Annotated in this window: 47 protein-coding genes and 1 pseudogene (1 of these 48 running past the window's edge); 19 read left to right on the top strand and 29 right to left on the bottom strand. The window is 73.2% G+C overall.

Annotation, left to right across the window (positions count from 1 at the left end):
• Window positions 1-112, bottom strand: partial view of a D-Ala-D-Ala carboxypeptidase family metallohydrolase gene (locus ACFYQQ_RS38090; protein ID WP_355790726.1) — the 5' portion only. The gene continues 623 nt to the left of window position 1, outside the view; only the first 112 of its 735 coding nucleotides appear in the window; it begins with the start codon at window positions 110-112; the stop codon falls past the left edge of the window.
• A 365-nt stretch (window positions 113-477) separates the two neighbouring features.
• On the bottom strand, window positions 478-1,356 hold the full coding sequence (locus ACFYQQ_RS38085; protein WP_355790723.1) for a helix-turn-helix domain-containing protein: 879 nt from the start codon (window positions 1,354-1,356) through the stop codon (window positions 478-480).
• 231 nt (window positions 1,357-1,587) lie between these two features.
• Between ACFYQQ_RS38085 and ACFYQQ_RS38080 the strand changes: the two genes are divergently transcribed.
• Both ACFYQQ_RS38080 and ACFYQQ_RS38075 read left to right on the top strand, forming a co-directional pair.
• Window positions 1,588-2,517 (top strand): alpha/beta hydrolase, encoded by a 930-nt coding sequence (locus ACFYQQ_RS38080; protein WP_355790720.1) that lies wholly within the window; start codon window positions 1,588-1,590, stop codon window positions 2,515-2,517.
• A 169-nt stretch (window positions 2,518-2,686) separates the two neighbouring features.
• Entirely contained in the window at window positions 2,687-3,934 is a 1,248-nt protein-coding gene (locus tag ACFYQQ_RS38075) for a hypothetical protein (RefSeq protein WP_388907098.1), read from the top strand.
• Between the two features lie 19 nt (window positions 3,935-3,953).
• Here ACFYQQ_RS38075 and ACFYQQ_RS38070 read toward each other — a convergent pair whose 3' ends face one another.
• Window positions 3,954-4,658, bottom strand: coding sequence for a DNA alkylation repair protein (locus ACFYQQ_RS38070; RefSeq protein WP_355793958.1), 705 nt, complete (start codon window positions 4,656-4,658; stop codon window positions 3,954-3,956).
• Between the two features lie 151 nt (window positions 4,659-4,809).
• Window positions 4,810-5,535: a GAF and ANTAR domain-containing protein gene (locus ACFYQQ_RS38065; RefSeq protein WP_355793960.1), complete on the bottom strand. Its 726-nt coding sequence runs from the start codon at window positions 5,533-5,535 to the stop codon at window positions 4,810-4,812.
• Between the two features lie 393 nt (window positions 5,536-5,928).
• On the opposite strand from ACFYQQ_RS38065, the gene ACFYQQ_RS38060 reads away from it, so the two are divergent.
• Both ACFYQQ_RS38060 and ACFYQQ_RS38055 read left to right on the top strand, forming a co-directional pair.
• Window positions 5,929-8,049 carry a SpoIIE family protein phosphatase gene (locus ACFYQQ_RS38060; RefSeq protein ID WP_388907094.1) on the top strand — a complete coding sequence of 707 codons (2,121 nt, stop codon included), beginning with the start codon at window positions 5,929-5,931 and terminating at the stop codon, window positions 8,047-8,049.
• A 196-nt stretch (window positions 8,050-8,245) separates the two neighbouring features.
• Window positions 8,246-9,424, top strand: a complete 1,179-nt coding sequence (locus ACFYQQ_RS38055; protein ID WP_355791895.1) for a spore photoproduct lyase family protein — start codon at window positions 8,246-8,248, stop codon at window positions 9,422-9,424.
• Between the two features lie 123 nt (window positions 9,425-9,547).
• Here ACFYQQ_RS38055 and ACFYQQ_RS38050 read toward each other — a convergent pair whose 3' ends face one another.
• The 5 genes from ACFYQQ_RS38050 to ACFYQQ_RS38030 all read right to left on the bottom strand — a co-directional run bounded on the left by ACFYQQ_RS38050 (window position 9,548) and on the right by ACFYQQ_RS38030 (window position 18,331).
• Window positions 9,548-10,669: a lytic polysaccharide monooxygenase gene (locus ACFYQQ_RS38050; RefSeq protein ID WP_388907091.1), complete on the bottom strand. Its 1,122-nt coding sequence runs from the start codon at window positions 10,667-10,669 to the stop codon at window positions 9,548-9,550.
• 175 nt (window positions 10,670-10,844) lie between these two features.
• Window positions 10,845-13,070 carry a glycoside hydrolase family 6 protein gene (locus ACFYQQ_RS38045; RefSeq protein ID WP_388907088.1) on the bottom strand — a complete coding sequence of 742 codons (2,226 nt, stop codon included), beginning with the start codon at window positions 13,068-13,070 and terminating at the stop codon, window positions 10,845-10,847.
• 167 nt (window positions 13,071-13,237) lie between these two features.
• Window positions 13,238-15,448 carry a glycoside hydrolase family 3 N-terminal domain-containing protein gene (locus ACFYQQ_RS38040; RefSeq protein WP_388907086.1) on the bottom strand — a complete coding sequence of 737 codons (2,211 nt, stop codon included), beginning with the start codon at window positions 15,446-15,448 and terminating at the stop codon, window positions 13,238-13,240.
• Between the two features lie 204 nt (window positions 15,449-15,652).
• Window positions 15,653-16,783, bottom strand: a complete 1,131-nt coding sequence (locus tag ACFYQQ_RS38035; RefSeq protein WP_356239673.1) for a cellulose binding domain-containing protein — start codon at window positions 16,781-16,783, stop codon at window positions 15,653-15,655.
• Window positions 16,784-17,308: 525 nt separating this feature from the next.
• Window positions 17,309-18,331, bottom strand: a complete 1,023-nt coding sequence (locus ACFYQQ_RS38030; RefSeq protein ID WP_355784636.1) for a LacI family DNA-binding transcriptional regulator — start codon at window positions 18,329-18,331, stop codon at window positions 17,309-17,311.
• Window positions 18,332-19,459: 1,128 nt separating this feature from the next.
• Between ACFYQQ_RS38030 and ACFYQQ_RS38025 the strand changes: the two genes are divergently transcribed.
• The 5 genes and pseudogenes from ACFYQQ_RS38025 to ACFYQQ_RS38005 form a co-directional block, all read left to right on the top strand.
• Complete coding sequence (locus tag ACFYQQ_RS38025) at window positions 19,460-20,821, top strand: FAD-dependent oxidoreductase (protein ID WP_356173837.1); 1,362 nt, start codon at window positions 19,460-19,462, stop codon at window positions 20,819-20,821.
• A 136-nt stretch (window positions 20,822-20,957) separates the two neighbouring features.
• Entirely contained in the window at window positions 20,958-21,335 is a 378-nt protein-coding gene (locus ACFYQQ_RS38020; protein ID WP_355793946.1) for a VOC family protein, read from the top strand.
• A gap of 193 nt (window positions 21,336-21,528) precedes the next feature.
• On the top strand, window positions 21,529-21,906 hold the full coding sequence (locus ACFYQQ_RS38015; protein WP_355793947.1) for an STAS domain-containing protein: 378 nt from the start codon (window positions 21,529-21,531) through the stop codon (window positions 21,904-21,906).
• A 158-nt stretch (window positions 21,907-22,064) separates the two neighbouring features.
• Window positions 22,065-22,691: a glyoxalase gene (locus tag ACFYQQ_RS38010; RefSeq protein ID WP_355793948.1), complete on the top strand. Its 627-nt coding sequence runs from the start codon at window positions 22,065-22,067 to the stop codon at window positions 22,689-22,691.
• A 115-nt stretch (window positions 22,692-22,806) separates the two neighbouring features.
• A pseudogene (locus ACFYQQ_RS38005) lies at window positions 22,807-23,019 on the top strand (SDR family oxidoreductase); the annotation flags it as partial.
• 298 nt (window positions 23,020-23,317) lie between these two features.
• Here the strand turns inward: ACFYQQ_RS38005 and ACFYQQ_RS38000 are convergent.
• The 6 genes from ACFYQQ_RS38000 to ACFYQQ_RS37975 all read right to left on the bottom strand — a co-directional run bounded on the left by ACFYQQ_RS38000 (window position 23,318) and on the right by ACFYQQ_RS37975 (window position 30,304).
• The gene (locus ACFYQQ_RS38000) at window positions 23,318-24,673 is read right to left on the bottom strand and encodes an MFS transporter (RefSeq protein WP_355787109.1); all 1,356 of its coding nucleotides are present in this window, start codon (window positions 24,671-24,673) and stop codon (window positions 23,318-23,320) included.
• Window positions 24,670-25,335 (bottom strand): helix-turn-helix domain-containing protein, encoded by a 666-nt coding sequence (locus tag ACFYQQ_RS37995; RefSeq protein WP_355787123.1) that lies wholly within the window; start codon window positions 25,333-25,335, stop codon window positions 24,670-24,672. Before ACFYQQ_RS37995 ends, ACFYQQ_RS38000 begins: the two co-directional genes overlap by 4 nt.
• 94 nt (window positions 25,336-25,429) lie before the next feature.
• The gene (locus ACFYQQ_RS37990; protein WP_356175772.1) at window positions 25,430-26,440 is read right to left on the bottom strand and encodes a DUF5914 domain-containing protein; all 1,011 of its coding nucleotides are present in this window, start codon (window positions 26,438-26,440) and stop codon (window positions 25,430-25,432) included.
• Entirely contained in the window at window positions 26,437-27,456 is a 1,020-nt protein-coding gene (locus ACFYQQ_RS37985; protein ID WP_356175769.1) for a phytoene/squalene synthase family protein, read from the bottom strand. Before ACFYQQ_RS37985 ends, ACFYQQ_RS37990 begins: the two co-directional genes overlap by 4 nt.
• Window positions 27,453-28,991, bottom strand: coding sequence for a phytoene desaturase (locus ACFYQQ_RS37980; protein WP_356175767.1), 1,539 nt, complete (start codon window positions 28,989-28,991; stop codon window positions 27,453-27,455). The genes ACFYQQ_RS37985 and ACFYQQ_RS37980 overlap by 4 nt, the downstream gene beginning before the upstream one ends.
• Window positions 28,988-30,304, bottom strand: a complete 1,317-nt coding sequence (locus ACFYQQ_RS37975) for a polyprenyl synthetase family protein (RefSeq protein WP_356239662.1) — start codon at window positions 30,302-30,304, stop codon at window positions 28,988-28,990. Before ACFYQQ_RS37975 ends, ACFYQQ_RS37980 begins: the two co-directional genes overlap by 4 nt.
• Before the next feature lie 1,195 nt (window positions 30,305-31,499).
• On the opposite strand from ACFYQQ_RS37975, the gene ACFYQQ_RS37970 reads away from it, so the two are divergent.
• Genes ACFYQQ_RS37970 through ACFYQQ_RS37960 form a run of 3 tightly spaced genes read left to right on the top strand, consistent with a single transcriptional unit; the run spans window position 31,500 to window position 35,028 of the window.
• On the top strand, window positions 31,500-32,696 hold the full coding sequence (locus ACFYQQ_RS37970; protein ID WP_356175761.1) for a lycopene cyclase family protein: 1,197 nt from the start codon (window positions 31,500-31,502) through the stop codon (window positions 32,694-32,696).
• A 47-nt stretch (window positions 32,697-32,743) separates the two neighbouring features.
• Window positions 32,744-33,475, top strand: coding sequence for a class I SAM-dependent methyltransferase (locus ACFYQQ_RS37965; protein ID WP_356175758.1), 732 nt, complete (start codon window positions 32,744-32,746; stop codon window positions 33,473-33,475).
• Window positions 33,476-33,531: 56 nt separating this feature from the next.
• On the top strand, window positions 33,532-35,028 hold the full coding sequence (locus ACFYQQ_RS37960) for an FAD-dependent oxidoreductase (RefSeq protein ID WP_388907136.1): 1,497 nt from the start codon (window positions 33,532-33,534) through the stop codon (window positions 35,026-35,028).
• Between the two features lie 9 nt (window positions 35,029-35,037).
• On the opposite strand, the gene ACFYQQ_RS37955 is transcribed toward ACFYQQ_RS37960, so the two are convergent.
• Window positions 35,038-35,478, bottom strand: a complete 441-nt coding sequence (locus ACFYQQ_RS37955) for an Lrp/AsnC family transcriptional regulator (RefSeq protein ID WP_355792559.1) — start codon at window positions 35,476-35,478, stop codon at window positions 35,038-35,040.
• 42 nt (window positions 35,479-35,520) lie between these two features.
• On the bottom strand, window positions 35,521-36,870 hold the full coding sequence (locus ACFYQQ_RS37950; RefSeq protein WP_355792556.1) for a transaminase: 1,350 nt from the start codon (window positions 36,868-36,870) through the stop codon (window positions 35,521-35,523).
• Window positions 36,871-37,156: 286 nt separating this feature from the next.
• On the opposite strand from ACFYQQ_RS37950, the gene ACFYQQ_RS37945 reads away from it, so the two are divergent.
• Complete coding sequence (locus tag ACFYQQ_RS37945; protein WP_356175751.1) at window positions 37,157-39,202, top strand: SpoIIE family protein phosphatase; 2,046 nt, start codon at window positions 37,157-37,159, stop codon at window positions 39,200-39,202.
• Window positions 39,203-39,269: 67 nt separating this feature from the next.
• On the opposite strand, the gene ACFYQQ_RS37940 is transcribed toward ACFYQQ_RS37945, so the two are convergent.
• Complete coding sequence (locus ACFYQQ_RS37940; protein WP_355795532.1) at window positions 39,270-39,656, bottom strand: PPOX class F420-dependent oxidoreductase; 387 nt, start codon at window positions 39,654-39,656, stop codon at window positions 39,270-39,272.
• A gap of 89 nt (window positions 39,657-39,745) precedes the next feature.
• Window positions 39,746-40,375, bottom strand: coding sequence for an HAD family acid phosphatase (locus ACFYQQ_RS37935; protein ID WP_356175748.1), 630 nt, complete (start codon window positions 40,373-40,375; stop codon window positions 39,746-39,748).
• Window positions 40,376-40,678: 303 nt separating this feature from the next.
• On the opposite strand from ACFYQQ_RS37935, the gene ACFYQQ_RS37930 reads away from it, so the two are divergent.
• Together ACFYQQ_RS37930 and ACFYQQ_RS37925 are read left to right on the top strand one after the other, a co-directional pair.
• Entirely contained in the window at window positions 40,679-41,509 is an 831-nt protein-coding gene (locus ACFYQQ_RS37930) for an SAM-dependent methyltransferase (RefSeq protein WP_355794037.1), read from the top strand.
• 130 nt (window positions 41,510-41,639) lie between these two features.
• Window positions 41,640-43,016, top strand: a complete 1,377-nt coding sequence (locus tag ACFYQQ_RS37925; protein WP_356175745.1) for a S1 family peptidase — start codon at window positions 41,640-41,642, stop codon at window positions 43,014-43,016.
• Between the two features lie 86 nt (window positions 43,017-43,102).
• Here the strand turns inward: ACFYQQ_RS37925 and ACFYQQ_RS37920 are convergent, their stop codons facing one another.
• Complete coding sequence (locus tag ACFYQQ_RS37920) at window positions 43,103-43,288, bottom strand: hypothetical protein (RefSeq protein WP_355795109.1); 186 nt, start codon at window positions 43,286-43,288, stop codon at window positions 43,103-43,105.
• Window positions 43,289-43,413: 125 nt separating this feature from the next.
• Window positions 43,414-44,109: a L,D-transpeptidase gene (locus ACFYQQ_RS37915; protein ID WP_355795107.1), complete on the bottom strand. Its 696-nt coding sequence runs from the start codon at window positions 44,107-44,109 to the stop codon at window positions 43,414-43,416.
• A gap of 195 nt (window positions 44,110-44,304) precedes the next feature.
• On the opposite strand from ACFYQQ_RS37915, the gene ACFYQQ_RS37910 reads away from it, so the two are divergent.
• On the top strand, window positions 44,305-45,705 hold the full coding sequence (locus ACFYQQ_RS37910; RefSeq protein ID WP_388907071.1) for a pyridoxal phosphate-dependent decarboxylase family protein: 1,401 nt from the start codon (window positions 44,305-44,307) through the stop codon (window positions 45,703-45,705).
• Window positions 45,706-45,750: 45 nt separating this feature from the next.
• Here ACFYQQ_RS37910 and ACFYQQ_RS37905 read toward each other — a convergent pair whose 3' ends face one another.
• From ACFYQQ_RS37905 to ACFYQQ_RS37890, 4 genes are all read right to left on the bottom strand, one after another.
• On the bottom strand, window positions 45,751-46,548 hold the full coding sequence (locus ACFYQQ_RS37905) for an SDR family NAD(P)-dependent oxidoreductase (RefSeq protein WP_356239652.1): 798 nt from the start codon (window positions 46,546-46,548) through the stop codon (window positions 45,751-45,753).
• Between the two features lie 67 nt (window positions 46,549-46,615).
• On the bottom strand, window positions 46,616-47,530 hold the full coding sequence (locus ACFYQQ_RS37900; RefSeq protein WP_356175733.1) for an SDR family oxidoreductase: 915 nt from the start codon (window positions 47,528-47,530) through the stop codon (window positions 46,616-46,618).
• Between the two features lie 222 nt (window positions 47,531-47,752).
• Complete coding sequence (locus tag ACFYQQ_RS37895; RefSeq protein WP_356175730.1) at window positions 47,753-48,385, bottom strand: MBL fold metallo-hydrolase; 633 nt, start codon at window positions 48,383-48,385, stop codon at window positions 47,753-47,755.
• Complete coding sequence (locus tag ACFYQQ_RS37890; RefSeq protein WP_356175728.1) at window positions 48,385-49,470, bottom strand: S-(hydroxymethyl)mycothiol dehydrogenase; 1,086 nt, start codon at window positions 49,468-49,470, stop codon at window positions 48,385-48,387. Before ACFYQQ_RS37890 ends, ACFYQQ_RS37895 begins: the two co-directional genes overlap by 1 nt.
• 327 nt (window positions 49,471-49,797) lie before the next feature.
• Here ACFYQQ_RS37890 and ACFYQQ_RS37885 point away from each other — a divergent pair, with 327 nt between their 5' ends.
• Window positions 49,798-51,552: an ABC transporter ATP-binding protein gene (locus tag ACFYQQ_RS37885; protein ID WP_355794199.1), complete on the top strand. Its 1,755-nt coding sequence runs from the start codon at window positions 49,798-49,800 to the stop codon at window positions 51,550-51,552.
• A 26-nt stretch (window positions 51,553-51,578) separates the two neighbouring features.
• Here ACFYQQ_RS37885 and ACFYQQ_RS37880 read toward each other — a convergent pair whose 3' ends face one another.
• Window positions 51,579-53,039: an aldehyde dehydrogenase family protein gene (locus ACFYQQ_RS37880; protein ID WP_388907065.1), complete on the bottom strand. Its 1,461-nt coding sequence runs from the start codon at window positions 53,037-53,039 to the stop codon at window positions 51,579-51,581.
• Between the two features lie 207 nt (window positions 53,040-53,246).
• Complete coding sequence (locus tag ACFYQQ_RS37875; RefSeq protein WP_355786009.1) at window positions 53,247-53,543, bottom strand: hypothetical protein; 297 nt, start codon at window positions 53,541-53,543, stop codon at window positions 53,247-53,249.
• Between the two features lie 172 nt (window positions 53,544-53,715).
• Here ACFYQQ_RS37875 and ACFYQQ_RS37870 point away from each other — a divergent pair, with 172 nt between their 5' ends.
• Entirely contained in the window at window positions 53,716-54,081 is a 366-nt protein-coding gene (locus ACFYQQ_RS37870) for a nuclear transport factor 2 family protein (RefSeq protein ID WP_356175720.1), read from the top strand.
• Between the two features lie 260 nt (window positions 54,082-54,341).
• Here ACFYQQ_RS37870 and ACFYQQ_RS37865 read toward each other — a convergent pair whose 3' ends face one another.
• A complete protein-coding gene (locus ACFYQQ_RS37865) occupies window positions 54,342-55,322 on the bottom strand; it encodes a CU044_5270 family protein (RefSeq protein WP_356239638.1) in 981 nt (326 codons plus the stop codon).
• Window positions 55,315-55,896, bottom strand: a complete 582-nt coding sequence (locus ACFYQQ_RS37860) for an RNA polymerase sigma factor (protein WP_356175714.1) — start codon at window positions 55,894-55,896, stop codon at window positions 55,315-55,317. The genes ACFYQQ_RS37865 and ACFYQQ_RS37860 overlap by 8 nt, the downstream gene beginning before the upstream one ends.
• A gap of 105 nt (window positions 55,897-56,001) precedes the next feature.
• Between ACFYQQ_RS37860 and ACFYQQ_RS37855 the strand changes: the two genes are divergently transcribed.
• On the top strand, window positions 56,002-56,666 hold a 665-nt coding region (locus ACFYQQ_RS37855; RefSeq protein ID WP_388907060.1), incomplete at its 3' end, for a cbb3-type cytochrome c oxidase subunit I.

Here is a 56,666-nt window from a genome sequence, read left to right as displayed (position 1 = left end):
AGGTGTAACACTCGTCGGCGTGTGCGGTGCCGGCGGTGGCGCCCAGGCCGACCATCACGCCTGACGCGAGCATGACAATCACGGTGACGAGGCGTGCGAACCCTCTGAACATCCAGACCTCCGGGGTCGTCGGTGCGGCCACCGCTCTCGTGACGGCCGTCGACCCCAGCCTGAGCCCAAGTACTACGCGCGTCAACGGTGCGGCCTCTGTCAGGCGGCGCGCGCTTCACGTGGCACGCCGGCCACATCAGCAGGGCGTCGCCCACCACCTCGCCGGGATCCTCATCTGGACCCGGCACTGACCCAAGAGACAGAACCTCGGGCCCGGCGGCATCGTCAACCCGGCCTCCCCTGCGCCTCGTTCAGCGTGGATCACGGTCGCCGGGTCCATCGCCTCGGCATGCGCCGGCCGGCCGCCCCGACGCGTGCCGCGAGACCGTCGTACCGTCTCGACACGCGCCGTGGGCCCCGTGCCGGTCACCGCTTCGCGTCGTCCGCCCGGTCGGTGCTCGGTTGTGCGGTCGTCCACGACGTGAGGATGCGCAGGGCATCGTGGGAGGGGCTGCCTGGTTCGGCGGTCAGGACCATCAGGCGCTGACCGGAACCGTCGGGGCTCGCCCAGGTGTCGCAGTCCAGAGTCAGGTCGCCCACCAACTGGTGGTGGTAGTGCTTGGTGCCGTAACTGGCGCTGTTGACACGGTGTTCGGCCCACCAGGTGCGGAAGTCGGGGTCCTGGAGGGACAGTTCGCCGACGAGCTGGGCGAGGTCGGGGTCGTCTGGGTCGGCCGCCGCCTCCATGCGCAGCGCGGCGACGGCCTCCCGGTCGTCGTGCGCCCAGTCCTGGTGCAGCCGGCGGACCACGGGATCCGTGAACAGCAGCCGGACGTAGTTGCGCCGGTGGGCCGGGATGGCGGCGAAGTCGGTGTAGAGGGCCACGGCGGCGGGGTTCCAGGCGAGGACGTGCAGGCGTCTGCCGAGGACGAGCGCGGGGGTCTGGGTGAGCTGGTCGAGCAGGCGCCGCATGGCGGGACGCACGCGTTGGGCGGGCCGGCGGCGGCGTGGCCGGGCGTCGGTCCGGCCGGCGAGTTCGTAGAGGTACACCTGCTGGTCGTCGTCGAGGCGCAGGGCGCGGGCCAGGGTGTCGAGCACGGACGCGGAGGCCCGGACGCGGCCCTGTTCCAGGCGGGTGTAGTAGTCGACGCTGATCGCGGCGACCTGGGCGACCTCCTCCCGGCGCAGTCCGGCGACCTTGCGGGCGGAGTCCGCCTCGGGAAGGCCGCACTCCTGAGGTGTCAGCTGGGCCCGGCGGGCCTTGAGAAAGGCACCCAGCGCGCGGGAGTCGGGGTCTGCGGTCATGTTCTCCAGTGTCGTTCCGCGACGACGATCACGGCACCTGCGTGAGGGGGCAAGTTCCTTCCCAGGCAGAAACCTGGCTCTCCCGCCCGTCGGCGGGCTGACGCAACGTAGACGTGTGCCCGGCAGGAAGCGGACCTCGGGTCCACCGCGCCGAGGCGTCACAACACAGGATCCGCGTCATCCACGTGATCCGCGTCATCCACCTCAGTCACGTCCTACGGAGAGTCCCCCATGTCCCAGACCACCGTCACCTTCGACAGCGCCGGAATCCCGCTGGCCGCCCACCTCTACACGCCCGACACCCCGACGTCGGGTCCGTGGCCGGCGCTCGTGGTCGGTCACCCCGGCACGGGCGTCAAGGAGCAGACCTCCGGCACGTACGCACGCCTGATGGCCGAGCGCGGTTTCGTCACCCTCGCGTTCGACGCCGCCCACCAGGGCGAGTCGGGCGGCCTCCCGCGGGGCCTGGAGGACCCCGCCCAGCGCGTGGAGGACTTCAAGGCCGCCGTCTCCTACCTCACCACTCTCGAGGTGGTCGACGCCGACCGCATCGGCCTCCTGGGCATCTGCGCCTCCGGCGGCTACTCGCTGGCCGCGGCCGGCGGCGACCACCGCGTCAGGGCCGTGGCCACCGTGTCCACCGCCGAGCCCGCCCGCCAGTTCCGTCTCGGTGCCGACGGCACCCAGGACCCGTCCGTCTTCCAGACCCTGCTGGACGCGGCAGCCGCGGCCCGCAGCGCCGCCGCCCGCGGCGAGGACCCCGGTGCGATGACCATGTTCCCCGAGACCGCCGAGCAGGCGTACGCGCTCGGGGGCCGGCACGGAGAGGAGGGCTTCGAGTACTACTGCACCTCGCGCGGCCGGCACGAGCGCTCCGCGAAGAGCCTGGCCTGGGAGAGCATCGACAGGATGGCCTTCCACGACGCCTTCGCCGCCGTCCCGCTGATCGGCCCCCGTCCCGTCCTCCAGGTCATCGGCGAGCGCGCCGTCACCGCCTGGATGGCCGCCGAGGCCCACCAGCGTGCGACCGGGCCCGCGGAGATCCACTGGATCACGGGCGCCAGCCACGTCGACCTCTACGACAAGAAGGAGTACATCGACCCGGCCGTCGACAAGCTCACCGACTTCTACACCACGCACCTCACCGCCGCTCCGGCGTGACCTCGCCCCGCGCGGAACCTCAGCCCTCGGATTCCGCGTCCTCTCCCGGGCGGCGACCGTCGTCCCGGTGCTCGCGGCGCATCGCGCGGCGGAGGGGCCCCCGACCTGGACATGGGTCCGAGGTGGGAGAGGATGGCGGCCGGCGGGGATGCGGCGAGGGGGAGCGATCATGCGCAGGTCTGCGGGATGCCGGTCCGGGGGTATCGGACACCGGGGCGCGGCGGTCGCCGCGGCCGTACTGGCGGGGGTCCTCACCGCCGCGGGCTGCGCCACGGACTCCGGGCCTCACGGGTCCCCCACCACCCGGTCCGGCGGCGACAAGCCTCCCTCCGGGGTGGCGAAGGACGCCCTCACCTGGGAGTTCCAGCACATCGCCGACTTCAACGGCAAGCTGACCGACGTGGCCGCCCTGGCCAAGGACGACATATGGGCGGTCGGGAGCGAGAACGACGGGTCGTCACCCGCGTTCCTGCTGCACTACGACGGTACGAAGTGGACGCGTGAGCCGCTTCCCGAGGCGCTCGGTGCCGGTGTGTATCCGCCGGCGCTCGAGGAGGTCGGCGACGAGACCCTGTGGCTGCGGCCGCTGACCGTCGAGGACCCCGCCGCCGCGAACTCCTGGGCGCGGTGGGACGGCACCCGCTGGTCCGCCGTGCCCGACCCCCCGCCGGGCAACGTCGGGGAGCTCGAAGGCGACGACCCGGACGACATCTGGGCGCTGGCGGGCGAGCGGTCCGCCCAGCACTGGGACGGCACCCGCTGGACCACGACCCGGCTCCCCCACGACGCCTCCGACCTGGCGGTGGTCGGCCCCGCCGACGTCTGGGCGGTCGGCAGCCGTTCGACGGGGCCGGGCACCGAGCCCGGCGCCGGTGAGCGGTACAGCCAGCCCGCCTCGATGCACTGGGACGGCAGGTCCTGGACGTCGGTGGACACTCCGCAGGCCCGCTTCGAGGAACCCCTCCCGCCCGAGCCCGGCGCCGGCCTCGGCGACGTCTTCGCGCGCGCCGACGGCGAGGTGCGCGCCTACGGCACCAACAGCTTCAACCATGGGGAGATCGAGAACGAACCCGCGGACGAATTCCTCCAACTGCGCTGGGACGGCTCGAAGTGGGCCGAGGAGGAGCCGGCGCCCGGCGGGTGCGCCCAGCGGATCCCGAAGGCCGAGGACGACAAGGGCCTGTTCCTCGACGGCAACTGGTACCTGACCGACGACGGCCGGTGCGTGAAGATCGGGCGGCACCGCCTGCCCCTGTCGACCGGCGCCCGCAAGGAGTCGAACCAGTCGCTGTGGCTGGAGGAGGTCCACCGGATCCCGGGCACCGACGAATGGCTGGGCGCCGGGCTCGTCCAGGTCAACCAGAGCGGTGATCCCTTCTCCGCTCCCGTCGTCGTCCGTCTCCAGCGCGGCACCTGACACGCACCGAGCGGGGGCGCTATCGCGTCCTGACGAAGCGGGCCCGCGCGGCCGGTGTGAGGAGTTCGGTCGCGTACCGCACGGTGATCCGCGGCAGCTCGGAGGCGTGCCGGTCGAGGAAGTCCACCGTCAGCGGTTCATCGCGGCGGCCGATCTCCCGGAGCATCCACCCGGACGCCTTGTGGATCAGTGGCTCGGGGTCCCGGCGAAGCCTGAGGACGAGGCGGAGGGTCGAATCGAAGCGGCCGGACCGGATCAGCGCCAGTGTGGCCACCAAGGCGATCCTGCGGTCCCACAGCCACGCCGACCCGGCCAGTTCGTCCAGCACGTCCAGAGCCTCCGGCGGCCCGTCCACGAGCCACGGCCCCAGCACCACGTACGCGGAGCCGTCCACGAGGTCCCAGTTGTCCACGCGGCCGGTGTGTGCCAGGTAGAAGTCGACCAGGGGCTTCCGCTCGGCGCCCCGGGCGCGGCGTACCCGCTCGGCGAGGACCAGCAGACCCGTGAACCGCTCCTCGTGCACCCGGCCGCTCAGCAGGACGTCCACGTCCTCCAGCGACAACTCCCGGTACCTTCGCGCAAGTTCACGCATCAGCGGCACGCGTACGCCGAGCAGCTCGTCGTCGTCCGCCGGGGCGAGCACCCGCACCAGCTGCGCCCGCACCCCGACGTCCGCCCGCTCCCGCAACTCGGCCCGCAGTCGTTCCAGGGTGTCAGTGGTCATGCCGACGGACGGTATCGCCCGCGGCCCGTCCTCGCAGCCTGCCTGAGGTGGGTGTCGCACCCCGGCGGGTGCACCCTCCGGGGTGCGGGCGTCCTCGGAAGAAGGGGCGGGGCCCCGCTCCAACAAGTCCCCACATCTCACCGCCCGGCGATCACCCGCGCGGCCGGAACTCCGGCTCGGCCGGCGGTCCTCCGGTGACGTTGGTGATCAACTCGGCGCACAGGTCGCGGAGTTTGATGTTGCGGTGCTGGGAGGCGGACCTCAGGGTGTCGAAGGCCTCGGCCGCGGTGCAGCGGCGCTGGCCCATGATCACGCCCAGGGCCTGGTCGATGACGCTGCGGGACTGCATGGCGGTCTGGAGCTGTGCGGTGAACTCCTGCGTGTCCGCGAGGCGTTGGGCCACCGCGATGCCACCGGTGGCCTGGGCCGCCAGGAACCGCAGGGCGGTGAGGTCCTTGTCCGCGAACGCGTCGGGCGGGCCGCCGTACAGGTTGAGCGCGCCCGCGGTACGGGTGTGGGCGGCGATCGGCAGGGAGAGCGAGGAGCGGACCCCGCACGCGGCGGCGTAGGCGGGATAGTCACCCCAGCGGCTCTCCCGCAGCATGTCGACGACCGCGACCTCCTCGCCGGTGCGCAGCGCCTGAAGACAGGGGCCGTCGTCCCGGCCGTACTGCTTCTCGTCCAGCTTGGGCGCCGCGGGGCCCGCGCTCACCACCGTGACGGGCTTGCCGTCGCCCTCCACGGTCACCCCGACGCCCTCTCCCTCCGACAGCTCCAGGGCGGTCTCGGCCAGCGCCTGGAGGAACTCCTCCAGGGTGTCGGTGTCCAGCAGCCACTGCGTGATGTCCCTGCTGCCGTACATGTCATCAGCGTTCATCATGTGTTCCTTCGCGCAAGGCCCGCGGCCCCTTCGATCGGCGTCGGCGCCACTGGGCCGACGGAGTCCGGCATCCGCAGGAACACCTCCGGTGCCACCGCCGTCCGGCGCCTGTGTCGTCGTCGGGGCGGCGTGGTCTTCCTTCCTCCCGAGTACCACGCTGGGCCCTGGCGGAACCCGCCGATGCCTGCCGCGTTCCTGCGGCTCCGCCCGGCTGTCGCCCGACCCCACGGGCCTGTACCGGACACGCCCGGTGGCACGCCCCGGGCCCGGCAGCGACGTGCCGACCGCTTCCCATCGGCGTACCGTCCAGAGGGGGGCGACTTCCGGTGCGTCCGGCGTGCCTGATGTGGCAGCCGTCCGGGGAGGCGTCCGCGATGCTGGAGGTGCCTGGTGACCAGCGTGGGTGATCCGGCCGCCGCCGAGCGCGCCCTGGATGCCGAGTTCGCGGAGACCGTGCGCCGGACGGGTGCGTCCCTCGGCGCGCTGTACCTGCTCGCGCCGGGTGAGCAGGTGCTGTGGCTGGACGTGCTGTGCGGAGCGCCCGCCGAGTTCGCCGCTCCATGGACACGGGTCGCGACGGCCTCTCCGGCACCCGTGGCGGACGCGGTCCGGGAGGACCGGATGGTGTGGGTGGGCAGCCAGGAGGAGATGGCCCGCTCGTATCCGCGCACAGCGATGGTGCTTCCGTATCCGCTGGCGCTGGTCGCCGCGCCGGTCACGGGCGCCCGGCGGTGGGGCACGCTGCTGCTGATGTGGCCGGCCACCCGTCCGCCCTACATGACCGGGCGGGAGCGCGGCAACATCGCGTCGAGCTGCCGGCGGCTGGCCCGGCTGCTGGAGGAGGCCGCCGGGCAGGGCCACGCTCCCGCCCCGCGCGCCGAGCCCCGGGTCGTGGCCGCGGCGGACCACGACCGCTCCGGCATCCCGTCCACGGCCGCCGAGGACTTCGTGGAGCGCCTGCCCGGCGGAAGCTGCTCGCTGGACCTGGGGGGCCGCTTCGTCTACCTCAGCTCCGGCGCCTCAGACCTGCTGGGCTGCCCGGCGAACCGCCTGCTGGGGACCTTGCCGTGGCAGTCCCTGCGCTGGCTGGACGACCCGGCCTACGAGGACCGCTACCGTGCCGCGGTGCTGAGCCGCGAGCCCATCGTCTTCACCGCGTGCCGCCCGCCCGACCGGTGGCTCGACTTCCACCTCTACCCGGACGCCAGCGGCATCAGCGTCCGTATCGTGCCCACCGGCACCCCCTCCCCGCCGCTCCCGGGAACCGCCCGGTCCGCGAGCAGCGTCGCCCCCACGCGCGCCGGGCGGCTCTACCAGCTCACCCACCTGGCCGCCGCGCTGACCGAGGTGGTCGGGGTCCAGGACGTCATCGACCTGGTCGCCGACCAGATCATGCCCGCGTTCGGCGCGCAGGGCCTGGTCCTGTCCGCCGCCGACGCCGGCCGGCTGCGCATCACCGGCCACCGCGGCTACTCCGCGCAGACCATCGAGCGCCTGGACGGCCTCCCCCTGGACACCGACTTCACCCCGGCCGGACGCGCCCTCGGCAACGGCACGCCCGCGTTCTTCGCCGACGCGCAGGAGATGCGGCGGCTGTATCCCGAGGCGCCGCAGATCAGCGGCAAGGAGGCGTGGGCCTTCCTGCCGCTGATCATCTCCGGCCGCCCCGTCGGGTGCTGCATCCTGTCCTACGACCGTCCGCACACGTTCCCGGCCGAGGAACGCGCCGTGCTGACGTCGCTGGCCGGGCTCATCGCGCAGGCGCTGGACCGCGCCCGCCTGTACGACGTCAAGCAGGACCTGGCACACGGCCTTCAGCAGGCACTGCTCCCGCGCACCCTTCCCCGGGTGGCCGGGGCGCGGGTCGCCGCGCGCTACCTGCCCGCGACCCGGGGCATGGACATCGGCGGGGACTTCTACGACCTGATCCGGCTCGGTGACACGGCCGCCGCGGCCGTCATCGGCGACGTCCAGGGCCACAACGTCGCCGCGGCCGCCCTGATGGGCCAGGTCCGCACCGGCGTCTACGCCCACGCGACCCTCGGCACCTCCCCCGACCGGGTCCTCGCCAGGACCAACCGGCTTCTGACGGAACTGTCCCCCGATCTGTTCACCAGCTGCCTCTACGCCCACTTCGACTTCGCCGCCCGGCGCGTCACGCTGGCCGGCGCAGGTCACCCACCGCCGCTGCTGCGGCTTCCCGGCGGTGACACCAGGCCCGTCGCCGTCGCGCCCGGACCGCTGCTCGGGGTCGACCCCGACGCCGTCTTCCCCCTGACCGAGATCCCGCTCACCCCCGGCATGCTGCTCCTCCTGTACACCGACGGTCTGATCGAGACACCGGGTATCGATCTCGACGATTCCGTCGCCGATCTGGCCGGCCGGCTCGCCCGCGCCGACGACCGTGACCTGGACCTGCTGATCGACGACCTGCTGAGCATGACCCGTGCGACCGAGCACCGTACCGACGACATCGCGCTCCTGGTCCTGCAGGAACGGTCCGGCCGCTGATCCGCCCCGCCCGCCGGTGCCGGTCGGACCGGGGGGCGGCGCGCCCTCGGGACCTGGCGGGCGCGACCCCCTCGCGACCGGGGCCACCCGTCCCCACGCCGGGGCTGCCCGTACAGTGGGAGACGCGTTTCGTCCGCTTCTGACCCGGTCCGCTGCTGACCCGGTCCAGTCCCGCGCCATCCGATCCGGAGCGTCCATGCACCACCCGTCCAGCGCCTCGGACGACGACTCCGACACCCTGTTCGGGCTCGACGCCCTGGGCCCCGCGCCCGCGGCGCCGAGCCACGACCGGCCGTCCTACCGGGACTCCGACACCGCGCGGCGCCTGCTTCCCGTACAGGAGATCCACGCCGAGCCCGCGGCGGCCGCCTCCCCGCGCGGCCGGCAGATCATCGCCCGGTTCCCCGAGGCGCGGCTCGTCGAGGTCGAGTCCCACTGGCGCATCCCCGGGCTGCACGGCAACGAGGGCAACGTCGCACGCTGGGTGCGCGTCAAGGGCGAGACACTCGTGCTCGGCGAGCGGAAGTCACCGGCCACGCGCCCCAACGGCAGGTCCGCCGACTGGATCGCCCCGGGCGCCTCCAACGGCTGCGCGATGGCCTGCGCCTACTGCTACGTGCCCCGACGCAAGGGGTACGCCAACCCGATCACGGTCTTCACGAACATCGACCGGATCGTCGCCCACATCGGCCGGCACATCGCACGCCAGGGCCCCAAGACCGAGCCGAACCAGTGCGACCCCGAGGCCTGGGTGTACGACATCGGCGAGAACGGCGACTGCTCGGTCGACGCCCTGATCTGCGACAACACCGCGGATCTCGTGCACGCCTTCCGGCAGTGGCCGACGGCCAAGGCGTCCTTCGCGACCAAGTTCGTCAACCCGGACCTGCTGGCCCTCGACCCGCGCGGCCGGACCCGTATCCGCTTCTCGGTGATGCCTCCCGAGGACTCCCGGCTGCTGGACGTGCGCACCTCCCCCGTCGCCGAGCGGATCGCCGCCGCCGCGGACTTCCTGGACGCGGGCTACGAGGTGCACTTCAACCTCTCCCCCGTCGTGGTGCGCCCCGGCTGGGAGGAGGCGTGGACGGAACTGCTCACGCACCTCGACGACGTCCTGCCGGACCGGGTCAAGCGGCAGGCGGCCGCCGAGGTGATCATGCTGACGCACAACCGGGAGCTGCACGAGGTCAACCTCGGATGGCACCCCCGCGCCGAGGACGTCCTGTGGCAGCCCGACCTCCAGGAGGCCAAGCGCTCCGAGAACGGCGCGCTGAACGTCCGCTACGCCGTGGACATCAAGGCGCGCGCGGTGCGGCGCCTGCGCGATCTGGTCGCCGACCGGGCCCCCTGGCTGCGCATCCGGTACGCGTTCTGAGCCACGGGTACAACCACGTCTGGGCAAGTCGCCTCACCACAAGGCATGCTGACGGTTCGTCACACACCGACGGGCCGGCCGCCGACCTCTGGAGGTCACGCGGCCGGCACGCCGTATCGGGCCCTAGACCGGCACGCAGCCGATCGATCCGGCGGGCAGATTGTTGCCCGTGGAGATGGCGGTGAAGCCGAAGGTGACACTGCCGTCGGCGGCGATGACCCGGTTGTGGTCGACGTTCTTGACCGTGACCGTGCCGTCGCTCGCCGTGGACAGGGAACCGTTCCACAAGCTACTGATCTTGGTGCCCGTGCCCGGTTTCCACGCCACGGCCCAGCCGTTGCGCGGTTCCGTGCCGTGGTTCATCACCTCGACGGACGCCTGGAAGCCGCCGCTCCAGGAGTTCACGACGCTGTAGACGGCCATGCAAGAGCCGGTATGCGGATCCGAGGGAGTCGGGGTCGGAGTGGGGGTGGGCGTGGGAGTAGGGGTCGGGGTCGGGGTGCCGCCGGGGTTCCTGATGCCGGTCACTTCCCCGTTGCCGCCGTCGAAGACGATGTCGGAGCAGGAGAAGAAGTTCTCCTGGCTGTCGGACCGCACCCACTGGATGAAGATCAGGGCGTTGCCCGAGCGCCCGGAGGGCAGGGTCAGGTCCCAGGAGTAGTGGCCGCCGTCGGTGCCCGGCGAACCCTGCTGGGACGGGTTGGTGACCGTCTGGATCAGGTCCAGGTCGTCCCAGCCCAGTTCGGACGTGGACGACCAGCCGGGCTTGGACAGGTAGACCCGGAACGAGCCCGGGTGCGCGGCCCAGTTGCTGTACTGCACCTGGAGGGTCTTCCCCGAGGTGAGGTGCGTCCTCGGCCAGTCGGAGCGGGCCGCGTTGTAGGCGGAGAAGTCGTACGGGGACCGGTCGCCGGCGCTGCACAGGGTGCCGTCCGGTACGTAGCCGGCGCCCTTGCCGCCCGCCTGGGAGTCCAGTACGGCGAACCAGTTGTAGAGCGGTGTCGTGCCGCTCTTCGCGACGGCGTCCCGGCACGCGGGGTTCGTCGGGTCCAGTGCTCCGTTGCCCGTCCGGGCGTCCAGGTAGCACAGGTAGGTGCGCGAGCCGGGAAGCATCGCCACCCCGTGTGCCTGGGCGGAGCCCTGTCCCAGCAGGGTCATGCCGAGCGCCGCGATCAGGGTGGCGAAGGCGGCCGCCATCGACAGAATGGTGCCGCGTCGCGACAGAACGGTGCTGCGTCGAGCCATGTCCTCTCCTTCCGGTCGTACTCGGGCGGTTCGAGATCGGGTGCCGCGTGTCGCGGCGGGTGCCGGGGGCCGTGGTGCGGGCCGCGGCCGGTCTTGGAGTCCCCGCCCGTCCGGCGAGGGTGCCGGCCGGACGGGCGGGGAGGCGGTGTGCCGCCCGCTGGGGCGGCCGGGCTGGTCAGGCGGGCGGGGTGCCCCAGGCGCGTACGGTGCCGAGGTAGGCCGGGATCGCCGGGGCGTCCGTGTAGGACGTGGCCGTGCTCCGGCTGTAGTCACCGACCTCGTCGAAGGCCGACCAGTCGGACTTGCTCATCCGCAGCTGGATGTCACCGGTGTCCTTGCCGGCCCCCAACGTGCCTGATTTGAAGCCGACTTCGAGATAGGCGTCGGCTCCCGCGACCGGTGTGCTCAGCGGCACGACCTTGAGGTCGAGGGCGGAGCAGCCGACGGCCGCGTAGTCGCACCAGGCGTTGACCGTGGCGGAACCGCCGTCCCGGGTGAAGTAGTAGCGGGCGGTGACCTTGGTCAGGTCGACCGCGTCGCTGCCGGTGTCGACGATGCGCAGTTTCGGCTTGATGGCGTTGTCGGTGGCCGAGGTGTCGCTGTTCCGGTAGCGGACGGTGAGGCCTCCGGAGGGGTCCGGACCGCCGCCGCCGGGGTCGGTGGTGACGCTCAGGGCGCTGGAGGGCGCGGAGACGTTGCCGGCGGCGTCACGGGCGCGGACGGTGTAGCTGTAGGCGGTGCCGGCGCTGAGCCCGGTGTCGGTGAAGGTGGTTCCGGTCACCGGCGACGAGGTGGCCTTCGTACCGTCGCGGTAGACGTCGTAGCCGGTCACCCCGGTGTTGTCGGTGGACGCCGTCCAGGACAGGGAGGCGCTCGTCGCCGTCTTCGCGGTGGCCTTGAGGCCGGACGGGGCACTGGGCGCGGTGGTGTCGCCGCCCGGAGTGCCGCCGCCGTCCGTGGGCACGGCCGGGTAGGCGTTCTTGACCAGCATCGCGAACTCGTCGTGGAACCAGTGTCCGGCCAGCGGGGCGCCCGGCAGGGCACCCGTCTTGCTGTTGCCGGCGTTGGGCGCGGTGTACGTGGGGTCGCACATCGGGTCGAGCCGCTTGCCCTCGTCGTTCGGGATGTCGGTGCTGGCTCCGTCGGACTCCCCCGGCGGCTTCACCCACAGGAACGCGTCGAGGTGGGAGTCGGGGTAGCCGGCCGGGGACGCCTGGGGGCGCTGCCCGATTCCGGCGCCCGCGACGTTGCACCACAGTCCGCGGTGGGTGCGGCGGTCCGCCTTGGACTCGCTGATGTAGGTGTCGAGGGTGGTGCTGGTGCTCGCGGCGGTGGGCCGGGCCGCTCCGCCCCAGCCGTTGCGGGAGGTGTCGACGACCATGCCCGTCGCGGCGGGCCATCCGGCGGACACGAGTGCCCGGTGCACGTTCCTCGTGAAGTCGGTCTCGTCGAAGTTCGGGTTCCACTCGTAGTACTTCCCGGACTTGACCATGTTGCCGCCGACCGTCTTGTCCGGGTCGGTGAGGAACGGCTCCTCCAGCGGCGTGTAGTTGGCGACGTTGGTGATCAGTCCGTCGACGCTGACGAGTCCCGCCGTGGTGCCCTTGGCCACGTCCGTGTACAACTGCACGGTCTGGGAGAGGTTGTTGTCCCAGCCGAGCCAGCCCGAGTGCGCGAAGTCCAGGTACGTGTAGACGTTGGGGATGGCGTGCAGTTTGTTCAGGGCGTACCGCACACCCTGGACGTAGATGCCGCTGCTCTTGGCCTGGGCGCACTCCGGGTCGGCGCCGTTGGTGACCAGGTTCGGCAGGCCGTCCGGTTCGATGACCGTGGTGATGCGGACGTCCTGGTACTTCGGGTCGTCGAAGACGTCGGCGATGGCGTCGATGTATTCGCTCTTGTACCGGTCCAGTCCCGCCTGGGTGAGGGGCAGTTCGCCGTTGGAGGCGAGTGCCGCGCAGTCCCGGCCGGGGAGGTCGTACACGACGAAGGTCGCGGTGACGGGCTGCCCGGGCTTCTTCTGGGCCAGTGCCAGGTCGAGATGGTCGGCCAGGCTCTTGCGGCCTCCGTTGGCGGTGCCGCCGCCGATCGCTGCGATCCGGTCAAGCCACACCGCGGTGGGATAGGTCGCGACCGTCTCCATCTTCGCCTTGAGTGCGGCGTCGGACGTCTTCGCGGCTGAAGTGCCCACCAGGGCCGTGTAGTCCGGGTTGGTGTAGAAGGTGGCGCCGGCGAACGGGTTGTCGACGTGGGCCTCCGCGGCGGCGGCCGGCTGGGGCGAGAGCTGTCCCGCCAAGCCCAGCAGGGCGGTGGCCAGCGTGGTGGCGAGCGCGGCCGTCCGCCATCGTCTGCGGCGGAGCCTCGGCGGACGGGAGCCTGCGCGTGGGGTCCGGTCGGTCATGTGCCCTCCTCGTGGGTGTTCTGCGGGTGGTACGAGGTGGTGCGAGGTGCGCCTGGACGGGGCGGTCGCCCATCCAGGCACGTGCGTCCGTCCTTCCGTGCGGGGGTGGCCGGGCCCGGCGCGTCGGTCTCGGCGGAGCTCCGGCGGGCGCGTCGGGGTGTCGGGGGTCAGCTCGCCGCGCAGTGCGGGACGGGTGCGCCGGCGGTGCCGCTCGCGGTGAAGCCGAAGGACGTCGTCCCGCCGGGTGACAGCGAGCCGTTGAAGGCGGCGTTGCGGACGGTGGGCCGGCCCTGGGACGGGGTCAGCGTGCCGTTCCAGAGGTTGGTGACGGTGGCCCCGCCCAGGTCCCAGTCGACCGCCCAGCCCGTGAGGGGAGTCGACCCGGAGTTCCGGACGGTGATCTCCGCCTGGTAGCCGCCACCCCAGGACGAGGCGACACGGAACTGCGCGGTGCACTCGGCGCCGGTCGGCGTCGGTGTTGGCGTGGGTGTCGGTGTCGGTTCGGGGTCCGCGCCGGAGTAGGTCAGTCCGTACCCGTACGGGAAGAGGGGGACCTTCCCGTCGCCGTCGTTGACGGGCTGCTGGGAGGCGCTCTTCATCCACGTCACGGGGAGCTTGCCGGTGGGGGCGTAGCCGCCGAACAGGACGTCGGCGACTCCGGCGCCCTCGGTGCCCGGCAGCCAAGCCGCCAACAGCGCCTTCCAGTCACTCAGTTGGGACGCGATGTCGAGCGGTCGGCCGGAGACGAGCACGGTGACCACGGGCACGCCGCTCGCCTTCAGCCGGCTGAGCGTCGCCAGGTCCTCCTGGTCCAGCCCCAGGCCGCCCGGCCGGTCGCCGCGGCCTTCCGCGTACGGGGTCTCGCCCACCACCGCGACGGCGGCCGTGTAGGTCGCGTCGATGCCGTTCCCGTAGCGGTCGTAGGTGACCCGAGCGGGGTCGGAGACGGCGGCGCGGATGCCCTGGAGGACGGTGGTGCCGTCGGTGACGGCGCCGCTGCGGCCCTGCCAGCCCACGGTCCAGCCGCCGCTCTGGTTGCCGATGTCGTCGGCGGACTTGCCGGCCACGAACACCTTCGCCGTCCTCGGCAGCGGCAGCACCCCTCCCTCGTTCCTGAGCAGCACCTGCGAGGCCCGCACCGCATCCCGGGCGAGGGCCCGGTGCGCGGCGGAGCCGACCCCGGGAGTCAGTGACCGGTCGGTGAACGGGCGCTCGAACAGGCCGAGTTGGAACTTCTTCGTCAGGATGCGCCGATTGGCGTCGTCGACGCGGGTCTGCGCGATCCGCCCCGCGGTCACCTCACCTCGCAGCAGCGTCAGGAACTTCTTGTAGTCGTGCGGCACCATCACCATGTCGACGCCGGCGTTGACGGCCTTGGTGATCTCGGCGCCGGTGAAGCCGCTCTGCCCGTCCAACTGGTCGACGGCGGCCCAGTCGGACACGACGAAGCCGCTGAAGCCGAGTTCGCCCTTGAGCACGTCGGTGACGAGGTACTTGTCGCCGTGCGCCTTCACGCCGTTCCAACTGCTGTAGGTGAGCATCACCGCGCCCACGCCCCGCCGCACCGCCTCCTGGAACGGCGGCAGGTGCACGGCGCGCAGCTCCGCCTCGGAGATCCGCGTGTCGCCCTGGTCGACGCCGCCGGCGGTGCCGCCGTCGCCGATGTAGTGCTTGGCCGTGGCGAGCACGGAGGCGGGGTCCGCGCCCAGGGTGTCGCCCTGGAGGCCGGTGACGAGCGTGGCCATGGCGGCGGGCAGTTCGGGCTTCTCGCCGAACGACTCGTACGTACGGCCCCAGCGGTCGTCGCGGGCCACGCACAGGCACGGCGCGAAGTCCCAGTCGATGCCGGTGGCGGCCACCTCCTCGGCCACCGCCCGCCCGACGCGGCGCACGAGCGCGGGATCGCGTGTGGCGCCGAGCCCGATGTTGTGCGGAAAGATGGTGGCGCCGCGCACTGCGTTGTGGCCGTGGACCGCGTCGATCCCGTAGATCAGCGGGATGCCGAGCGGTGTGCCGAGCGCGGTGCGCTGCAGTGCGTCATAGGTGTCCGCCCAGGTCTGGGCGTTGTTGGGGCTGACCGTGGAGTCGCCGCCGGACAGCACCGAACCGATGCGGTGGGTGGCGAGATCGGAGACCGGGACGAGCGCGTCCTTCTCGATCTGCGTCATCTGGCCCAGCTTGTCGTCGAGCGTCATCCGGCCGAGCAGGTCGTCGACCCTGACCGGCACCGGCAGGGACGGGTCCTGGTAGGGGAACGCGGCGGAGGACGTGGACGCCTCGGGCTGGTGCGGTGCGGCGGCGGTGAGCGCGGTGAGGGCGAGGGCCACGGCGCTCAGTGCGGCGACGAGCGCCGGACGCCGGGAGTGCGAAAGGCTCATGCGGGGGGGCCTTTCCGGTCGGGCTCCGGAGGGGCGGGGAAACGGCGGGGGCGGGCGGCGGGTTGCTCCGGGGCCCTTCCTGTCGGCGCAGGGAAGTGGAGCGGGCCCCGGAGCGGACTGCCGCGGCGGATGCCGGACGCGTGCCCGCGGCGACCGGTCAGGTCGTGGCGGCGCGGGCCGCACGGGTGTCGTGCCGCGAGGACGTCACGCGGTCGTGCAGGCCGTGCCGTTCAGGCTGAAGGCCGCCGGCTTGGCGAACGTGCCGCCGTAGGTCCCCTGGAAACCGAAGGTCTGGCTGGCCCCCGCCGCGATGCGCGCGTTGTGGGTCAGGCCGGTCGCCGTGACCGCTCCCGAGGACGGGGTCACCGTGGCGTTCCAGGCGTTGGTGATGCGCTGCCCGGAGGGCAGGGTGAACGCCAGTTTCCAGTTGTCGACGGCGGCGGAACCGGAGTTGGTGACCGTGACGTCGGCGGTGAAGCCGCCCTGCCAGACGTTGGTGCCGTAGGCGACCTTGCAGGCGGTGGAGCCGCCGGGCTCGCCCGGGTCGCCGCCGCCTCCTGTGGTGACCGTGGAGCTGAAGGAGTTGACCGCGAGCCCGGCACCGTTCTGCCAGGGCTCGAAGCCGGCCTGAACGCTCGTCAGGTACCAGTTGTTCTGGGCCAGTCCGCGCGCCACGGCCTGGTCGGCGAAGTCCATGACGTCGAAGCTCCAGCTGCCGATCGCGGAGGGGGCGACGAAGGAAAGGACGTCGTTGCCGCCGTTGTTGCCGGACCAGACCTGCCAGGTGCGCCCGGCCACGGTCGCCGTGCCGACCTGCGAGCCCACCGGCTGAACCGGGCCCACCTTGTTGAACCAGATCATGATCTCGGTCCGGTTCACGCCGTCGGTGCGGGGCGTCGGGTCGAGCCAGATGTCGTAGGCCGCGTCGTAGACAGCGTCGTTCACGTAGCCGTAGGAGATGCTGGTCGGCGCGGCGGAGATGGTGCTGAGCTGTGCCGGCAGCTTGGTTCCCGGCGAACAGTTCGTGTAGTGACAGCCGTTGAAGACCGAGGGGTACGACTTCGGGGCGCCGTTGGTCGGCACGGATCCGTCCGCCTGGTTGATCCGGAACCCGGTGTCGGTGGCGGTGATGCACTGGGTGGCGCTGGTGCCCCACCGGTTGTTCTGGACCACGTAGCGGCCTTGGATCGTGGTCGATCCGAACTCTTCACAGATGGTCGTGTCCGCGTGGGCCGGCGTCGTGACGGTGACGAGTGTCGCGACGAGAGCGAGAGCGGTGAGCAGTGCGCCGAACAGGCCACGCGCGGCGCGGGCCAGGTGCGGTAACGGTCGCATGCGGGGGGATCCTCTCTGGGAGGGGCGGCCGGAGTCTTCGGGGGCGTTCCGTCCTCGTCAGGATGGGAGCGCTCCCACTCGCGATTCGAAAGGGACTGTAGGAGTCGCGCATGTCCCTGACAAGAGTGTGGACGGGACGCCGTCGAACCAATTTCGAAGTCCGAGGTCGGAGGCCCTCAGCGAATCAACTTCGTACGGATGTCGAGGAGTTGGGAGCGCTCCCGAAAACATTCGACGGTCGGAGTCCCGGCGCCGTCCGCCCCGAAACAGGGTTCACGTACGCCTCGCACGGCACGGCTCACGTACGCCTCGTTCGGCACGGTCCTCGTGCGCCTCGACCCGCTCACGTACGCCTCGGCCGACACCGTTCACGCGGGTTTCGGCCGGTGCGGTTTGCCCACGCCTCATCCGGCTCGGTCACGCACGCCTCGTTCGGCGTGATTTTCGTGGACCGCAGCCGGTTCGGTTCGCCCGGCCGCAGCCGCAGCCGCCGCCGTCGATCCCGCGGGCAAGTGTCGCCGCGCCTCAGGCCGAGTCGCGCAGGACCAGTTCCGTCCGGAGGATGACGTGCCGCCAGGCCACCGCCGGCTCCTCCATCTCCTCCCCCAGCAACCGCACCATGGCCCGGCCGATCTCGTCCACCGGCTGGCGGACCGTGGTCAGCTTGGGGTCCGTGTTCTGGGCCAGCAGGAAGTCGTCGAAGCCGACCACCCCGACGTCGTCGGGCACCCGGCGGCCGGCCGCGCGCAGCGCCGTCAACGCCCCGGCGGCGGTGGTGTCCGAGGCCGCGAAGACACCGTCGATGCCGGGATGCCGCTCGATGAGTTCGGCCATCGCCCGGCGCCCGCTCTCCTCGGTGAAGTCGCCCTCCACGACCAGGGACGGCTCGTCGGCGACGCCCGCGCGCCGCAACGCCTCGCGATACCCGCGCAACCGGCACTGTGCCACGTACATGTCGAGCGGTCCGGTGATGGTCGCGATGGTCCCGCGTCCGCTGTCCAGCAGGTGGGAGACGGCGCTGCGGGCACCGCCGACGTTGTCCGCGTCGACGTACGTCACGCACTCCTCGCCGGTGCGGCGCCCCAGCAGGACGGTGGGCAGACCGGCGTCCGCGAGCATGTCAGGCAACGGGTCCTGGGCGCGGACGGACATGAGCAGGACCCCGTCCACCCGGCCGCCGCGCGCGTACTCCACGAAGCGCCGCCGTTCGGTCTCGGAGCGGATGAGGGTCAGCAGGAGCTGCATGCCGGTGTCCGTCAGGGCGTCGCCGACCGCGCGGACGACCTCGCTGAAGAAGGGTTCCCCGAAGAGCCGCCAGTCCGTCTCCGTCATGACCAGTGCCACGGCGTCGGCGCGGCGGCCGGCCAGCGAACGCGCGGCCAGATTGGGCACGTATCCCAGCTCCGCGATCGCGCGCCGCACCGCTTCCCGGGTCGAACCGCGCACGCCTGGAGCGTTGTTGATGACGCGTGAGACGGTGCCGCGTCCCACCCCCGCGCGGGCGGCCACCTCCTCCAGCGTCGGGCCGCCGGGACGTCGCCTGCCCATACCCCACCCCACCTCCCACCCGAGATCACCCGATACTACGACCCGGCCGGGTCGGGCACCGGGCGCTCCGCACACGGGGGTGAGGGCGTAACGGCCTTGGGGCGTGCCGCACTTCGACCGCGCCGCACACATCGGAGTCCGTCAGGAATCGCAGCGCCAGAAAGCCGGAACGCCGGGCAGCCTGAGCGCCGAGAAGAAGTTGAAGCACCGGGCAGCCGGAGCGGCGGAGAGCCCAACGACGGGCCGACAACGGCGAGTCGGGGAGCGGGTGGCGCGAAACGACTCCTGCGGGACTCGGCTCCGCGGACGTGCAGGGCACAAGTCGAGGGGCCCTGACGCCGGTTCGGCGTCAGGGCCCCTGTTTCTACAACACCATCTGCCGGCCTACTGCAGCACCGGCCTTCTGTTTCCGCACGCTCGCCGGGGGGACGTGAGCGAGTGCGGGGATCGCGGATGCGTGACCGTGAGACCACCTTCCGTTCCGGGGCCTGCGGTACCCGGGCCGATCACACGCCCGGGCGATCCTGATGGTGTCGACCTCCTTCGTGCTCGATCTCCGATGGTGCTCCTACTGTCCCCGCGCACCGTCGACGGCTCCTGTGAGCCGCCGGGTCCGGCAGCCAGCGACAGGACCCCGGCATCCTCCGGCCCTGCCACTCCACTGCCGTGCCCTGCATATGCGGGTCCAGCACACGCGGCGGTTCGCCTCCGCCGCGCCTTGATGACTTCTTGGCTACGAGGACGACGTTAGCGCCCGGCGGCGCCGAATGTCTACTCTCGCCACGACAGATTTCCTCCGACACGAGTGAGCGGAGTTGTGGCGCCCGCGGAGCCGGAAAAGCCATGCGTCGCGGCCCGTTCCGCTGGCGCCCCACCGGACGGGCGTCGGCGGGGGTACTTCGCGCGCTCCCGGGCACTCGTAGACGGCTCGGCGACGACGCCGTCGCCGGGCGCCGTCGGCACGCCGTCCGGGGCCGCGACCGGCGGCCGTCCCGGTGAAGGGCGCCCCGTCGGAGAGGCGCCCGGTGGCGCGTCGGCCCGTTGCGCGATGGGATCGAACAAGTGCGAGGCGGCTGCCCGGGGGCAGAGAGACCCCTGGGAGCCAGACAAGTCTCAGCCGGTGAAGGGATGAAAATCGTGTCACGACCGAGGATCTTGGTAGTGGGAGCGGGCTTCGCGGGAGTGGAGTGCGTCCGGCGGCTGGAACGCAAGCTCGGACCCGACGAGGCCGACCTGGCTCTGGTGACACCGTTCTCCTACCAGCTCTATCTGCCCCTGCTGCCCCAGGTCGCCTCCGGAGTGCTGACCCCGCAGTCGGTCGCGGTGTCCCTGCGCCGCAGCCGCAGGTACCGCACCCGGATCATCCCCGGCGGCGCCATCGGAGTGGACCTCAAGGCCAAGGTCTGCGTGGTGCGCACGATCTCCGGCGACATCGTCAACGAGCGGTACGACTACATCGTGCTGGCCCCGGGCAGCGTGACCCGCACCTTCGACATCCCCGGTCTCGCCGACAACGCCCGGGGCATGAAGACGCTCGCGGAGGCCGTCTACATCCGCGACCACGTCATCTCGCAGCTCGACATCGCCGACGCCAGCGTGGACGAGGCGGAGCGCGCGGCGCGGCTGCAGTTCGTGGTCGTCGGCGGCGGTTACGCGGGCACCGAGACCGCCGCGTGCCTTCAGCGCCTGACGCACAACGCCGTCAAGCGCTACCCCCGGCTGGACCCGAAGCTCATCAAGTGGCATCTCATCGACATCGCGCCGAAGCTGATGCCCGAACTGGGCGACAAGCTCGGCCGCAGCGCCCTGGACGTGCTGCGCAAGCGGGGCATCGACGTCTCGCTGGGCGTCTCCATCGCGAAGGCGGGCCCGGACGAGGTCACCTTCACCGACGGCCGCGTGATCCCGACCCGCACGCTCATCTGGACCGCCGGTGTCGCGGCGAGCCCGCTCATCGCCACCCTGGGCGCCGAGACGGTCAAGGGGCGGCTGGCGGTCACCTCGGAGATGTGCCTGCCGGGCCACGACGGTGTCTTCGCGCTCGGTGACGCCGCCGCCGTGCCCGACGAGGCCAAGGACGTGGAGGGCGCGGTGTGCCCGCCGACCGCACAGCACGCGATGCGCCAGGGCAAGCACGTCGCCGACAACGTCATCGCGACGCTGCGCGGGCAGCGGATGTCGCCGTACGTCCACAAGGACCTGGGACTCGTCGTCGACCTCGGTGGCATGGACGCCGTGTCCCGGCCACTGGGTGTCGAACTGCGCGGCCTGCCCGCGCTGATCGCCGCCCGCGGTTACCACTGGTCGGCGCTGCGCACCAACGTGGCGAAGGTCAGGGTGGCGACGAACTGGGCGCTGAACACGGTGGCGGGCGACGACTTCGTCCGTACGGGATTCCTGGCGCGCACCCCCGCCACGCTGCGGGACTTCGAATACACGGACGCCTATCTGACCCCCGAGCAGCTCCAGGAGCGCGTCGCGAGCCACTGAGGGCCGGTCTTCGCGGAGGGCTCCGCGCCCTCGGGGGACGGTCAGCGTGAGAGGCCGCATCCGGGAGGCGCTGCGGGCCCCGACCGGGGCGGACGCGGACGGAAACCCGCGCCCGCCCCGGTCTACGCTGCCCGGCATGACCGCCAAGCTGCAATGCGTCGTACTGGACTGCTCCGGGCCCCTCGAACTCGCCCGGTTCTACGAGGCGCTGCTCGGCGGGGAGGTGAACCGGCCGGACCCGCGCTGGTCGCTCGGCGAGGACTGGGCGACGCTCCACACCGGCACCGGGTTCGTGCTCGCCTTCCAGCGGGTGGCCGATCATCGGCCGCCCCGGTGGCCGGACCCCGACCGGCCCCAGCAGTTCCACCTCGACCTGGGCGTCCCGGATCTCGACCGGGCCGAGGAGACCGCGCTGGAGTCGGGTGCGGTCCTGCTCGACGGCGGTGACGGGCGGAGCGGCTGGCGGGTGTACGCCGACCCGGCCGGCCACCCGTTCTGCCTGGTCCGGGACTGACCGGCGGGCGGGCGCGGCCGGCGCTTTTTGAGCGGCCGGTGTACGAGATGTGTCGCTGCAGTGCAGGCACGTTCGAACGGGCCCCTCCGATCCGGAGGACGGGGCCCGGGTCGGGCAGACTGTGGCCGGGCTGTTGGGAAAACAGCGGCCTTCCCAGTCATGACCGGCTCCGGCCGGTCGGAGAGTGCCGGTCGTGAACGGAGACTTCCTGCCGGGGCTGCGCGCGCGCCGCAGCGAGCAGGGCCAGGGTGGCGTGCTCATGGCGCTGGTGGGCGAACTCGACGTCCACACCAGCTCGCAGTTGCGGGAGGCCGTCGTCACGGCCGTCCTGCCCGGGAGCACCCGGCTGGTCCGGCTGGACCTGTCCGAGGTCACCTACTGCGACGCGGGCGGGCTCTACAGCCTCCTGGGGGTGACCGACGCCCTGGAGATGATCGGGGTGCCGGTCGAGATCACCTCCATCAGCCCCGCCGTGCGGGCCGTCACGGACACCACGGATCTGGGCGCCCGGCTCCCGCTGCGCCGCACCACGGACGGCCGGGAGGACGACCTCGCGTCCGGCACGCTCTGACGCCGGCCCGCCGAGCTCTCTCCGCGGGCCCTGCCGCTTCCGGCGCAGCACTGCGCGGACGCCGCGAACGGGCTGCCGAAGACGCAGGGGGAACGGTCCGCCGGAACGGTCAGGATTCGAGAAGCGCCGGCCGCCGACCCCCAACTAGCGTGGCGGACATGGCATCCATCGCATCCCTCACCCTGGACGTGGCCGACCTCACGGCCGCCCGCAGCTTCTACACCGAGGCCTTCGGACTGGACACGCGACTGCGGTTGCGCGCCTCCGAGGAGCCCAGCTCCGGCTTCCGCGGGTTCACGCTGTCGCTCACCGTGTCCCAGCCGGCCACGGTCGACCACTTCGTGGGCGCCGCCCTGGCCGCCGGCGCCACCTCGCTGAAGCCCGCCGCGAAGTCGCTCTGGGGCTACGGTGGTGTCGTACAGGCCCCGGACGGCGCGATCTGGAAGATCGCGACCTCGGCGAAGAAGGACACCGGTCCGGCCACCCCGCAGATCGACGGCATGGTGCTCCTGCTGGGAGTGGCGGACGTGACCGCGAGCAAGCGGTTCTATGTCGAGCAAGGCCTCGCCGTGGCGAAGAGCTTCGGCCGGATGTACGTGGAGTTCGACACCGGTCCGGGCCCCGTCAAGCTGGGGCTGTACCGTCGGCGCGCGCTGGCCAAGGACGCCGGCGTCTCCCCCGACGGCACGGGATCGCACCGGCTGACGATCGGTGGCGACGCCGGGGCCTTCAGCGACCCGGACGGCTTCGCCTGGGAGGCCGCGTCGCCGGCGGTCACGGCCTGACGGGAAAACCCGGTGCCGTTCGCGGCGGGGCCCGCCAGGATGAGGATCATGACTGGCGAGACACCCGGGGGAACCCGGCGGGACGTGACGGTCGACGGGTGCCCGCTCGCCCTGTGCCCACCTCGGGGTCACCTGCAACGCCGTCGCCCCAGGGCCGACGGACACGGGGTGGATGACCGAGGAGCAGAAGGCGGAGATCACCCGCCTCACCCCGCTGGGCCGTCTCGGGGTCCCGCGGGACTGCGCGCGTCTGGTCACCTTCCTCTGCTCGGCGGAGGGCGGATGGATCAACGGCCAGCTGCTCCAAAGCAACGGCGGCCTCGGCTAGGGCCTGTCGTTTGGATCAGGTCGGCCGTGACAGACGGTTCGTCCCGGCCGACCCGAGCGGGGTCTGGTGCGTGCAGCTGCAAGGCGGAGGAGGGAGTCGAAGCGATGGGGGTCCCCCCGCTCGAGCGGAGCCGAGAGTGGGGGAATCGGCGACCGACGACAACGCCGCAGATGTGCGTGCCAGACCCCGCGACACCGGCCTGATCCAAACGACAGGCCCTAGCCGTTCCCGCGGCGCGGTGAGCGCGGGCGCCACCGCCGATGCGTACGGGCGGTGGGTCGCGGGCGGCGCGGGACCGTCACACCAGGTCCTTCGGGAGAACCGGCCCGGCGTCCGCCCCGGACCGCTCGGCGTCCGCCCCGGACCGCTCGGCACTTCCCGGCTGCCGCCCGCGGTCCATGTCGCGCCATTCCGGCCTGAGCCCGGCCAGGCTCGTGGTGAGGAAGTAGGCGGCGCCGCAGACGAGCAGCACCGGCGCGAGCCCGGTGAAGGTCACCGCCGCACCGGCCGCCAGCCCCCCGAGCGGGATGCCCGCCCACGACAGCGAGTCCCCCAGCGCGTTGACCCGGCCCAGCATCCGGCGCGGGACGCGTTCGAGCATGACGGCGCCCAGCACGGGATTGAGGAAGCCCGCGCCGAAGCCGCTGACGGCGAACACGGCCAGTACCGCGCCCAGCGGGGCGTCGGCGGCGAGGACGAGGAATCTGGGCGCGCCGGCCAGCAGGTACCCGACGAAGAACACGGGCCTGCGGCGCAGCCGGTGTGCGGCCATGGCGGCGATCAGGCTGCCGCCGACCGCGGCGGCTCCCGTCACGGTGCCCGTCAGCCCGATCGCGGCGGGACCGTGGCCGGACTCGTCGGCCCATACGGGGGTCAGGACGGTGATGAAGGCGGCGTCCAGCAGGTTGGTGATCCCGACCGTCACGATCACCGTGAGGAGCAGGGGCTCGCCGCGCAGGAAGGTGAAGCCCTCGCCGAACCGACGCCAGTAGCCCGGTGCCGCGGTCCCGTCCCGGGCGGGGGGTTCCTCGGGCGCGTGTCCCATGCCCCGGGGCAGCGCCAGGGCGACGATCACGGAGCCGAGGGCGAAGCAGCCCGCGTTGACGACCAGGCCGGTGAGCGGGCCGAGCAGCGCCACCAGGGCGCCGCCGGCCGCCGGGCCGAGGGTGGACGCGAGCCGTTCCGTGACGCCGGACAGCCCGGTGGCCCGCTCCAGCGGCACCGCCCCGTGCTCGGCCGCCTCGGGGACCATGACCTCCTTCGCGAGGTCGCCGGGGCCGCGCATCCCCCCGATCAGCGCCACGAGGGCCAGCAGGAGCGGGAAGGTGAGCAGGCCGAGGGCGTGCAGGAGGGGAACGGCTGCGGCGGCCGTGGCGCTGGCCAGGTCGGTGGTCCAGGAGACCCGTCGCGGGCCGGTCCGGTCGATCAGGGGTCCGGTGAGCGCCTTGACCACCACGTAGGGCGTCAGTTCGCAGAACGCGACCAGTCCGGTCTGCGTGGCGCTGCCGGTCGTGACGAGCACGAACCAGGGCAGCGCCACGGCGGAGACCCGCGTACCCGTCAGCGACACCGCCATGGCGGCCAGGACACCGGCCAGAGGGCGGAGCGACCGGGTGCCGGCCTCGCCGGCTCCGCGGGGTATGCCCGCCGTCACGACGTCTCCGTTCCCGGCTCCCCACGGGGAGCGGAAGGGGCGTCCGGCGCGGGGGGCGCGTCGAGTTCGGGCAGGATCTGGGTGATCAGGGCGACCCGTGCGGCGCCCTCGGGGGCGTCCGCCGCCGCCTGCGGGGTGTCCTGCCGGTAGCGGTCCACGACTGCCCGCAGCTCGTGGCGCAGGGCGACGGATTCCTCGGGGGTGAGCCGCAGCGCCCAGTCGCTCATGTCGAAGGTGCCCCGCCACGCCTCAGGCATTGTCTGCAGCTCGTTGAGCGCCTGCTGGAGGCGCAGGCCGTAGGTGGCGGCGACGGACTGCAGGAACGCGAGGACGGCCTCGGGTTCCCGGTCGATGAGGTCCCGGTCGTTGATCTCGGTCGTCCGGTGCACCGAACGCCACCAGCGCTCGCGCGCGTTGCCTCGTCCGGTGTCCTCCTCCACGAAGCCGGCCGCGCCGAGCTGGCGCAGGTGGTAGCTGGCCGTCCCGGAGTTCACGCCCAGCCGCTCCGCGAGGCGGGTGGCCGTCGACGGCCCGTACTTGCGCAGCAGCCCGACCAGCTGCACGCGTACCGGATGGGCCATGGCGCGCAGGCCCCTGGCGTCCAGGACGACCGAGTCCGCCTCGGTCCGGGACCGGTCCGGCCCCCCGCTCGTGTCAGTCATACCGGCACCATAAACCGCAAAGACTTCTTCGCAAAGAGTTCTTCGCAAAGAAGTCTTCGGAGTTCGGGTCCGAGGACTTCGGCGGTCCGGCTCCTCAGCCCGGGAAGCGTCCGCTGCTGCGCAGTTGCCAGCGCCGCTCCGCATAGGCCAGGTCGTCGCGCCACAGCCGGCCGGCGGCGACCCGCATCAGCGGCCGGAGCAGCGGCGCGGCACCCCGGGCCACGGCGAAGCCGCGCCGGTCGGAGGCGGCCACGATCGCCTCGGTGACGAGGGTGCGCGGGCGCCCCAGCTCGTCCGGGCCTCGGGGCGTCGCGTGCGTTTCGACCACCGAGCCCACGCCCTCCCCGTCGGTGATGTGCATGACCACCGTGCGCGGTTCCGGCGCCGTGAACACCGCGCGCACCGGCACCACGACCCGGCCGGCGAGCTTGAAGGAGACGTCCACCGTGAACCCGTCGTCCTCGTCGTCAGGACCGGCGGGGCTGTGCACCACGGTGAGGTCCACGAAGGAGTACGGGTGGAACCAGGCGCCGTGCCAGGGGTCGAGGCGATTGGCCACCACGTCCTCCGGCTCGCATCCGCCGACCGCGCTGTACACGGCCTCGACAGCTCCAGGCAGCGACGGGCGCACCGGCACCACGGGGGCCGGCAGGGGGTCCTCGCCGCCCACCCCGTCCAGGCGGACCCAGACCAGCACGCCGTCGTCGTGCACGGGCAGCGGTTCCCAGCCCGCGACCGGGCCGCCGTGCAGGGCGAGCCCGTGCCAGTGGCAGACGAGGGTGCCGCAGCGGACGGGGCTGCCGGCCAGCGGAGCCCCCAGGTGCGGGCACACCCCCGGTCCGGCCACGAGCCGTCCGCCCGCGTCCCGCCATACGACGACCTCCTGTCCGGCCACCGTGCACGCCAGCGGGCGGGAGGGGCCGACGTCGCGGGTGGCGCCGACGACGTACCAGTTCCCCGACGGCCGGGCCGACGCCCGCTTCAGGGCGCCGGCGATGACGCCGGGCCGTGCCTCGCGCCAGGTGGGCAGTTGCTTCTCCCACGCCACGGGGCCGCGGCGCAGCCGCAGCGGCAGACGGGGGGTACGACGGTCGCGGCCGCTCACGCCGCCTCCTTGCGTCGGGACGGCCGCACGCGGCCGTCGGAGGAGGCGCAGTGGTCCGGCTGCCGTGCCGTGCGGTCGCCCCGGGCCCGCGCCCGCGCCGCGGCCAGGCGCACGAGACCGTCCAGCGCGACGGCGGCCCGCCTGCGCCGGGGTACCACCGCACGCCGGTGCAGCACGGCGTACCCCTCGTCGGCGACGGTGTCGAGGATCGCCCCGTAGAGGACGAACGCGGTACGGATGCAGGGCCGCGAGACCGGGTCGAGCATCGCGAGGCCGGGGGCCGCGTCGCGGTAGACGCCGCGGGTCAGGTCCTCGGCGGCGCGCAGCGCCTCGGTGATACGGGGATCACGGCGGCCGGTGTCCCGGCTCCACCGCAGCAGGGCCCGGTCCACGCCGTGGGCGCCGAGCAGATCGGCGGGCAGGTACACCCGGCCGCGGTCCAGGTCCTCCCCCACGTCGCGGAGGAAGTTGGTGAGCTGGAAGGCGACGCCGAGCGCCGCCGCGTGCGGGGCCGCCTCCTCGCGGGGTACGACCGTGCCGAGCACCGGCAGCATCTGGAGCCCGATGACGGCCGCCGAGCCGTGCATGTACCCGTACAGGTCGTCGTAGGTGGCGTAGCCCGTGACGTGCAGGTCGCTGCGCATGGACGCCATGAAGTCGACGAAGTGCCGGTGGTCGATGTGGTAGCGCGCGGCGGTGTCGGCGAGGGCCGCGACGACCGGCTCGTCGACCGGTCCCTCCCGGCGCAGCCCGAGGTCCAGCCGGGCCTCCAGCCGGGTGAGCGCCGCCGTGCGGTCGTGGACGGTGAGACGGTCGTCCAGGGTGTCGACGATGTCGTCGGCCCAGCGCGCGAACCCGTACAGCGCGTGCACGGCGGGCCGCCGCGCGACGGGCAGGAGCCGGGTGGCGAGGAAGTAGGTGCGTCCGTGCCGGGCGTTGAGCGTGCGGCAGTGGGCGTAGGCGGCGCGCAGTCCGGGGTCGTGGATCCCGGCGGCGTCGAGTTCGCGGTCGGTCATGGGCGGGCGCCCTCCACGGTCGTAGGGCGGGCGGGGCGGGTGACGCGGCGGGGGCGGGGCCCGGTGATCCGGGCCGCGGCGAGCTTGCCGGAGACGAGGACGGTCGGCACGCCGACGCCCGGGGTGGTGCCGCAGCCCGCCAGCACCGCGTTCTCGGTGCCGCTGACGAGGTTCCGCGGACGGAAGGGGCCGGTCTGCGCGAACGTGTGCGCGGCGGAGAACGGCGTGCCCGCGGCATGCCCCTGGGTGTGCCAGTCGGCGGGGGTGACCAGGCACTCCTCCTCGATGGACGAGGCGATCCCGTCGAGCCCGCGGCGTTCCAGGACGTCCAGGAGGCTGTCGCGGTACCGGGGGGCGAGGTCGCCCCACTCGGCGGCGCCGGGTCCGATGTCCGTGTTGGGGCAGGGCGCGAGGATGTAGTGCAGGTGCCGGCCCTCGGGCGCGAGCGAGGGGTCGGTGGCGGTGGGGCGGGTGATCAGCAGGGACGGATCGGTCATCAGGCTCCCGGTCCTGGTCAGTTCGTCGAACGTGCCCTTCCACGCCCGGCCGAAGGACAGCGTGTGGTGCCCGAGGCCCGGCCAGGTCCGGTCGGTGCCCGCGTGCAGGACGACGGCGGACGGCGCGTGCCGCAGGCCCAGCGGCCGGCGGGGACGGCGGCCCAGCAGGCGGTAGGTCACCGGCAGGTCAGGCGTGAGCACCACCGCGTCGCACGCGATGCGGCCCTGCGAGGTGAGGACCGCCGTGACCCGGGAGCCGGAGCGTTCGAGCCCCGTCACGTCGTGCCCGTAGCGCAGTTCGGCACCGGCGTCCGCGGCCGAGTCGGCCATGGCCTGCGGCAGGGCGTGCATGCCGCCGCGCGGGAAGTACACCCCGGCGACGGTGTCCATGTACGCGATGACGGCGTACGCGGCGAGCGCCCGCTCGGGCGGCACGCCGACGTACAGGGCCTGGAACGAGAAGATCCGGCGCAGCCGCTCGTCGCTCAGGAACCGTCCGATACGGGCGTCCAGGCGGCCGAACCCGCCGAGCGCGGCGAGCCTGGCGAGGTCGGGGGTGAGCAGGTTCAGCGGCGAGTCGAAGTTCGCGTCGATGAAACGGCGCATCTGGACGGCGTAGAGCTCCTCCAGCCACCGGCGCAGCCGCCGGTATCCGGCGGCCTCACCCACCCCGGCGAAACGTTCGATCTCGGCCTCCATGGCCTCCGCCCGGGTGTGGACGTCGAGAGCGCTGCCGTCGGCGAAGCGGGCCCGGTAGGCGGGGTGCAGGGGGATCAGGTCGACGCGGTCGCGGAGACTGTCGCCGACCGCGGCGAACGCCTCGTCGGCGATGTCCGGCATGGTCAGCACGGTGGGGCCGGTGTCGATGCGGTACCCGGCGCGGTCGACGCGGCCGGCCCGGCCGCCGGGCAGGGTGCCGCGTTCCACGACGGTCACCCGGCGTCCCGCGCCCAGCAGGTGCAGGGCCGCCGACAGGCCGGCCAGACCCGCGCCGACCACCACCACGTGGTCGGTGCGGCCGGGGACGGTCCTGGTCATCGTGTTCCTCCTGCGGCTCCGGCGCCGGTCAGGCACGCCGTCGGGTCTTCGTCGCCGTTCGGCTGTGGTTCCGCCGGGTCGTCCCGGCCGGGTGTCGTCACGCCGGCCGCCGTGCGCATGAGGGCGTGCAGCCGGCCGCGTACGGAGGGCAGCAGCCCGGCGGCGGCGAGGTGCTGTGCGCTGCGGGCCGCGAGCCGCTCGATCCGGTTCTCGACGGCGGTCCTGGCTCCGGTGGCCGTCAGGACGTGCCGCACCTCGGCGAGTTGTCCCTCCGTCAGGCCGCCGTCGCCCAGGCACCGGTCGAGGACCTCGACGGCCGTCCGGTCGCCGGCCTGCGTGGCCCGGGCCCGCGCCACGGCGACGAGGTAGGTGCGCTTGCCCTCGCGGATGTCGTCGCCGGACGGCTTGCCCGTGCCCCGCGGGTCGCCGAAGACGCCCAGCAGGTCGTCCCGGAGCTGGAAGGCGACCCCGGCGCAGCGTCCCGCCGCGCACAGGGCGTCGGTCGTGGCGGCGTCCGCTCCGGCCAGGGCGGCGCCGAGGGCCAGCGGCCGTTCCACCGAGTAGCGGGCGCTCTTGAGGCAGGCGGCGCGGACGGCCCGGGCCATGGAGCCGGAGGCGGTGGCCTGGTCCAGCAGGTCCAGGTACTGGCCCGCGACCATCTCGGTGCGCATCGCCCGCCAGACGCGCCGCACGGCCGGCGGTGTCCCGGGGTCCGCGACCAGGTCGGCGACGACGTCGTCCGCCCAGGCCAGGGCCAGGTCCCCGGCGAGGATCGCGCCCGCCTCGCCCAGCGCGCCGGCCCGCCGGCCGACCGGTCCGGCGTACTGCGCGGCGAGGTCGACGTGCAGGGCCGGGCGGCCCCTGCGCAGCGCGGAGGCGTCCATGACGTCGTCGTGGACGAGCGCGCAGGTCTGGATGAGTTCGAGCGCCGCGCCGATCCGCAGCGCGGTCTCGGCCTCGGCCGGGTGGTGGCCCCCGCCGCAGCCGCGCAGCGCCCACCACAGGAACTGGGGGCGCATGCGCTTGCCGCCTTGCCGGGTGAAGCGTGCGACGCGTTCGGCCACGTCGGCGCCGAAGGCGAGGTCCAGCGCGGACGCCTGGGTGACGCGTTCCCTCAGGACGGTGTCCAGGACGCGTCCGACGGCACCGGGCACGTCGGCGTCCACCGTGTCCGGGTGCCAGGGCACGGCCGTCGCGGTGTCCGTGTCCGGACCACCGCGCGGGCCCGAAGAGGCGTGCGCCTCCCGGGTGTTGTGCGGTGGCACGGGTGCCGGGCCGATCGCGGGGTGCTCCCCGGCCCTCGTACGACGCATCCCGGTTCCTCTCGTCGTGGCGGACGCGGGTTTGCCGGAAGTGATTCGGCCGGGGTGGGCGTGTCGGATGCGATGGCGTCCTCTTTTTCCCGGCCGCCGGGTCGTCCGGGGGCGCCGGAGCCGATCCGGCTCGTGCCGGCCGCGAGCGGTGAAGCTACTGCGGGCGGGGGCCGGGAGCGCGGCGACACACGAGCCCGGCCGCGAATCGGACGCTGTCCGGGTGAGCCCCCAGACCCACCTGGCGGCGTCCCGGCCCCCGGCCCCGCCGTCCGACACGGCACCGGAGCACCGGGCGACCGGCCCCAGGTCCGGCCTCTGGATCGCCCGCGCCCGTATCTCCCGGTCGGCCGGGGGCGAACCGAGACTGCCGCCACCGACGCCTCGGTCGCGGCGCGCCGATGGAGGGCCAGCCACCACGTCCAACCCTGGCGCCGCCGACCCCCGTTCCCGCCTCCTGGCCGGACGACGAACCGGGGCCGCCGCCCCGCACACCTCGGCGTGGCGACGCACCGAGGGACGGACGGTCACCACGCCAGGCCTCCGGGCCCGCCGGTCCCGCGTCCCGGCCCGGGCGCGAACGGGGGCCGCCGCCCCCTACGCCTCGGCGTGGCGATCCACCGACGGACGTACGGCCGCCGTATCCGGCCCTGGGATCGCCCCCCGGCACCTCACGCGCCGACACGGGGCGAACGGGGGCCGCCGCTCCCGACGCCTCGACCTGGCGATCTGGCGATTGACGGGCGGTCACCACGGCCTGCACCGAAGCCGCTTACTTCCTGTTCCCGCCTCCCGGCTGGACGACGAACCAGGGCCGCTGCCCCGACCCCTCGGCAGCCGATGCCCGTTGGGCCTCCCCTACGGGTGGTCGCCACGTCCGGCCTAGGGGGCCGCCAGTCCCCCGACCTCGCGTCCCGGGCCCGGGGGGGGCGAACCGGCTCCGCCGCCCCGGCGCCGATGGGCACACGGGCCGTCGCCACATCCCGCCCCGGGATCGCCGGTCCCCCGTATCGCGCGCCCCGCCCGAGGGCGAATCGGCGCCGGCGCCCCGGACGGCTCAGCGGGGTGATGCGCCGATGGGCCTACCCCGGCGGAGGATTCGGTGCGGCGTGCATCCGTGCGGGTGCCGGACGCGGAATGCTTCGGCGGGCGCATACCCGTGCCCGCCGCCCCCTGCCGTATCCGAGGAGTGGAACCTGTGCTCGACGCGGACGTCGCCATCATCGGCGCGGGAGCCGCGGGCCTGTCCCTGGCGCACCGGCTCTCGTCCGGTGCCGCGGGCCGCCCCACCTCCTCCGTCGTCCTGCTCACGGCCCCGCCGGGACCGCTGCGGCCACCGCGCCGCACCTGGTGCTACTGGGAGGCGGGCGCGGGTGCCTACGACCGTGCGCTGACCGCTTCCTGGCAGCGCCTCAGGGTCCGGGGCCGCGAGGGCTCCTGGACCGACAGCCGGATCGCCCCGCTGCGCTACAAGATGCTGTGCTCGGACGACTTCGAGGAGCTCGTCCACCACGACCTCGCCGCCCGCGGGTCGGTGCGCGGGATCGAGGCCGTCGTCGACAGCGTCGAGGGGCTGCCCGGCGGCGGCGCGCAGGTGCGGGCGTCCACCCCGGCCGGCGTACCGCTCGGGGTGCGCGCCCGCTGGGTGTTCGACTCCCGGCCGCTGGGGGCGCTGCCCGCGGCCCGGACCACTCTGCTCCAGCACTTCCACGGCTGGTTCGTGCGCACCGACCGTCCGGTCTTCGACCGCGACGTGGTGGACCTGATGGACTTCCGCACCCCGCAGCCGGACCGGGGCCTGTCGTTCGGGTACGTGCTGCCCACCGGACGGCACACCGCGCTGGTCGAGTACACCGAGTTCTCCGCCGCGCCGCTGACCGCGTCCGGGTACGAGGCCGCCCTGCGCCACTACACCGGGGAGGTGCTCGGTCTGGGCGCGTTCGAGGTGACCGCGCGGGAGACGGGCGTGATCCCCATGACCGACGGCTCGTTCGCCCGGCAGACCGGACAGGCGGTCTTCCGGATCGGTGCCGCCGGGGGCGCGACCCGGCCGTCGACGGGGTACACCTTCGCGGCGGTGCAGCGTCAGACCCGCGCGATCGCGGCCGCGTTGCGGTCCGGCCGGCGGCCCGCTCCCCCGCCGGCGCACTCGGCCCGGTCCCGCGCGATGGACGCCGTGCTGCTGCGCGCGCTGGCCACGGGCCGGGTCGACGGCGCGGACTTCTTCTCGCGCCTGTTCGCGAGCGTGCCCGCCGAGCGTCTGCTGCGCTTCCTCGACGGCCGCACCCGGCTCCACGAGGACCTCGCCGTCGGTCTGCGCACCCCCGTCCTGCCGATGCTGCGCACCGCGGCCGAACTGCCGTGGCTGCCCCGGCGTCCGCCCGCCGACACCTGACGCCCGCCGAACCGGTGCCGCCCCCTTTCATACATCGAGGAGACTGCATGCCCCTGCTGCGCGACGCGGAGTTGGCCACGGCGTTCGACCACGCCTCCCGCACCTACGACCGCCTGGTCGCCTTCAACCCCGGCTACCACGCCCACCTGCGCCGCTCCGTGCGCCGCCTCGGACTGCCGGACCGCGGGGCGGGCCGGCGGGTGCTGGACCTCGGCTGCGGCACGGGGGCGTCCACCGCGGCGCTCGCCGCCGTGCTGCCCGAGGCGGAGATCGTGGCGGTCGACGCGTCGGCGGGCATGCTGGAACGGGCGGCGGCCAAGAGCTGGCCGCCGCGGGTGACGTTCCGTCACACCTCCGCGGAGCGCCTGGCCGAGGAGGGCGTCGAAGGGCCCTTCGACGCGGTCCTGGCGGCGTACCTCTTCCGCAACGTGGCCGACCCCGACCGGATCCTCGCGGCCGTGCACGAGCTGCTCACCCCGGGGGGCAGGCTCGCGGTGCACGAGTACACGCTCAGCGGGCGGCCGGCCCACCGCACCGTGTGGAACGCCGTGTGCCGTGGCGTCGTCCTGCCCGCCGGCACCGCCGCCGGTGACAGCCGCCTCTACCGCCATCTGTGGCGCAGCGTCGTGGAGTTCGACACCGCTCAGGCCTTCGGCGACCGGGTGCGGCGCGCGGGTTTCGGGCAGGTCCGCGTGCTGCCGGTGCCGGGCTGGCAGACCGGCATCGTGCACACCGTGGTCGGCCTGCGCCAGGACACCCCGAACGGCGGTGCGGTGTGAACGGGCGTTCCGGGGGCGGCGCGCCGCGGCGGGGGCGGGACCGGCGCGCCCGCGTCATCCTCCCGCGACCGGGACGGGCGCGGGTGAGCGGCGACGCGCCCTCCACGGCCGTGGTCGGCGGCGGTATCGCCGGGCTCGCCGCCGCGACCGCCCTCGCCGAACGCGGGGTGCGGGTGACGCTCTACGAACGTGACCGGACCCTCGGCGGTCGCCTCGCCGGCTGGCCCGTCGAACTCGCCGACGGCAGCCCGGCGACGATGAGCCGCGGCTTCCACGCGTTCTTCCGCCAGTACTACAACCTGCGGGGCCTGCTGCGCCGGGCCGATCCCGGGCTCGGCATGCTCACCGCCCTGCCGGACTACCCCCTGCGGCACAGCAGCGGCCTGGCGGACAGCTTCCGGCACGTGCCGCGCACACCGCCCTGGAGCGCGCTCGGTTTCGTGGCCCTCAGCCCGACGTTCGGCGCGCGGGACCTGCTGCGGATGAACCCGTCGGCGGCCCTGCCGCTGCTGGACGTGCGCGTCCCGGACGTCTACGAGCGGCTGGACGGCGTCAGCGCGCACGAGTTCCTCGCCTCGATCCGCTTCCCCGAGGCGGCGCACCATCTGGCCTTCGAGGTCTTCTCGCGGAGCTTCTTCGCCGATCCGCGGACGCTGTCGGCGGCGGAGATGGTGCTGATGTTCCACATCTACTTCCTCGGGTCCTCCGAGGGGCTGCTGTTCGACGTCCCGAGCGAGCCCTTCCCGGCCGCGCTGTGGGATCCGCTGGCCCGCAGGCTCGCCGCGCTCGGCGCGCGGGTGCGCACGGCGACGCCCGTCGAGTGCGTCGAGCCCCGCACGCACGGCGGGTACCGGGTCGCGACCCCCGACGGCGAGGGCGAGCACGACACGGTCGTGCTCGCCCTGGACACCGAGGGGCTGCGCACGGTCGTGGCCGGCTCGCCCGAGCTGGGCGACGCCCGGTGGCGCGAGCGGGTGGCGGGGCTGCGCACCGCTCCCCCGTTCCTCGTCTCGCGGCTGTGGCTGGACCGCCCGGTGGCCCCGGACCGTCCCGGGTTCCTCGGGACGAGCGGTTTCGGCTCGCTGGACAACGTCAGCGTGCTCTCCGGCTGGGAGGGCGAGGCCGCCCGCTGGGCCGCCCGCACCGGCGGCTCCGTCGTGGAACTGCACGCCTACGCGCTGCCGGAGGGCTGCGTGCGGGACGTGGAGGAGAAGCGGCTCGTCGAGCAGCTGTACCGCGTGTATCCGGAGACGCGTGACGCGAACGTCGTCGACGCACGGCACGAGTGGCGCGCCGACTGCCCGCTCTTCCCGGTCGGCGGATACGGCGAGCGGCCGACCGTACGGACCCCGGACCCGGGCCTGACGGTGGCCGGCGACCTGGTGCGCACCGATCTGCCGGTGGCCCTCATGGAACGCGCCGCGACCTCCGGGTTCCTGGCCGCGAACGCCCTGCTGGAAGGCTGGGGAGTGCGCGGCCAGACCCTGTGGACCGTGCCCGACCGCGGGCGCTCCGCCGTGCTGCGTGCGCTGGCGGGCCGGACGCGCGGGTGAGCGCTCCGGTCAGCCGACGTCCCAGAGGAAGCGATGCGTGTGGATCCCGAAGTACGGGAAGGACTGGACCCGCGCGACTCCTTCGATGGGCCGTACGACGTCGTTGACGAAGTCGAGCAGGTCCCTCGGGCCCGGGCACACCACCTCGGCGAACAGGTCGAACCCGCCCGAGGTGAGCACCGAGTAGACGACCTCGGCGCGCCGGGCCAGTTCGTCGGCGACGGCGCGGGGGTCCCCGTCGACGGCGATGCCGAGCAGCGCCATGGACTGTCCGCCCATGCCCATCGGGTCCGTCACGCCGACCACCTGGACGGCCTTGGCGTCGAGCAGGCGCTGCAGCCGCTGCCGGGCGGCCGACGCGGACAGTCCGACCTTCGGGCCCAGGTCCGCGTACGCGATACGGCCGTCGGTCTGCAGTTCGCGCAGGATGGCCCGGTCGATCTCGTCCACGCTCTTCCTTCCGGCTCGGGGGCCCAAGGTTAACGGCGCGGCTCAGCCCGCCAGTTCACCGAGGGCGGCGGCGAAGACCTCGGTGTGCGTGTCGACGTCCCGCTCCGTGGTGTCCGGGCACATCAGCGCCATGTTGTGGAAGGGGGTCAGCAGGATGCCCCGGTTGGCCAGGTAGAGGTGGAGGAAGTCCTCCAGCTCGGGGTCCGCTGCCGCCGCGGACTCCGTCCCGGTGCGCGGCGCCGGGTCGGCGAAGCGGTATTCGGTGCGCGCGCCGAGCCGGCTCACCGACCACGGCAGGGCCCGCGCCTCGATGCCGGCCCGCACCCCGTCCTCGAACCGCTCGGACAGCTTCGCCATGTGGGCGAAGGCGTCGTCGGTGAGCACGTGCTCCAGCGTCGCCCGGGCCGCCGCGACCGACAGGGCGCTGCCTGCGAGGGTGCCGCCGACTCCGCCCATGTCGACCAGGTCGAGGTCGTCCCGGCCGAGCAGCCGGTCGGCGAGCTCGGCCGACAGTCCGTACGCGCCGACCGGGACGCCGCCGCCGATCGCCTTGCCGATGGTGAGCAGGTCCGGCTCCAGGTCCCAGGCGGCGGTGCAGCCGCCGGGTCCGGCCGAGAAGGTGTGGGTCTCGTCGTTGACGAGGAGGGTGCCGTACTGCCGGGTCAGGGCGCCGACGCCCGCCAGGTAGCCGTCCTCGGGCAGCACGATGCCGATGTTGGTGAGCGCCGGTTCCATCAGTACGGCGGCGACGTCGCCGTGGGCGAGTTCGCGTTCCAGCTGGTCGAGGTCGTTGAACTCGGCGACGCGGCTGGTCAGGGTGACGTCGCAGGGCGCGCCGACGTTGCCGGGCCGTGCGGTGCCGTGTCCGTCGGGGCCGACGACGATGAGCGACTCGTCGACGCTGCCGTGGTAGCTGTAGCTGTTCACCAGGATCTTGGGGCGGCCGGTGACCGCGCGGGCCAGGCGGATCGCCCAGCGGTTGGCGTCGGTCGCGGTCAGCGAGAAGCTCCAGCGGGCGAGCCCGAAGCGGCGGGTCAGTTCGGCGCCCACCCACTCGGCGTCCTCCGTCGGCAGCATCGCGGTGGCGCCGCCCAGCTCGGCGAACCGCCGCTGGACGGCGTGGGCCACCGGGGCGGGCGAGTGTCCGGCCATCGCGCCGGTGTCCCCGAGGCAGAAGTCGATGTACTCGTGGCCGTCGATGTCGGTGACCCGGGCGCCCCGGGCGGTGTCGAGGTAGCGGGGGAAGGCGCCGGCGGTCTTGTTCATCCAGGTCATCGGCACCCGGCCGAAGAGGTGCTCGGCGCGTTCGTAGGCGGCCCTGGACCGCGGGTTGCGGCGCTCGGCCTCCGCGCTCTCGCGGGCCAGCAGGTGCTGGAGACGGACGCGATCCATGGAGTACCTCAGTTCGGACGGTGACCGGTCACCAGGGAGCGTACGATCGAAAAGCGCGCTTGAGCAAGGGACGGCAATCGATTCGTTTGCCGGTACAGCGGATTCCGTAGCGGTGTGGAGGTCTGTTCGGCGGCCGAGGTGCCATGTCCTGCCGCGTCCGGCTTGCTTTCGGGCCCGGTCACGGGCGGTGCAGCGGTTGCCCGGCCGGGTGGGCTGTGCCGTAATCGGAAGAGTCCGCGGCACGGATCTTGGCGGTGTCGGGGCCGCGCCGGAAGGAGCGGCTGGAATGCACGGGTACGCAGCGGGACCGGGGGACGGGACCGCCGCGGCCCCGGGCGGTCTGCTCGACCTGCTCCAGGTCGCGGCCGTGGTCCTGGACGGCGAAGGACACGTCGTGCTGTGGAGCCCCGAGGCGGAGCAACTGCTCGGCTATCTCGCGGACGAGGCCCTGGACCGGCGGGCCGACAAGCTGCTCGTGTCGCCCGAGAACCGGCAGCGGGCCCGCGACCTGTTCGCACAGGTGCGGTCGGGTGCCGGATGGGCGGGCGTCTTCCCGCTCCGGCACCGGGACGGCACCGAGGTGCCGGTGGAGTTCCGCACCATGCGGCTGCGCGACCGGCAGGGGGCGACGCACCTGCTGGGCCTGGCGGCGGACGCCACCACCGTGCGGCGCGTGGAGCGGGACCTGGCCCTGTCGCACAGCCTGGTCCGGCAGACCCCGGTGGGCATCGCCGTCTTCGACACCGACCTGCGGTGGGTGAGCGTCAATCCCGCCCTGGAGCGGATGAACGGAGTGCCGGAGGAGCAGGTCCTCGGCCGGCGCATCCGGGAGGTGCTGCCCGAGCTCGAGGTCGAGGTCATCGAGTCGCGGATGCGGCACGTGCTGGTCACCGGCAAGCCGCTGCTGGACCAGATGACCATCGGCCGGACCCCGGGACACCCGGAGGAACGAGCCTTCTCGGAGTCGTACCACCGCATCGAGGACACGCACGGCCGCGTCCTCGGGCTGGCCGTGGCCATCATCGACGTCACCGAGCGGCAGAACGCGGCGACCGAGGTGTCCGAGGCCCGTGAGCGCCTGTCGGTGATCGCGGACGCGGGCGCGCGCATCGGCACCACGCTGGACCTGCAGCAGACCGCCCGGGAGCTCGCCGACGTGGCGGTGCCGCAGCTGGCCGACCTGGCCGCCGTCGACGTGCTGGAGACGGTGGTCACGTACGGCACCACCACAGCCGTCGTAGGGGACGCCCACGCCGAGTTCAGAGCGCTGGCGGTCGCGGCGGGCTACCTCACCGACGCCATCCACGCGGCGGACCCGGTGGGCGAACTGGCCACCTACAGCTCGTCCCGGATCATCACGCAGTGCGTCCGCGAGGGCCGCCCGGTACTGGTGGAACAGGTGGGCCAGGCGATGATGCGGCGCATCGCCCGGGACGCGCACGCCGCCCAGGTGCTGCACAAGGCGGGTGTGCACTCCTACCTGGCCGTCCCCCTGGTGGCCCGGGGCGAGGTCCTCGGCACGCTGAGCCTGTACCGGTCCGTCAACCCGCGCCCCTTCGACGAGCAGGACCGCATCCTCGCCCTCGAACTCGCCACCCGCGCCGCGATCTGCGTCGACAACGCGCGGCTGTACGGGCGCGAGCGGGCGGCGGCCCTGACGCTCCAGCGGAGTCTGCTGCCGCCCGCACCGGCCGAGCACGCGGGGCTCGACATCGCCGCCCGCTACCTCCCGGCGCTGAGCGAGGTCGGCGGCGACTGGTACGACGTGTTCTCCCTGGGCCCCGGCCGGACCGGGATCGTGGTGGGCGACGTGATGGGCAAGGGCGTCCAGTCCGCCGCGGTGATGGGCCAGTTGAGCACGGCGACCCGCGCGCTCGCCCGGCTCGACCTGCCGCCCGCCGAACTGCTGCGCCACCTCGACGACATCACCGGCTCGCTCGGCGACACGATCGCCACTTGCGTCTACGCCGTGTGCGATCTGGGCCGGGGCAGCTGCGAACTCTCCAGCGCGGGCCATCTGCCGCCCGTCCTCATCCGGCCCGACGGCAGCGCCACGCTGCTGGAGATCCCCGGCGGCGTACCGCTCGGCGTCGGGGGCGTGGACTTCGGCACCGTGGAACTGGAGATGGCGCCGGGCTCGCTGCTCGCCCTCTACACGGACGGGCTGGTCGAGAACCGCTACGACCCCATCGACACCGGCCTGGAGACCCTGACCCGGCTGCTCCAGGGCCCGCAGCGCCCCCTGGAGCAGACCAGCGACATGCTGCTCTCCGCCCTGCGCCCCGAACCCGACGACGACGTCGCCCTGCTCCTGGTCCGCAGGCAGGCCTGAGCGGGCGCGCACGCTAGGGCCGCGGGCGCCGACCGGGTGCCCGCGACCCCGGGTTCCGGTCAGGCGGTCAGGCGGCCGGGGTGATCCTGATCCCGAGGGTCCCGTCCTTGCCGCGGCGCAGCCGGCTGCCGAACAGGGTGAGGCGGCCCACCACTCCGTACTTGCGGGCGATGAGCTGCCGGATACGGGCGGTCCCGGCGTCGTCCAGGATCTCGGCCCTGGCGGGGAGCTGGGCGCCGGTCGGGTGGCCGCGCATGTCGCAGGGGCCGGCCAGGACGTCCGGACGGTTGCGGATACGCTTCACCTTCCCGGTGTCCGCCGCGGTCCAGATGCCCAGCGCGTCCCCGTCGCGGACCACCCACACCGGGGTCGAGACTCCCGTGCCGTTCTTGCGGTAGCTGGTGACGAGCAGGTACTTGCCTGAGGCGAGCGCGTCCAGCGGGGAATCATCCATACCGGAATTCTAGGCCCTGTCCGCCCGATCTTCCCGGGCTCGGGACGCCCCCGGCCCCGGCCCCGGGACACTCGCCGCCGCCGCTTCGCTCAGGACAACTGGCCGTCGTAGTCGGGCAGTTTGAACGTCCGCTCGGCGTGGCCGCCCACCAGATCGGACGTGTTGTTGCCGACGTTCGCGATGATCGTGTAGCCCTGAGCCTCGATGGCCGCCCGCCGGCCCGTCTTGTAGGCGCTGACCTCGTCGAACAGGTCCGGCAGGCTGCGCACGTGGAGTCCGTCCACGGGGTAGCCGACGGCCTTGAGGTTCCACTTCGTCTCGGCGGCGATGATGCCCGGCCGGGCGGTGACGAAGAAGACGGCGGCGCCGCGCTCGTGGGCGTAACGGGCGAGCGCCAGCGAGGCCTTGAGCGCCGGGGTGGGCAGCTCGTACCAAGGGTGGAAGTCCGTCTCCAGCGCGGTGTTGTCGATGTCGAAGACGACCGCGAGCCGCTGCCCCTGGGCCTGCTCGGTGCGCTGCCGCACGTAGGGCAGCGCCTGGTCGATCACGACCTGGACGTCTTGCTGCCAGGTGCCGTAGTCGATGCCGGCCGCCTGCGCCGGCGCCGCGCTCACGGCCGCCGTGGACGGTGCCGCCGTGGCGGCCCCCGTCCCGCCGAGCCCCAAGACCACGGCCATCGAGACCGTGCCGGCCCAGCGCCCCACCCCGCGTGCTCTCATTCCCGTCCCCTTCGTCGTCCCGGGCGGCGAGGATAGACCTCCGACGCCGCTTCAGCCATGGTCACGACAAGAAGTGGAGAGCAGGCGACGCGGAAGTTACCGATTGGTAGTGACTTGCCCGCACCGAGGCCCCGACCCGCGCGCCTCCGTCGGCGGGCGTGGCCGGCACACCTCCGGACGGCTGCCGGTCCCGCCGGGGACGACGCCCGCGCGGGCCGTGCGGCACACCTTCGGACGCATGAGACAACTCGGCCGTCTAGATTGCCTGTTGACACCTCACTCCCACACGACCAGGAGCCGGACGTGCCCGAGAACCAGGCAGCCGCGGAACACCCCTCCGAGCCGGTGCGCAGCCGCATCGTCACCACCCAGCCGCACACCGCCCGGATCTGGAACTACTGGCTCGGCGGCAAGGACAACTACGAGGTGGACCGCGCCGCCGGCGACCAGATCCGCCAACTCCACCCCGGCATAGGCGACTACGCCCAGGCCGACCGGCTGTTCCTCGGGCGGGCGGTACGGCACCTGGTCGCCGACCGCGGGATCAAGCAGTTCCTGGACATCGGCACCGGCCTGCCCACCGCCGACAACACCCACGAGGTCGCCCAGCGCCTCGCCCCGGACGCGCGGATCGTGTACGTCGACAACGACCCGCTCGTCCTCGCGCACGCCCGCGCGCTGCTGACGAGCACGCCGGAAGGCAGCACGGACTACCTCGACGAGGACCTGCGCAACGTCGACGCGATCCTCGAACACGCCTCCAAGACCCTCGACTTGAGCAAGCCCGTGGGGCTGATGCTGCTCGGCGTGGTCATCTTCGTCAACGACGACGAGGAGGCGTACGGCCTGGTGCGCCGCCTCCTCGACGCCCTCCCCTCCGGCAGCCACCTCGTCCTCTCGCACACCGTGACCAGCCCGTCGATGCCGGACGTGGACGCGGCCGTGGCCTTCTGGAACGAGCACGGCACGCCGAAGCTGAAGCAGCGCACCCCGGAGGCGGTCGCCCGCTTCTTCGACGGGCTGGAACTGCTCGAACCCGGCGTGGTCTCCTGCTCGCGCTGGCGCCCGGAGACGACGTCCGGCGAGGAGCCGGACGAGGTGGCGATGTTCGGCGGGGTCGGACGCAAGCTCTGAGCCGGCCGGTCCCGGGACACGTCGGCGCGGGACGGTGAACACCGCGGCGCGGACGCACGTATGGGAGGAGGGCGTTCGACCGGCGCCCCGGCGGTGGTGACACCGCGCGGTTCGGCTTCGGGAGCCCTGGATGAGGCACGCACGACGACGGATCGTCCGACGGGGGGCGCGATTCGCGGCCGTCGGCGGACTGCTCTGCGGTGGGCTGATGGTGACGCACGCCGTGGCGAGCGAGCCGTCCGACACCTCGCGTGCCCCGGGATCTTCCGCAGCCTCGGCTGCCGACCCCGGTTCCGGACTGGTCGCCCGGCTCGGCGCGACCCGTACCGCGGGCAGTTGGATCGCGTCCGACGGGCGCACGGTCGTAGCCGTCACGGACGCGGAGGCGGCGGCCGAGGTGAAGCGCGCCGGGGCCCGGCCCAAGATGGTCAGCCACAGTCTGCGGGACCTCAAGTCGGCCACCGAGAGCCTGACTTCGGCGCCCCGGGTGCCCGGCACCGCCTGGGCCGTGGACTACGCGCACAACGAGGTGGTGGTCCGCGGCGACAGCACCGTCTCCACCGCCGACTGGTCCCGCATGACGAAGCTGGCCGACGGCATCGGGGACCGGGTCCGCATGGAGCGGACGCGGGGCACGTTCACCACGCGGCTGAACGGCGCCCAGCCGATCTTCTCCAACGGCGGCCGGTGCTCGGCGGGGTTCAACGTGACCGACGGGCGGAGCGAGTTCATCCTGACCGCCGGGCACTGCGGTCCGGCGGGCTCCGTCTGGTTCGCCGACACCACCGCCACCCGGCAGGTCGGCCGGACGGTCTCGCGGTCGTTCCCCGGCGGTGACTTCTCGCTGGTGCAGTACACGGACGCCCGCACGGACGCGGGCAGCAACGTCGTCGCCATCGGCGGGGACCGCGGGGTGCGGATCACCGCGGCCGCCGATCCGGCGGTCGGCCAGCGGGTGTTCCGCAGCGGCAGCACCAGCGGGCTGCACGACGGCGAGGTCACCGCGCTCAACGCGACGGTCAACTACCCGGAGGGCACCGTCACCGGTCTCATCGAGACCACCGTGTGCGCCGAGCCGGGCGACAGCGGCGGCCCGCTCTTCTCGGAGGGGATCGCCCTGGGCGTGACGTCCGGCGGCAACGGGGACTGCGACGCGGGCGGTACGACGTTCTTCCAGCCGGTGACCAAGGCGCTCACCGCGCTCGGCGTGCGACTCGCGGGGAAGCCCGCGGCACCCGCCGCTCCGACCGGTCAGGCCTCGCCCGCACCCGCCGCCACGCAGGGCGCGGCCGTGGCGCCCGGGTCCGCGGCACCCGGCGCCGTCGAGCCGGTGGGCACGCCCGGCACCTCGCAGACGCTTGTGTCACGGCTCACGGACCCGAGGAACATCGGTCCCGGGCTGCTGGTCATCGCGGGGAGCATCATCGCGCTGGTCGCCACCCGGTACATCCGTACCGAGCAGGAGCGCAGCCGCTACCGGAGGCGCTACGCGCAGAGTTGGGGTTGATCTCCGCCGGGCGGCCGGGCCGGATCACCGGCGACGGCGGCCGCCCCGGAGGCGGAGGGTGGTGGATCGGTCGGTGGGAGACGCGCTCACGCCACCTGCGTGGAGCGCGGGGCGGCCGCTGCCCACTCCAGGACGAGCCGCTGGTACTCCCGCCGCTCGTCCATGGTCAGCGTCCCGCCCGTCCGGAACCACAGAGCCCGGATCTCCTCGTTGACCTCGGCGGCAGAGCGCGCCGAAGTGGATTCAGGAGTAGTGGACATGGTGTGAAGCATACGGCTCCGGGCGTGAAGGCGATGTGAGTAAAGACGCATCTTCGGGCATATCGGACCGTGAAGCTGATCACTCCTGTTCATGTGTGAGCGAACGGGCGGGAGCCCGCCGCTCACACGACGAGGGATCAGGTACCGGGCTTCCGGCCGTACACGAACACGTCGTCACCGGTCTTCAGCAGCGACCAGTACTTCTTCGCGGTGGTCGTGGTCATGTTCACGCAGCCGTGCGAGCCCGGCGGGTTCCACATGCTGACGCCCACCGAGTGGAAGGCCTGACCGCCGTCGAAGAACTGGCTGTAGGGCATCGGCACGTTGTAGATGCTCGACACGTGGTCGATGTGCCGCCAGTAGATCTTCTTCAGGCCGGTGCGGGTCTCGTACCCGTCACGACCCGTACGCACCGGCACCGGGCCGTAGACGAGCGTGCTGCCGTCCTGGATCCAGCTCAGCTGGAGCGTGAGGTTCACGCAGGCGATACGGCCCTTGTTCACCGGGCACGCCCCGCTCCTGTTGGGGTTGCTCCCGACGGCCTTCTGCTTGTTCATGAGATCCATCACGCCCCAGGTGACGGATCCCGCGTAGCCGATGTTCGGGCTGATGCCGTGCTTGGTCTGGAAGGCCTGCGTCGCCTGACAGTCGGCGCTGGACTGCCTGCCGTCCACCGGGCGTCCGAGGAACTTCTCGACCTGCTTCTGGTACGGCCCGGTCTGCGTCGTACAGCTCGCGGCGCTCGCCGGAGCGGCGCCGATCGCGAGCGAGAGCGGCGCGATCAGTCCGGCGACGCCGAGTGCGACGGCTCCCCGTCTGCGGATGTCCCCCATGGCAGGCCCTTCCCCTTCATACGGTCTTGCGGTCTCTTGCACTCTTGGACAGGCGATCGGGGGAATCGGTTGTAGGCATCCCGCACCCTGCGACGGAACGGTGACATTACGCCCCGCCCCCGGCCGGAGCAAAGGGGGCCACCTGTCCCGGATTGGCCCCGGAACCCGCCGGGCAGGACTGCCTAGGCTGCGGTCATGCATCCCGTACTGGCGCAGGACCTGGCCCGGTTCCCCGCACTGCTGCAGTCCGCCCGCGATGTCGCCGCCCGGGAGATCGGCGGCCTCGCCGACCGACCGGCCGCCCAGCCCGGGAAGGCGCCGGACGCCGAGCGCCTCCCGGCCGGGGGTGCCGGAGCCGACGGCGCGCTGGCCCGCTTCACCGAGCGGTGGGCGCCCGGCTTCTCCGGCTCCGCGGGGCCGCGCTACCTCGGCTTCGTCACCGGGGGCGCGACCCCGGCGAGCCTCGCCGGGGACTGGCTGACCGGGACGTACGACCAGAACGTGTCCGGCGCCGCCGGCTCCTCCGCGGCCGCCCTGGAGCACGAGACGCTCGGCTGGCTGCGCGAGCTGTTCGGGCTGGGCGAGGAGCACAGCGGGGCCTTCGTGACCGGCGCCACCGTGTCCAACACGGTCGGTCTGGCCGTCGCCCGCGAATGGCTCGGCGAGCGGCTCGGGGTCTGCGTGTCCCGCGAGGGGGCGGCGGCGCTCGGCCCCGTCGACGTGCTGTCGGGCAGCCCGCACTCCAGCATCGCCAAGGCCCTGTCCGTCCTCGGCATCGGCCGCGACCGGCTGCGCACGGTCCCGGTGCTCGCCGGGAACCGCGAGGCCGTCGACGTCGGACGGCTGGCCGAGGCGCTCGACGCCCTCGACGGCCGGCCCGCCGTGGTGGTGGCCAACGCCGGGACGGTCAACACGGTCGACTTCGACGACCTGCGGGCCGTCGCCGCCCTCCGCGAGCGCTACGACTTCTGGCTGCACGTGGACGCGGCGTTCGGCGCCTTCGCCGCGCTGTCCCCCGAGCACGCGCACCTCACCGACGGACTCGACGCGGCCGACTCGGTCTGCGTGGACCTGCACAAGTGGCTGAACGTGCCCTACGAGGCCGCCGTCCAGTTCACCCGCCGCCAGGACCTCCAGGTCAAGGTCTTCCACAACGCCTCGCCCTACCTGGGACTTCCGGCCGAGGACCCCGACTTCCTGCATCTGACACCGGAGAACTCGCGGCGCCTGCGCGCGCTGCCGGCCTGGTTCTCGCTCATGGCCTACGGGCGGGACGGGCACCGCGAGATCGTCGAGCGCAACATCGCGCTGGCCCGGCGCCTCGGTGAACGCGTCGAGGGCGTACCGGAGTTGCGGCTGCTCGCACCCGTCCGGCTCAACGTCGTCTGCTTCACCCTCGCCGGGGGTCCGACGCGGGAGCGGGTGCACGCCCTGGCCCGCGAGGTCGCCGCGTCGGGCGAGACGTTCCTGACGCCGACGGTGTACGGCGAGACGCACGCGCTGCGCGCCGCGTTCAGCAACTGGCGTACGTCCGAGGCCGACACGGACCGGGTGCTGGACGCCCTGGTGCGGGCCGCGCAGTCCCTCGCGCCGTGAGTCCCGCCCGCACGGCGCGCGCGGGACCGGCTCGCTCGCGGCCCCTCAGTCCGTACGGTGCTGCCGGACGGACCGCCGGAAACCGGTGTTGACCGCCGTCAGCCCGCCGTCCACGCACAGCGTCGTGCCGGTGATCCAGGCGGCGTCCGCCGAGGCGAGGAAGGCCACGGCGGCGGCGATGTCCTCGGGCTCCCCCACCCGGCCCAGCGGGTAGAGCTCCCTCGCCAGCTCCAGGTCGTCGTCCCGGCCCTCCCAGGCGGTGGTGCGGACCGTGCCCGGCACCACCAGGTTCACGCGCACCCCGCGTGGGGCCGCGTGACCGGCGAGGGTGCGGGTCAGGGAGCCCAGGCCGGCCTTGGCCGCGCTGTAGGCGTGGTTGCCGAAGTCCTGGAGGCCGTTGACGGAGCCGATGCTGACGACCGCCCCGCGGCCACCGGCGACCAGGTGCGGCAGCGCGGCGCGGCAGCAGCGGTAGGCGCCGGTCAGCGTGAGGTCGAGGTCGCGCGCCCAGACCTCGTCGGACTCGTCCTCGAACAGCCGCTCGTCCGGTGTGCATCCGTACGCGTTGTTGACCAGCACGTCCAGCGAACCGAACGCCTCCACCGCGTACGCCACGGCGCGCTCCACGGAGTCACGGTCGGACACGTCGCACCTGAACGCCTCGGCCCGGCCGCCCCCTTCACGGATGGACGCGGCCGTCTTCTGCGCGGCGGCCGCGTCCACGTCGGTGACGAGGACCCCGGCACCCTCGTCGGCCAGTCGCCGGGCGGTGGCCGCGCCGATGCCCCGGGCCGCGCCCGTGATGAGAACCCCGTACCCCTCGAAACGCGTCATCGCAGTCATACGGGCGACCGTACTGGCCCGGAGATCACCGCGACAGCTCCTCAACGGCGTTCCGTACGGCCCCTGTTCAGCGGTAACCGGTCGCGTCGGCCCGCTTGCCCGGGTCCTGCACCTCGACCATGTAGCGCCAGGCGTCCGGGCGGCTGCCGTCGAGATCGGTGAAGCCGTAGGTCTTCGCGAGGCCGCCGCTGGAGAGCGACGCCCCGTTCCAGCGGGCCCGCTCGGGGTCCGCCGCCAGCGCGGCCACCGCCCGGCCGACGTAGAACGGCGTCTCGGAGATGCAGAAGTGCGGCACGTTCTCCAGCGCGTCGCGCCAGTTGTCCTCGCTCACCCCGAAGTGCTCCAGCATCATCTCCGAGCGCAGCCAGCCCGGAGTCAGGGCGACTGCGGTCGCACCGCGCGGGCCCAGCTCGTGGCCGAGGGCGAACGCCATGCGCAGGACCGAGGACTTGGCGAGGTCGTAGAAGAAGGAGACGCGGTAGTTGGCGCGGTTGTACTCGGCGGTCCCGTCCGTCATCTCGACCACCACGCCGCCGGGGTGGCGCAGCAGCAGCGGCAGGGCGTGATGACTGGTGATCGCGTGCGTCTCGACGCCGAGCCGCAGCAGCCGCAGCCCCTTGTCGAGGTCGTGCTCCCAGACGGGGGTGTCCCACTCGAAGAGCAGCTCCCCGCCCCACACGTCGTTCACGAGTACGTCGAGCCGGCCCTGCTCCTCCGCGATGCGGTCCACGAGCGCGCGGACCTCGGACGGCACGAGGTGGTCGGTGGGTACGGCGATGCCCGTGCCGCCCGCCGCGGTCACCAGGTCCGCCGTGTCCTCGATGGTCTCGGGCCGGCCGTACTCCGAGCGATGCTCGCGGGTGCTGCGCCCGGTGACGTAGACGACCGCTCCCGCCGCGCCCAGCTCGACGGCGATGCCCCGTCCCGCGCCCCGGGTCGCCCCCGCGACCAGTGCGACCCTGCCGTCCAGCGTTCCTGGCATCTTCCGACCTCCGTGTGCGTGTCCCTCACCTTGACCGACGAGGTGCCGTCGGCCGGTGTGGTCATGAGGGTGTCGTGGAAGCCGGACATCCTCTGTCGTCTTTTCCCGGGGACTTCCGGGTCCGGGCCGTCGCGCCGGGCGGTCCCGTGACGGGCGGGGGTGCACGGTCCGGAGGGTGCGGGGCCCGGGGTGCGGGCCCCGCGTCCGGGGGCGCGGGGGCCGTCAGTGGCCGCGCGCGATCCATTCGTCCAGGTGGGGTGCCTCGGCGCCGACGGTGGTCGTCTCTCCGTGTCCCGTGCGCACCACCGTGTCCGCCGGCAGGCCGAGGAGGCGCTCGCGGATCGACTCCACGATCGTCGGGAAGTGCGAGTAGGAGCGGCCGGTGGCTCCCGGGCCGCCCTGGAAGAGGGTGTCACCGGTGAAGACACTGCCGAGGCCGGGGGCGTACAGGCAGACCGCGCCCGGGGCGTGGCCCGGGGTGTGCATGACGGTCAGGTCCGTGCCTGCCGCCTCGATGACCTGGCCGTCGGCCAGCCAGGCGTCGGGCAGCCGGCCGGGGTGGGTCAGTTTCCACAGGGGCAGGTCGTCGGGGTGCAGCCAGATCGTGGCACCGGTCCGCTCGGCGAGCGCGGGCGCCGCGTCGATGTGGTCGTCGTGCGCGTGGGTGCACACGATGGCCCTCAGCGTGCGGTCGCCCACCGCCTCGGCGATGGCGTCGGCGTCGTGGGCGGCGTCGATGACGATCGCCTCGTGGTCGTCGCCGATGATCCAGACGTTGTTGTCCACCTCCCAGGTGCCGCCGTCGAGCGAGAAGGTGCCGGAGGTGACGAGGTGGTCGATACGGGCGTGCGTCATCAGAAGACCACCACCGAACGCAGGACGTCGCCCTGGTGCATTCGCTCGAAGGCCTTCTCCACGTCGTCGAGCGCGATCGTCTCGGAGACGAACGCGCCCAGGTCCAGGCGGCCTTGGAGGTGCAGGTCGATCAGCATCGGGAAGTCGCGGGAGGGCAGGCAGTCGCCGTACCAGGAGGACTTGAGGGAACCGCCGCGCCCGAACACGTCCAGCAGCGGCAGTTCGAGCTTCATCTCCGGGGTGGGCACGCCGACCAGCACGACCGTGCCGGCGAGATCGCGGGCGTAGAAGGCCTGCCGGTAGGTCTCGGGGCGGCCGACGGCCTCGATGACGACGTCGGCGCCGAAGCCGCCGGTCAGTTCGCGGATCGCCTCGACGGGGTCGCTCTCACGGGAGTTGACCGTGTGCGTGGCGCCGAGCTCGCGGGCGGTGGTCAGCTTGCGGTCGTCGATGTCGACGGCGATGATCTTCGCCGCGCCGGCCAGCCGGGACCCGGCGATCGCCGCGTCGCCGACGCCGCCGCAGCCGATGACGGCGACCGAGTCCCCGCGTCCGACGTTCCCGGTGTTGATCGCGGCCCCGATGCCCGCCATGACGCCGCAGCCGAGGAGTCCGGCGACCGCGGGCGACACCGCCGGGTCGACCTTGGTGCACTGTCCCGCGGCGACGAGGGTCTTCTCGGCGAAGGCGCCGATGCCGAGGGCCGGCGACAGTTCCGTGCCGTCCGTGAGGGTCATCCTCTGGGTGGCGTTGTGCGTGTCGAAGCAGTACCAGGGCCGCCCGCGCCGACAGGCACGGCACTGCCCGCACACGGCACGCCAGTTGAGGATCACGAAGTCGCCGGGCGCGACGTCCGTGACGTCCGGTCCGACCGACTCGACGACGCCCGCGGCCTCGTGGCCGAGCAGGAAGGGGAAGTCGTCGTTGATGCCGCCCTGCTTGTAGTGCAGGTCGGTGTGGCACACCCCGCAGGCCTGGATCCGCACCACGGCCTCGCCGGGCCCCGGATCGGGCACGACGATGGTCTCGACGCGCACCGGCTCGTCCTTGCCCGGTGCGATCACGCCGCGTACTTCCTGCGCCATGTGTGGAACCTTCCCTTCGGTGGACGTTCTGTCAGCCGACCCTACGGGGTGACCGGTGGGTAGCGGGCCAGGTGAGAGGGCGGCCCCGGAAAAGACCCCGGGGCAGGTCCGGGCCGGCTCGTGAACCCCGAGCGCGGCCACGCGCCGGTGCCCCACGGCGCCGTGCCGGTGATGCCGTGGGGCGCGGGCGGCGTGACGCCCGTCCCGACGGCCGCGGGCCGGCCCCGGCGATCTCGCGGGCGATCCGTGAATCCCCTGGTCCCGCCCCTCGCCGGGGACACGGGGACGTAGCCTGAGTGTTCCGCCCCGACTCCCACGAGGAGCGCCGTGACCATCGCTGACACCGAAGCGGCCACGCCCGCCTGGCGGTTGCTGTTCGGGTACGTACGGCCGCACCGGTGGGCACTGCTGGCGGGCGCGCTGCTCGCGCTCGGCACCGGGGCCACGGGGCTGGTCCTGCCGCTGGTGGCACGGCGACTCATCGACGACCTCTCGCACGACCGCTCCATCACCGGCGCCCTGCTCGGCCTGTCGGTGCTGGTGGTCGCCAACGCGACGGTGGGCGCCCTCGGTTCGTACGTCCTGCGGCGCACCGCGGAGTCCGTGGTGCTCGGCGCCCGGCGCACCCTGTCCTCGTACCTGCTGCGGCTGCGGATACCCGCGGTCGACCGCAGCGAGCCGGGCGACCTGATGGCCCGCATCACCTCGGACACGACGCTGCTGCGGGAGGTCACCACCGACTCGCTCGTCGGACTCGGCACCGGCGGGCTGACCCTGGCCGCGACCGTCGCGATGATGGGCTTCGTCGACCCGGTGCTGCTGGGCGTCACCCTCGCGGTGATCCTCGGCGCGGGCACCGTGCTCGGTGTGATCGTGCCGCGCATCAATCGGGCGAGCCGCCGGGCGCAGGACGCGGTCGGCGTGATGGGCGCCTCGCTGGAGCGGGTCCTCGGCGCGCTGCGCACGGTGAAGGCGTCCGGCGCCGAGCAGCGTGAGGAGCGGGCCGTGCACGCGGCGGCGCAGGAGTCGTGGCGCCAGAGCGTGAGCGCGGCCAAGTGGTCGGCGGCCGCGGGCAACACGGCGGGCCTCGCGATGCAGATCGCGTTCATCACCGTGCTCGCGGTGGGCGGTGCCCGGGTCGCGACGGGCGCCATCGACGTCGGCACGCTGGTCGCGTTCCTCCTCTACGTCTTCTATCTGATGTCGCCGATCCAGCAGGTCGTCGGCGCCGTCACGCAGTACCAGACCGGCGCGGCGGCGCTCGCCCGGATCGAGGAGGCGCTGAGCCTGCCGGCAGAACCGGTCTCCCTGCCCGCGCCGTTGCCCTCCCCCGGCGCGGAACCGGCCGCGCTCGCCTTCGAGGACGTGCGCTTCCGGTACGCCGACGATCTGCCGTACGTCCACCACGGTGTGACGTTCGCCGTCCCGGCGCGGGGCATGACCGCCTTCGTCGGGCCGTCCGGCGCGGGCAAGACGACCGTGTTCTCGCTCATCGAGCGCTTCTACGAGCCGGAGGCGGGGGTGATCAGCGTCGACGGGCGCCCGCTGGAGGACTGGGAGCTGCCCAGGCTGCGGGCCGCCATCGGCTACGTCGAGCAGGACGCCCCGGTCCTGTCGGGCACGATGCGCGACAACCTGCTGCTGGGGAACCCGGAGGCGGACGAGGCGGAGCTGGACCGGGTCGTGAAGACCACCCGCCTCGACGGTCTGCTCGAACGGCTGCCGCGCGGCCTGGAGACGCTCGTCGGCCACCGCGGCACCCGGCTCTCCGGGGGCGAGCGCCAGCGCGTCGCCATCGCCCGCGCCCTGCTGCGCCGCCCCCGTCTGCTGCTCCTGGACGAGGCCACCTCGCAACTGGACGCCGTGAACGAGGCGGCGCTGCGCGACACGGTCGCCGACGTGTCCCGGACGACGACGGTCCTGGTGGTCGCGCACCGGCTGTCCACGGTGACGATGGCGGACCGCATCGTCGTGATGGACGCGGGCCGCGTGCGCGCGGTGGGCACCCACCGTGAACTCGTCGCGCGGGACCCGCTCTACGCCGAACTGGCGGCCACGCAGTTCCTCGCGACCTCGGGCTGACCCGTGCACCGGACGGTGACGGACCATCAGAAGGGGTAGTGGGCCTGCTGGGTGGCGATGGTCATCCAGCGCGTGCTGGAGAATGCCTCGACGCCCCAGCGCCCGCCGAACCGCCCGTAACCGGAGGCCTTGACGCCGCCGAAGGGCGCGTGCGGCTCGTCGGCGACGGACTGGTCGTTGATGTGCACGATGCCGGTACGGATGCGGCGGGCGACGGCGAGTCCGTGCGTGGCGTTCTCGGTGATGACCCCGCAGGTCAGCCCGTTGTCGGTGTCGTTGGCGACGGCCACGGCGCTGTCGTCGTCGGCGAAGGTCTCCACGACGCAGACCGGTCCGAACGCCTCCGCGTAGTACAGCTCCGCGTCCTTCGGGACGCCGGTGAGCACGGTCGCGGGGTGCACCGCGCCGTCCGGCTCGCCGCCTCCGGTGAGGACGGTGGCGCCCTTGGCCACGGCGTCCTCGACGAGCGCGGTGACTCGCCGGGCGGCGGAGGCGGTGACCAGCGGGCCGACGACGGTGTGCGGGTGGCCGGGGTCGCCGGCCCGGAGCGAGGCGACCTTCGCGGTGAACTTGCGGGTGAACTCCTCGCCGAGGGACTCGTGGACGAGGATGCGGTCGCCCGACATGCAGATCTGCCCGGAGTTCATGAACACCCCGAAGGTGACGGCGTCGACGGCGTAGTCCACGTCGGCGTCGTCGAGCACGAGCACGGCGTTCTTGCCGCCCAACTCCAGCACCGCGGGCTTGAGATGACTGGCGGCGTGGGTGCCGATGACGCGTCCGACGCCGGTGGAGCCGGTGAAGTTGACCGCGCGCACGCGGGGGTCCGCGATCAGCGCCTCGGCGATCTCGGCCGCGTCCTCACGGTCGTTGGTGATCACGTTCAGCACTCCGTCGGGCAGTCCCGCCTCCCCCAGGACGTCCGCGATCAGCAGCGCGCAGGCGATCGGCGCGTCCTCGCTCGCCTTGACGACGACGGTGTTGCCCGCGGCCAGCGGCGCGGCGACGGCCCGCGTGCCGAGGATGACGGGCGCGTTCCAGGGGGCGAACGCGGCGACGACGCCGAGCGGTTCACGCACCGCGAGTCCCAGCACCCCCTCCTCCTGGGCGCTGAGCACCTCACCGCGCGGGGCGGTGATCGCGGCGGCGGCCTCGCGCAGGATGTTCGCGGCCAGGGCGACGTTGAAGAGCGCCCACGGCCGGGTGCCGCCGGCCTCCCGCGCCATCAGCTCGGCCACCTCGTCACCCCTGGCCTCCAGCAGGCCGGCCGCGTCGAGGAAGATCGTCCGCCGGGCGAAGGGGGCGAGTGCGGCCCACTGCTCGAAGGCGGCGTCGGCGGCGTCCACGGCCCGGGTGACGTCCTCGGGGCCCGCGGCGGCGACCGTCGCGTACACCTCGCCGGTGTAGGGGTCGACGTCCTCGGCGGTGCGGCCCGAGGCGGCGGGGACGTCCTTGCCGCCGATCAGCAGTTCACGGGTGATGGCCATGGCGCGGCTTCCTTCGGTACGTCACTACGGCGGTACGCAACCAGGATGCCCGGAGTCGGCCCGAGCATCGTTGTTCGCAGGGTGAACTTTCGTTCGTTCAGCTACCCGGATGCTCCGGCCGCGACCGGGGAATGTCAAGGGCCCCCGCCTGAGCGGGGGCCCTTGGAGGACGGTGCCGGACTCCCGGGAGCCGGCGCGTACCCGATGTCAGCCGAGGCCGACGGGGAGCAGCCCGACGGCGGGGGCGACGAGGTCGGTCACCTGGTGCAGCTGTTCGAGGTCGTGCAGTCGGTTGAGGCCCGCGAGCTGGCTGGACACGTGCGGGAGCTGCTCGCGGTGCTCGGCCGGGACGTTGCTCTGGGCGAGCGCGTCGAGCTGCGCGACCGGGCTGATCGGCGCCACGCCCAGGGTGTCGGCACCGAGCGCGTTCGCGGCCGGGGCGGCGAGCCCCGTGGCGCTGACGGCGAGACCAACGGCGGCAACGATGCGTCGTGTTGAGATCATGACCTCAGCAACGGCGCCGGGCCCCGTCCGGACACGGCCGTACGGGGCTCCTCACCCGAGAGGCGCACAGCACGGCCTGCGCTTGCCGACCGCCGCGCGGCGGAGGAGCCTCGAAGGAGAGGCCCTCTCGGCCCGCTCCTCGCCGGGCCGCGGCCCTCGCAAGGAGGTCATCATGGGCACCGCAGCAGGTCCCGCCTTCGACACCGAGGCTCTGCGCCGGGGCATCGAAGGACACAGCGCGGCGGCACTCCTGTCGCTCTACGCGGACGACGCCGAGATACGGGTGGTCGACCGCAACACGCAGCCCAGTCACCCGATGGTCATGCACGGACGGGACAAGATCGGCGAGATGCTCGCCGACGTCTACAGCCGGGACATGACCCACAAGATGGAGCAGTGCGTCGTCCAGGGCGACCACGTCGCCTTCACGGAGTCCTGCGAGTATCCGGACGGGGTGAAGGTGCTGTCCCAGTCGATGATGTCGCTGCGCGACGGGAAGATCGTCGACCACACCTTGCTCCAGGCATGGGACGAGTGACGCGGCGGTGGCCGCAGGCCCACGTCACGTCCCGGGTGACCTGGACCTTCTCGGCGCGAGCGACCATGGGCCAGTCCCGTCCGACGCCGTCCCGGCGGCAGCATGCGGTCCCCTCCACCCGGTGGCCCGCGTCCCTCTTCCTCGTGCGCTCGGTGCTGCGGGTGCTGCGTCCTCGTGCGCGTCGGCGCCGGCTCCCTCCGTGAGGGACCGGGTGCGGCACCGGGCACCGCCGCGCCGCGCGTCACCGGCCCGGCGTCGGGTCAGCGCAGCCAGGCGCTGTACGACATCACGTCGCCCGCCTGGACGCCGTACTCCGGTTCGTCCTCGGTGACGGTGTCCTCAAGGCCCAGGACGGCGCCGGTCGCCGGGTCCAGGATCAGCATCCGGCGCGTGGAGTGCGCCGTGTCGTCGTACACGTATGCCTGCCCCTCGCGTCCGAGGCGGTCGGTCACGGCGCCGAGCGGCCGCAGCCCCTCGGCGTCGGCGAGGATTCGGGCCAGGGCCGCCGACTCCCGGCCGCCCGGGGTCCAGTGGTCCAGCAGCACCGCCACGGCGTCAAGCAGGCCGGGCGTGTCCATGGTGTCGGCGTAGTCGATCTCCTCCAGGTAGGCGCGCAGTCGGCGGACGTCGTGCGGGGGACGCGCGGCGGGCGGGGCGTCGCTCCAGCTGGGCGGGTACGACCGCCGGCTCAGGACGTGACCGTCCTGGACGGTGCGCGGGGTGTCTCCTCCGTCGGTGATCACCGGCCTGCCCGGGTGGCGCGGGTCGGTCGCCACGACGAGTTCGGTGTGACTGCCGTCGGCCTTCCAGCGCACCACGCGCTCCTCGGGGAGGGTGAACGGCGGCCGGCCACCGGGGCCGCCGGTCATCGCGAGGCTCCACGTCTGGACGTGCGTGCCCTGGCGCAGGCGCGGGGACTCGCCCGCGGCGACCGCGCCGTCGGCGATCCGGTCCAGGGGGACGGCGGCGGAACCGGCCTCGACGACCAGCGGGCGGGGGGCGGCGACGGCGGGCGCTGTGGTCGTCCCGGACAGCAGCAGGGTCAGCGCGAGCGCCGCGACGGCGGCGGACGCGGCGAGACCCCAGGCCCAGCGCCGCCCGTGCCGTACGCGTGCCCGGTCGCCGGTCAGCAGGTGGTTCAGGCGGCGTTCGGCCCGGGGGTGGAGGGGCCGGTCGCGGTAGCGGGGGTCGTCGGACGGCACCGGGTCGGCGCGGCGCAGCAGGTCGAGTTCGTCAGCCATGGCCGTGCTCCTTCGTGCTGTCGTGGCCGGGGGTACCGGCGCCCGGCGTCGCGGACGCGCGGGGGCGCCCGGTGTCCCGCATACGGTCGATCTCGGTCCTCAGCCGGCCACGGGCGCGGTGCAGCCGCATCGCGGCGGCCCTGCTCCCGCAGCCGAGGGCGACGGCGATCTCGTCGATGCCGAGTCCCTCCCACGCCGTGAGGCGCAGCACCTCCTGGTCGCCGGGGGCCAGGCGGGCCAGCGCCTCGTGCACCCAGTCGCCGGGCGTCTCGGTGTCGGGGCTGTCCACGATCTGCCGCCGGTGCGCGGTCTCGTGGTGGCCGATGCGGTCGACGAGCCGTCGCCGCCGGCCGTACCCGCGTACGGCGTTGGCCAGGCAGTTGCGGGCGACGCCGTACAGCCAGGGCAGCGGGGTCGCCGGCAGCTCCGCACGCCGGCGCCAGGCGACGGTGAACACCTCCGCCACCACTTCCTCCACCTCGCTCGTCCGGCCGTCCAGTCGCCGCGCAACGTAGCGGCTGACCGCCCAGTAGTGCTCGCGATAGGCAGCGGCGAAGATCTCGTCGTTGCTCATGTCCCTTTGATGTCCGGCAGGCCGGTGATCGTCACACCCGCCGGTGTGACGCTCGTCGCTCACCCCGAGTGTGACGGCCGCGCGGGGTGCGGACACAGGCGGGGCATGGAGAGCAACACTGTGACGACGCCGCCGTCCGCGCCGTCCCCGCCCGTACGCACGCACCGGCCCGGAGCCACCGTGGTGAGGTGGCTGACGACCACCGACCACAAGACGATCGGCTCGCTGTACCTGATCACGTCGTTCGCGTTCTTCTGCATCGGTGGCGTCATGGCGCTGCTGATGCGTGCGGAGCTGGCGCGGCCGGGTCTGCAGATCATGTCGAACGAGCAGTTCAACCAGGCGTTCACGATGCACGGCACGATCATGCTGCTGATGTTCGCGACGCCACTGTTCGCCGGTTTCACCAACTGGATCATGCCGCTGCAGATCGGCGCGCCCGATGTGGCGTTCCCGCGGCTGAACATGTTCGCCTACTGGCTCTACCTGTTCGGCTCGCTGATCGCGGTGGGCGGCTTCCTCACCCCGCAGGGCGCGGCCGACTTCGGCTGGTTCGCCTACAGCCCGCTCTCGGACGCGGTCCGTTCGCCGGGCATCGGCGCCGACATGTGGATCATGGGTCTGGCCTTCTCCGGCTTCGGCACGATCCTCGGCGCGGTCAACTTCATCACCACCATCATCTGCATGCGCGCGCCCGGCATGACGATGTTCCGCATGCCGATCTTCGTCTGGAACGTCCTGCTCACCGCGGTACTGGTGCTGCTGGCCTT

This window comes from Streptomyces sp. NPDC005496 (assembly GCF_042872045.1).
Lineage (GTDB): Bacteria > Actinomycetota > Actinomycetes > Streptomycetales > Streptomycetaceae > Streptomyces.
The sequence above is the reverse complement of the archived record's forward strand: the minus strand, read 5'-3'. Positions and strand labels throughout refer to the sequence as shown.

Bases quoted from the DNA above. Each gene is read 5' to 3' on its own strand.
- ACFYQQ_RS37925 (WP_356175745.1), top strand. From the start codon at position 41,640: ATGAGGCACGCACGACGACGGATCGTCCGACGGGGGGCGCGATTCGCG.
- ACFYQQ_RS37860 (WP_356175714.1), bottom strand. From the start codon at position 55,896: ATGAGCAACGACGAGATCTTCGCCGCTGCCTATCGCGAGCACTACTGG.
- ACFYQQ_RS37890 (WP_356175728.1), bottom strand. From the start codon at position 49,470: ATGGCGCAGGAAGTACGCGGCGTGATCGCACCGGGCAAGGACGAGCCG.
- ACFYQQ_RS38055 (WP_355791895.1), top strand. From the start codon at position 8,246: ATGCACCACCCGTCCAGCGCCTCGGACGACGACTCCGACACCCTGTTC.
- ACFYQQ_RS37895 (WP_356175730.1), bottom strand. From the start codon at position 48,385: ATGACGCACGCCCGTATCGACCACCTCGTCACCTCCGGCACCTTCTCG.
- ACFYQQ_RS38020 (WP_355793946.1), top strand. From the start codon at position 20,958: ATGACCGCCAAGCTGCAATGCGTCGTACTGGACTGCTCCGGGCCCCTC.
- ACFYQQ_RS38050 (WP_388907091.1), bottom strand. From the start codon at position 10,669: ATGGCTCGACGCAGCACCGTTCTGTCGCGACGCGGCACCATTCTGTCG.
- ACFYQQ_RS38075 (WP_388907098.1), top strand. From the start codon at position 2,687: ATGCGCAGGTCTGCGGGATGCCGGTCCGGGGGTATCGGACACCGGGGC.
- ACFYQQ_RS38065 (WP_355793960.1), bottom strand. From the start codon at position 5,535: ATGAACGCTGATGACATGTACGGCAGCAGGGACATCACGCAGTGGCTG.
- ACFYQQ_RS37915 (WP_355795107.1), bottom strand. From the start codon at position 44,109: ATGGGGGACATCCGCAGACGGGGAGCCGTCGCACTCGGCGTCGCCGGA.
- ACFYQQ_RS37865 (WP_356239638.1), bottom strand. From the start codon at position 55,322: ATGGCTGACGAACTCGACCTGCTGCGCCGCGCCGACCCGGTGCCGTCC.
- ACFYQQ_RS37975 (WP_356239662.1), bottom strand. From the start codon at position 30,304: ATGCGTCGTACGAGGGCCGGGGAGCACCCCGCGATCGGCCCGGCACCC.
- ACFYQQ_RS38045 (WP_388907088.1), bottom strand. From the start codon at position 13,070: ATGACCGACCGGACCCCACGCGCAGGCTCCCGTCCGCCGAGGCTCCGC.
- ACFYQQ_RS37945 (WP_356175751.1), top strand. From the start codon at position 37,157: ATGCACGGGTACGCAGCGGGACCGGGGGACGGGACCGCCGCGGCCCCG.
- ACFYQQ_RS38070 (WP_355793958.1), bottom strand. From the start codon at position 4,658: ATGACCACTGACACCCTGGAACGACTGCGGGCCGAGTTGCGGGAGCGG.
- ACFYQQ_RS37910 (WP_388907071.1), top strand. From the start codon at position 44,305: ATGCATCCCGTACTGGCGCAGGACCTGGCCCGGTTCCCCGCACTGCTG.
- ACFYQQ_RS37950 (WP_355792556.1), bottom strand. From the start codon at position 36,870: ATGGATCGCGTCCGTCTCCAGCACCTGCTGGCCCGCGAGAGCGCGGAG.
- ACFYQQ_RS38025 (WP_356173837.1), top strand. From the start codon at position 19,460: ATGAAAATCGTGTCACGACCGAGGATCTTGGTAGTGGGAGCGGGCTTC.
- ACFYQQ_RS37995 (WP_355787123.1), bottom strand. From the start codon at position 25,335: ATGACTGACACGAGCGGGGGGCCGGACCGGTCCCGGACCGAGGCGGAC.
- ACFYQQ_RS37965 (WP_356175758.1), top strand. From the start codon at position 32,744: ATGCCCCTGCTGCGCGACGCGGAGTTGGCCACGGCGTTCGACCACGCC.
- ACFYQQ_RS37920 (WP_355795109.1), bottom strand. From the start codon at position 43,288: ATGCTTCACACCATGTCCACTACTCCTGAATCCACTTCGGCGCGCTCT.
- ACFYQQ_RS37935 (WP_356175748.1), bottom strand. From the start codon at position 40,375: ATGAGAGCACGCGGGGTGGGGCGCTGGGCCGGCACGGTCTCGATGGCC.
- ACFYQQ_RS37980 (WP_356175767.1), bottom strand. From the start codon at position 28,991: ATGACCAGGACCGTCCCCGGCCGCACCGACCACGTGGTGGTGGTCGGC.
- ACFYQQ_RS37900 (WP_356175733.1), bottom strand. From the start codon at position 47,530: ATGCCAGGAACGCTGGACGGCAGGGTCGCACTGGTCGCGGGGGCGACC.
- ACFYQQ_RS37940 (WP_355795532.1), bottom strand. From the start codon at position 39,656: ATGGATGATTCCCCGCTGGACGCGCTCGCCTCAGGCAAGTACCTGCTC.
- ACFYQQ_RS37875 (WP_355786009.1), bottom strand. From the start codon at position 53,543: ATGATCTCAACACGACGCATCGTTGCCGCCGTTGGTCTCGCCGTCAGC.
- ACFYQQ_RS37985 (WP_356175769.1), bottom strand. From the start codon at position 27,456: ATGACCGACCGCGAACTCGACGCCGCCGGGATCCACGACCCCGGACTG.
- ACFYQQ_RS38035 (WP_356239673.1), bottom strand. From the start codon at position 16,783: ATGCGACCGTTACCGCACCTGGCCCGCGCCGCGCGTGGCCTGTTCGGC.
- ACFYQQ_RS38030 (WP_355784636.1), bottom strand. From the start codon at position 18,331: ATGGGCAGGCGACGTCCCGGCGGCCCGACGCTGGAGGAGGTGGCCGCC.
- ACFYQQ_RS37880 (WP_388907065.1), bottom strand. From the start codon at position 53,039: ATGGCCATCACCCGTGAACTGCTGATCGGCGGCAAGGACGTCCCCGCC.
- ACFYQQ_RS38085 (WP_355790723.1), bottom strand. From the start codon at position 1,356: ATGACCGCAGACCCCGACTCCCGCGCGCTGGGTGCCTTTCTCAAGGCC.
- ACFYQQ_RS38040 (WP_388907086.1), bottom strand. From the start codon at position 15,448: ATGAGCCTTTCGCACTCCCGGCGTCCGGCGCTCGTCGCCGCACTGAGC.
- ACFYQQ_RS38010 (WP_355793948.1), top strand. From the start codon at position 22,065: ATGGCATCCATCGCATCCCTCACCCTGGACGTGGCCGACCTCACGGCC.
- ACFYQQ_RS37870 (WP_356175720.1), top strand. From the start codon at position 53,716: ATGGGCACCGCAGCAGGTCCCGCCTTCGACACCGAGGCTCTGCGCCGG.
- ACFYQQ_RS37905 (WP_356239652.1), bottom strand. From the start codon at position 46,548: ATGACTGCGATGACGCGTTTCGAGGGGTACGGGGTTCTCATCACGGGC.
- ACFYQQ_RS38080 (WP_355790720.1), top strand. From the start codon at position 1,588: ATGTCCCAGACCACCGTCACCTTCGACAGCGCCGGAATCCCGCTGGCC.